A 57,671-nucleotide genomic window follows, 5' to 3' on the forward strand; every position below is an offset into this window, starting at 1 on the left:
TGATCACATCCGCTTTGTTGGGACGACTCGCTATGGTGGCGGTATTGGGCGTGGTCAGTGGTTTGGCGCTGCGTGAATTCGTGGCTCTGCCGCTAACGCCTGCGATGCCACGATCGGTGCCCCGATCGATGTATGGATTGATTGTGATCAGCTACGTTGCGGTGGCAATGAAGTGGACATCGTTCTTCGTCATCGCGGTTCCATTATTATCGATTGCGATTCCCTCCTTGGTGTTGATTGTCTCAGGCCAAGTCGACTCTTTCCTTCGTCACATCGGACGAATTACCTTTGTTGTCATGGTCACCACCTACGCGATTGGACACGTTGCGCTATTGGTCACGTTGCCCGAATCGACAAACCCCGCGTCGACAAACCCCGAATCGACAAACCCCGCGTCGGGAACCGCGGGATTGTTTCTGTTTTTAATTGCTGTCACCGAAATGAATGACATAGCCCAAGCCATGGTGGGACGCCGATTCGGACGCCGGAAACTGACTCCGGTCTCACCCAAAAAGACTTGGGAGGGCTTTTTGGGCGGAATGGTTATCACCTCGCTGATTGCGACGTTATTGGGGCACTGGTTAGTCGCGATGACGCTACTGCAATCTTTCATTGCCGGAATACTGATATCGATCGCTGGCCAAATCGGCGACCTAAATATGTCTGCGGTGAAACGTGAAATCGGAGTCAAAGACAGTGGAAACCTTCTGCCGGGACAAGGCGGGATTCTCGACCGGATCGACAGTTTAACGTTCACTGCGCCGCTTTTCTTTTACTATTTTCAATGGATTACTCAATGAGTCCGACTGCAAACTCTGAAGCTGTTCCCGTTGTATCGCCGCCGGATCGCTGGGCCACCTTGCCCAATGCGCTTTGCGTGATTCGGTTCTTCGGTTCGTGGGTGATGGTGGGACTTGCCGTCGCTGGGTATCCACACTGGGTGGTCGGCATGTTTCTTTTTCTTGCAGCGACCGATTGGATGGACGGAAAGATAGCAGTCCTGCTGAACCAACGTTCCTCGATTGGTCCCAAAATAGACACCATTGCCGATGTGACGCTGTACGCATGTTTGCTTCTGTCGCTTGTCTATCTTCGCAGTGAAGTGCTGCTACAGGAATCCGTTTGGATTGGATTGGCGGTGCTCAGTTACGCCGGTTCGTGTGCCTTCGGTCTGAAGAAATTTGGGCGATTTCCGAGTTATCACACACGAGCGGCAAAAACGTGCTGGTTCTTGATGGTCGTAGGCGTCATCGCGTTGTTTCTGGAATGGTCTCCGTGGCCGATACGGATCGCCATGATCGGAGTGACGCTAACGAACGTTGAAGCAATGATGATCACCGCAACATTAACCCAGCCTCAATCTGACGTTCGCTCGCTGTGGCAAGCACGCCGTCAGGCGAATCGACCTGCGGCGTAAACGGAGTGTCCAGCTCGCGAACGACCCATCGCATCTCGCACGGATTCGATGAGTGCGAACCTCGCATCGCGAGTCGTTAGAAAATTGTATCAACGCAATCAGTTGGTCAAAGGCGGATTTCGTTTGAATGGCAGCACCGTTCAGCTCAGCGAGATTACTTGCCCGCTGCTGATGTGGATTGCCGACCGATCGACCAATCGATAGCCTGCGGTAATGCGTCCGCGGTAATGCGTCTGTGTTAGTTCGCGATCGGGATCGATTCGCATTGCATCAACCAGTAGGGGCCATGATCGCTTTGCCCTAACTCGATGACGTTCCATCCGCGTTTCTTGTAAAACGCAAAGGCTGTTTCGTTCGCTTGGATGCACTTGAGCCGCCAAGGACGCGCCAACCAAGTGTCCAGTGACTGTAGCAGCAACGTACCACAGCCTTGATGTTGAAATCGTGAGTCGACGTACAAGTGATGTACAAAAGACTCGGGCTGCCACACCGAAATGAAACCCTGAACCCCCGTGGTTTCGTCAACAGCCACGTGCACGGTCTCGCCTTCGGAATCTGCGTCAAAAGATACATCGCTGCGGCGGACGGAATCGGGCAACCAGGCCGCCGAGGCAATCGCATCGCGATAAATGCGGTCCACTTCGATTCGATCTTGGGAATCAGCCAGTCGGATATGCATGAAGCGTTCTCGATAAGGGGAAGATCGTTCCAACGATTCTTGTTTCACTCCATTGCTATCTCATCCGTGTAGGCAACGCAAGCAGCGGCAGTTGTCATCGCACCGTATTAGGTCCGCGAGCGTCTCCCAAGGGCACGCGTCCGTGGGGCCCACATCGACAATCGGGTGGGCCTCGTCACGTCGGCGACTCACATTGGCATGCCCTCGGTGTCTATACTGAGTCAAACCGTAACGATCTTTTGTCGAATCTAACCCTCGGTGACATGATGCGATTTTTCCTACCTGTTTTAATGCTCTGTTTGATGTCGGCGGTGGTGGCTATAGGCGACGAACCGAAGTCGGAGGAAAATGGTAAATCATCCTTTGATAACGCTGCCTTCCGGTTTGATGGGGTTTGGAAGCCGAAGGGAGCAATGCTCGGAGGTGTTCTCCTTCCTCCACCTGCTCTGAAGGCAATCACACTAACGATCGACAAGGACAAGTACGAAGTCTCGGTCGAAGGAGAAGAACACTCGGACGTCGGGACGTTCACTCTTGATCCGACCACGACACCAAAACGAATGACGATCAAGAGCACCGCGGGGCCCAATAAAGGCAAGACGTTTTTCGCCATCTATGAGATTAAGAATGCGGATGCGATGCGGGTTTGTTACGATCTGTCAGGCACTGATTTTCCTAAAGAATTCAAGGCTCCCAAGGGCAGCCAAATGTATCTTGTTGGCTATCGTCGGCAGGTTCCTGATGCGGGTAGCGGCCAAATAAATTCGGCGACGAAGTCCGAGGCTCCCTAAGTGGGGCGCGGTTGTGCCATGCTTCCTGGTTACCATGCTTCCTGTTTACTATGCGTCATGGTTGCAGCGTCGACGCCACATGTACGTTAAATTTCCAGATGACTATCGATGAGCACACTCGATGCCGAGCGAACGGATTTGCCGGACGCTGATGACCTACATACTCACTCCGTTGGGACCACCGTAAAACAGTACACCGAAACGCTGCTAATCTTAGCCTCGTTTCTATCATTTGCCGCGATGACGGCCGGATGGTGGGGGAAATGGCATTATTTGCTCGATCTGGCAAGTCAATTGCGTGTGCAAGCGACGATCGTGTTACTGGTTTCGGGACTGATCTTGTGGCTGCTCGGTCGCAAACGCGTCGGCGGGGCGAGTCTATTATTTGGCGGCGGTTTGTGTCTCAGTATGCTGCCGTATTATTGGCCAACCGATCCGGTCACGGGCAAGACATACCGCTTGATGACGGCCAATGTGTTGACGCGAAACACGAACAAGGCGGCGGTATTAAAATGGATTGCGGAAACGGATCCTGACTTTGTCGTCTTACAAGAGACCAATGCGGCGTGGACGAGTGCCATGGAACGAGGGTTGCATGATCAGTATCCCTATCGCCGGCTAATGCCTCGCGACGACAACTTTGGCATCGCGATGTTCAGCAAACATCGCTGGTCGAAATGCGACGTCGTCTCGTTTTCAATGGAAACTATGTTGCCGTCGTTGGTCGCAGAGTTCTCGTTACCCAATGGCGAGCCATTGCGGCTGATCGCCACGCATCCGTTACCACCGATGCGTCATTCCACGTGGAGTGATCGCAATCGTGCGTTTTTGGGGATTGCCGATCACGCGAAACGATACGGGAGTCAGCGGATGATTGTGGCGGGCGATTTGAATTGCACGCCGTGGTCGTATTGGTTTCGGCGATTGCTGAAACAGTCTGGGTTGCGTGACGCATCGCTCGGTCAAGGTCTACAAAGCACTTGGAATCCAACGTCACTGCCGCTGCCGGGAATGATGATCGATCACGTCTTGGTGGGGGCAGAGATCAAAGTTGCGGATCGTGTTGTCGGCCCCGGAATCGGTTCCGACCATCGCCCCGTGATCGTCGATTTTCGCTGAGCGGGTGATTTTATCGAACTTAGGAAATGGGGTGTCGCATTAAGAAGTTCGTGAATTCGACTTCACGGCAGACCACCGTTTGCTTTCGGACCACGACAAACGATGCGGCGAGAAAAAAGGGTTTCGCGGTGATGCTGGCTTCGGTTGTCACTTCTGGTAATTGCAAGTCGGCGGCGGACTGCAACATCGCTTGCACCAGTTTACGAGCCACTCCTTGCCGCTGAAAATCTGCCGAAACAAACAACCGATCCAAATAGCCGTCGGGCGTCATGTCCGCGAATCCGGCGATTTCGTCGTTGTGATGAGCCACGTAGGCAATGTTTCCCTCGAAACGTCTTGCCCAAGGTTCCAGTGGAGTATCGGCAGGGGCCCAAGCATCAATTTGCTCGGGTGTGTAGTCGCAACAATTGATGCGGTGTACCGTGTCGCGAAACAACCTCAGCAGCGACAGAGCGTCGGCGGATTGGTAGGGTCTGAGCTGGATCGTTGCGATGTTGCTGAAGGTTTTGTCCATTTTTTTACCGACCGAATGTGCTCTCTATTGCGGTTAGGATGGCGGGCATCACATTCGTAATTCTTTTTGGCCGTTTAACCCTTCACCGCCGGAGGTGTCTGTGATTCTAGCGGTTAGAATTGGTTTTAAAAGAGAACTCGAAGATGTGGCCGCCAAGTTGCCCACCCAAATAACTTTCACTCGATTGATGGACTTCCGTGATGAAAATTCGCATTCTTATGGCTCTGAGCGTGTTGGTGGTCGCAGAGCATGCATCGGCACAGTTTCAGATTCGTATCGGAAACGGAGGGATCAATTTCGGTAGTCGCGGCAACTCGCAAAACCACAGCGATCACCAAAATCACGTCATTCGCGACTCGCATGGACACACGCTCGGTGTCGAGCACCATGGCGGATCTTCGAACATTCGGATCCCGATCGGCGGAGGTTCGCATATCGACCATCACGATCATATTATTCGCGACAGCCACGGGCATATTGTTGGACGCGAACATCACGATGTGATCCACTCGAACCGTCGCTACGTTGTTCCACGGTCGATCGGCGGCCATGGTCAATATTATGTTGAGGGCAATCGTTATTACTATCTGCCACAATCCTCGAACTCGCACGTGGTCGCACGTCCGACGGTCATGCCGTTTGGTGGGTTTACTCAGTACCACGATCTGTCGGGAGAACTCGAGTTTCTAATTAACGAATTGTTACTGGACTTCCACTACAACTATTCGCACAACGTGGGATTTGCTGAAACGTACAGCGAAGGCTATCAGCTATTGGGAGTGGCGAAGTTTATTCACGCCGCGGATCACAATCACGATCATGATGCCGTTCGATCGCGTTTGTACGGAATGGACCAATTGTTCCATCACATCCAAGATGACATCCGAGGTTGGTCACGTCACCAACATCGTCAAATTGGCAACTTGGGGATTGTTGCCAAGACCGAACGAATCGAAGCGACGCTGCATCATCTGATGAACGATGTGGGTGTGACCGCCGTCGAGCAGGCTCCACCGCCAGCAGCTCGGTTTGAACAAGCTCCGCCGCCACAAGGCTTCGTCCCGTCATCTCAGGGCAACCGCGTCGCCCCGCTTGGCAGTTCGCCGCCTCCATCCACCGTGCCCGCTCGCTCGGGCATCTGATTCGCTCCGTATAACGATCGATGTTGCTGGAGCGACCAAAACACTGTCGCTCTGCAATATTCCATGAGCAAAGACGAAGTTTAGGCTAAAGCCCAGCCGTCATCGATTTTTACTTTCTCCGTGCCTCAATGTTTTGCTCGGTGGCACTCGGTTTGCCCTGTTGCGAATGAATCGTTTCTCGCTTCATTTCGCAACCTTCGAAAGTCAAACCATGAAGACGCTGTATTGGGTCGCAACCAGTCTGTTACTGCACCCTGTTTGCTTCGCACAAGCACCAACAAGCACCGCCACACAGATCGTGGAATCCGAAGAGAAGCCGATCGATTTTTGGATGGAGAAGAAACTCGACTACTCCAGCGCCATCTTGCGTGGTTTGGCCATGCAGGACTTTGATACGATCCAGGCAAACGCCCAAAAAATGCGAGTACTCAATACGATGGAAGGCTTCGTGCGAAGTCGGAATAAAGAGTACCGTAAACACGTCAATACCTTTCAATTCGTCACCGATGAATTGATCAATCAATCCAAACGGAAGAACATCGACGGTGTCACCTTGGCGTTCAATCATTTGACCGTCAGCTGTGTTCGGTGCCACCAAAGTCTACGTGAAGATGGCGATTCCGGTGTCGATGCAACCCCGCCCGTCAAGAGCACCCGTCGCTAAGACCGTGCGGATTCGGTCACTGCGATGTGCTCATCCGCGCAGCCGGTGGTTTTGTGAACACACTTTGTAGCGAAAGTCGTCAAGACTTTCGGCACCCCCTGGTCGTTCGCTCAGCCTGCGGACGCAAGTTTATTTTTTTTTTACTTAGCGATGGTGTTGCCAAGTTGAAAAGCATTGACAGAGGCTCGTTTGCGTAACGCTGTGAAACATTCTCTCGTAGCTACCTTCGCGAGAAGGTGGTGATTCATGTTGGCGCCACAACGGTCCACGCTCTGGTGAACGTAGCTCCAAAACGAAAACGCCCCCAAGCAAAAGCAGGCGACAGAAACATTGGTCCGGAGGGAGAAAATGATTACTTCCGCAAATCATCGTGCTTTCGTTTTCCTGTTGCATTCATTCTTTCCGTCTTACGTTGCATCGACGGAGAACGCCGTCTGCGTGTGACGCCGGACAATGGTTTCCCACGCCGCCGCACACATCATCGAGCACGATTTCTCGGGTGACCCCGATTGATTTTAGAAACGCAGCATCGTGGCTGACGACGATCATCGCACCATCGTAACCTTTTAGTCCCGATTCCACCGTTTCGATCGATTCAAGGTCGAGGTGGTTGGTGGGTTCATCGAGGATCAGCAGCTGTGGTGGAGTGGGGCTGCCCAGGACGCACGCAAGTCCCGCTCGCAACAACTCGCCGCCACTAAGAGTCGCTGCGTATTGCAGCGCGGCATCACTGCGGAATTTGAAACGAGCCAACGCGGCCCGGCACTCGTTCTCGCTCGACGAAGGGTTGATCCGCTTGTAGTTTTCCCGGACGGTGCGATCCCTCTCCAGAACACTGACGGATTGATCCAGGATAGCGAATGTGGATCGTCGCTGGACCGTTCCGCTGTTGGGTTGCAGGGTCCCGGCGATCAAAGCAACCAACGTGGATTTGCCCGAGCCGTTGCTTCCTGCAATCGAGATTCTCTCTGGACCCATGATGGAAAGCGAGAAATTTCGAACAATCGGATGCTCGGACTCGAAGCCGAAGGTGACGTGATCCATTTGCACAATGGACTTCGACGGATGTAGATTGGTGGATGACATTTCGACGCGAAATGGATCGATGATCTCGATCTTCTTGCGAGCCTCAATTAGCTTCTGGTTCGCTTGCGCCCGCAGACGATCAGCTTCACGATCTTTGTCCGCGGTTGTCTGTTCACTCCGCTCCTTTCGGTAACCGATCAAGATTCGCGGGATTCCTCCCTTCGCTGCCGATTTTTTCCCAGCGCGATTGCGACGGGATTGCCGCTCGACTTTCGCTTGGTTGGTTCTCGTCACTTGAGTACTGCGTTTTTCGGCATCCGCCAATTCACGTTCTGCCGCCGATCGCTCTCGAGCCTTTAGCGATTGGTATTCACTCCAGCGGCCGCCATACGTCTTTGCGCCCAGTGACGTGAGTTCGACGATCGTATCCATCGACTCCAGTAACTCGCGGTCATGGCTGATCACCAGTGCGCCGGCTCTCCAACCATCAAGCAGTTCGAGAATAGTGTTGCGACCGGCGCGATCCAAGTTGTTGGTGGGTTCATCGAGAAGTAAGAAATCAGCTTCCCTGAAAATGAGCGAGGCGATGCCGACCCGGGTGCGTTGCCCGCCAGACATCTCTGCGAGCCGTCGGTCAGCAGAGAACGTGAGCCCCACACGGCCTAGTGCGGACTCGATCCGCGGCTCCAGTGACCAATCCGCATTGGAAAAATCAGCCTCAGTGCCAACGCCCTGCTCGATACGGTGCAGCGTGGCAAATTCGTTGGCGACGCCAAACAGATCGGCAATCGTCAACTGCGGATCGGCCTGTACTGATTGGTCCAGCACCGCGGTTTTTCCGACCACTGAAACGCTGCCCGCGTTTGGCTGCAGCTGGCCTTGAATCAGTTTCAGGAGCGTCGATTTACCCACTCCATTGCGACCGACGATGCCGGTGCGGCAGAGGCCAAAGTGGATGTTGAGGTCGGTAAATAAAGGGGTTTGGTTAGGAAGTCGAAAGTTGACGCCGGTAACCGAGATTGATTTGGTCATAAATTAGACGAGTCCAGCTTTGGAGGTACATGTTTCCTGTAGCGATACCGTTTGAGCTGATCAAGTTTTTCATTTCACTTCTGCAAGTCGGATAGGAACGGATCGGCAATTCTTTGCCTGACGAAAACGCGACACGCAGCTTGATCTCTAGGTTCACAAAGAACTCCAAATTTTTGGCGTCGCCTATGCGGTATCAATGGTCTTAGGCATTGCGTCAGGATTATTGAAGCAACCCGATTTGACCATGTCACCAAACGACGAACAGCAGCATCCAAGCTGGTCGATATGCATTCGCACGGGGGCGACGTGTTGGATCTAGGTTTCGTCGACCTTTGGTTACTCCGCTGTTGGATAGACAGAAAGATTGGTGCGACAGAAAATTTTTCCGAGGCAGATTGGGCTTTTTTAATCTTTCTGTCGCATCAATATTTCTGTCGTGGATTACGGTCTGAGCGTTGTGAGGAATTGTGGAATTGTGAATCCGAATGTCGAGAATTGACGACCGGGGAGGGTGGGGAGTGAAGTGTCCGACTTTCCTCGACCGTCGGCCTGTGATGACTCCGCAGTTGGATAGACAGAAAAATTGATGCGACAGAAAAATTTGCGGGGCAGATTGGGCGTTTTTTCATCTTACTGTCGCACCAATATTTCAGTCGTTGATTGCGGTGTGAGCTTCGTGGGTAATCGTGGCCTCGTGAATCTGGATGCCGAGAATTGACGACCGAGGAATGTGGGGAGTGAAGTAACTGACTTTCCTCAGCCGTCGGTCTACCACGACTCCGCTGTTGGGTAGACAGAAAGATTGGTGCGACAGAAAAATTTGCGCGGCAGAAAAATTTGCGCGGCAGATTGGGCCTTCTTTAAATCTTTCTGTCGCACCAATGTTTCTGTGCTTAATTGCGGTCTGAGCGTCGTGAGGAAATGTGGAATCGTGAATCCGAATGTCGAGGATTGACGACCAGGGAGGGTGGGGAGTGACTTGTCCGACTTTCCGCGACTGTCGGCCTTCGATGACTCCGCTGTTGGATAGACAGAAAGATTGGTGCGACAGAAAAATTCTGCGAGGCAGCCTGGTGTTTTTGATCTTTCTGTCGCACCAATGTTTCTGTCGTTGATTGCGGTGTGAGCTTCGTGGGTAATCGTGGCATCGTGAATCTGGATGCCGAGAAGTGACGACCGAGGAATGTGGGGAGTGAAGTAACTGACTTTCCTCGGCCGTCGGCCTACCACGACTCCGCTGTTGGGTAGACAGAAAGATTGGTGCGACAGAAAAATTTGCGCGGCAGATTGGGCGTTTTCAATTTTTCTGTCGCACCAATGTTTCTGTGCTTAATTGCGGTCGGAGCGTCGTGAGGAATTGTGGAATTGTGAATCTGGGTGCTGAGGATTTGCGGCCGAGGAAGGTGAGTCGTAAAGTGTCCGACTTTCCGCGACTGTCGGCCTTCGACGACTCTGCTGTTGTGTAGACAGAAAGATTGGTGCGACAGAAAATTTTTACGAGGCAGATTGGGGATTTTTAATGTTGCTATCCGCTCGGATGGGAGGTCACGTCTAGAGCGGGAATTTGATGGTCTCGCTGAGCGGTTGGGGCCTGGACGTTCGGGGGACGCTAATAGCTGTGTGGGTCGAGTTTGACTTTGCCCCGGAATATCCAGTAAATCGTCACGGTGTAGCTGAGCACACAGGGGATTCCAATCGCGGCGAAGATCAACATCGTGCCAAGTGTTTGTTGGCTGCTGCGGGCATTGTCCAAGGTCACGCTGTAGGCGGGATCGATTGTAGAAAGCATGAAATTGGGAAAGATCGCGACGCTGAATAACGCCGCAAAAGCCAAAATCACCATCGACGACGTGAAAAATGCATAGCCGGGTTTCCCTAAATGCATCGCTCTCGGGATATTCATCACCGCCAACGCATTGAGTATCGGTACGACCCAAAGGATGGGATTCGCCGCGATGTTCTCTGTCGCATGGGGAACGTGCCACCATGTGGCCAGCGTCACGATGACGTACAAACCCGCGAACACGTAGATCAAACGAGGGATCACGCCTCGCACGCGTGCTTGCAACTCGTCTTCGGTTTTTAAATACAGATAGATCGCTCCGTGAAGCGCAAAGAGTGAAACAGTTAACCCACCAACAAGCAGCGGATACCAATAGATTTGGCTTAACAGGCTGCCTTCGTACTTGTATTTTGGTCCCAGTTCCATCCCAGCCATGACATTCCCCGCGGCAATCCCTAGCAGCGACGCCGCAGTCAACGAGGAGAGGAAAAATCCCGTGTCCCAAACCGATCGCCAGCGAGCCGAGTGGACTTTGGAGCGAAATTCGAGACTGACCGCGCGCCCGATCAAACAGGTCAACAACAAAAAGAATGCGGTGTAAAAACTGCTAAACACAGTCGCATAGGCGACGGGAAACGCCGCAAAAAGTGCTCCGCCAAAGGTGACCAACCAGACTTCGTTGCCGTCCCATAGCGGACCAATCGAATTCATCACCAAACGCCGCTCGCGGTCGTCTTTGGCAATGAACGGATGCAGGATCCCGACGCCGAGATCAAACCCGTCCAAGATCGCATAGCCGCAGAGCAGAACACCCAAAAGCACAAACCAAGTAAACGTCAGCGTCTCATAACTCATCGCACCCCGTCCTCCATCAATCCGCCGCCTCGATTCGTACCTTGGTGGCTGATCACTTCGGAAATCGATTCTTCGTTGTACTCGCCGCGGAGCCGACGTTTGTACCGCGTCAGTTCCTCGGGTGTTTCAGGGCCATGCTGAATTTTATGGTTCAGCACAAACACCCACACCGCAAACAACAACGAGTAAATGATACCAAACAAAATGATTGAACTGAGCACTTGTTCGGCCGTCACTGATTCACTTAATCCATCCGCCGTTCGCAGGCCCATCATCTCGACACCTGATTGCACCGAGGGGTAGACGATCCAAGGTTGGCGGCCGACTTCGGCGGTAATCCAGCCGGCTTGGTTGGCGGTCATCGCTGCGACAGGCATCACGACGATTGTCCATAACAACCATCGCCGCTTCTCGAGCGAACCGCGGTACCATGACCAACACGCCAACGCGGCCACGCCGATCATCATCGTGCCGATGCCGACCATCAAGTGAAACGTTTGAAACGGTAACCACACCGGAGGCCGCTCGTCCTCGGGAATCTTGTCCATGCCAGGGACCGGTTTCATCGGATCGTTGTAAACCATCACACTCAATAGATACGGCAATTGGACGCCAAAATGCACCTTTTCGTTTTTGGCATCGGGCCATCCAAATAGGTACAGGCCGGTGGGCTCATCGGTGCTGTGGAAATGCGCCTCCATCGCAGCCAGCTTGGCTGGTTGAGTTTCTACCAATTTCTGAGCCGAGTCGTGGCCCGTCAACGCTGCCAATATTGTGAATAGTAGAGCCGATGGCAGAGCGATTGACAGGCACCGCCGAGCGACGGCGAGATGGCGGTGCTTTAGCAAGTAGAACGAACACACCGATGCAACAAAAAATGCGCCCAAGACGAACGCGCCAATCAACGTATGAGTCAGCCGATCGACCGAGGACGGATTCAGCACCATTTGCCAAAAATCAGTCACCTCCGCTCTCGGCATCATCTCGCCTTGCACGTCATGCCAAACAATGTGATAGCCGGCAGGTGTTTGTTGCCAGCTGTTGGCAACGACGATCCAAACGGCACTGAACACCGATCCGAGAAACACCATTAGCGTGCTGAACAGGTGCATTCTCACCCCGACACGATCCCAGCCGAAGACCAGCACGGCTAGAAAGCCGCTTTCTAAAAAGAATGCGAATATCCCTTCGGCAGCCAAGGCGGAGCCGAATACGTCGCCGACAAACCGTGAATAGGCAGCCCAATTCGTGCCGAATTCGAACTCCATCACGATGCCAGTGGCGACTCCCATGGCAAAATTGACGGCAAACACGCGAGTCCAAAAACGGGCCGCCGCCTCCCACGCCGGTTCGCGTGTGCGAAAGTATCGCCACTCGCACAGGAACAGCTGCAGTCCCAATCCGATCGAAAGCGGAGGGAACAAGTAGTGGAACATGATCGTGAGCGCGAACTGCAGTCGGCTGAGTATTTCAACGTCCATCCCTTTTCCTTGTTCAGTCGAGGTCTCACTTATTGTCGCGTAAAGCAATCGTCCGCAAAGATGTGGCAGATGGACTCACCGTCTGCGTTATCGCAACGGCAACGCAAGCGAAGACCACCGCGTCACACGCGAGTTTTCATCGGTTTGGCTTCCTCGTGCGTTGTCTCACATTATATCGCAGCGGAAAACTTCGTGCACTTTCGCACAGTCGCTGTGACGCAACCGTGCGTTACGGATCATCTTTGTGAACTGAAAACGAAGAATTCCTTGACAATAAGGGATGGCATCCGAATTGCCATAACCTAGCACTGCAAGCGACGTTTGACGTGTCTTTGCAGGCACGCGATCGCATCCTCATTCGATGCCTACCGGAGTTCATCATGCGTGTATTACTAGCGAACGATTCTTCGCAACACTCCAAGGCGGCTGCCGACTACCTATTGTCGTTGCCGTTTCGCCGCCCGATCGATTTGGATATCGTTTCGGCGGTGGTGCCACCGATGATGATCGATTCGGGGACAATGTTAATGCCCACGGATCTGGGGTTATTCATTGACGAAGAGTGTGAAGCGGCGAAGCAACGCGTCGAGCAAACCGCGACGGGGTTAAGCGGCCCCGTTCATTCGTTACAGACTCATGTTCCTGTGGGATCGCCGTCGACCGAACTACTAAAGGTCGCCGAGGAGAGCGATGCGGATTTGATCGTCTTAGGCGCCGTTGGACATTCGGCCCTTGAGCGTGTATTGCTAGGCAGCATTTCCGATTATGTGGCGACGCACAGTGGTACGTCGACTTTGATCGTCCGTCCGCTGCGTGAATCAAGCGAAGCACCTGCGCTGCGTAAAATTGTCATCGCGTTATCGGGACGCCCCGAAGATCAACGGATGATCGATTGGCTGAAGCCGTTTAAATGGGCCGGCGGAATCGAAGTCCATCTGGTTCGGATTCTGCATGTCAATTCGTTTTATCGACAAGACATTCGACAGAAAGCGTCCGAGTTTTGGACCGACTATTTGAAGCAAGCCAACGAGCACATGTTAAGTCTCGAGTCCGCGGTCCAAGAGATGGGGCTAGACACCGAAACGCACTTGGTCGAAGGAGACCATATTGGCGAGACCTTGGTGGAGTACGCCGACGAGCACGGCTGTGATCTGATGATGATCGGCGATAGCGATAGCGGATTGTTGACGCGTGTGTTTTTGGGCAGTACATCACGCTATGTGCTTCGCCACGCACACTGCAGCGTGTTGATCGTGCGTGACAAACATGATCATCGCGAGGCAAAGCAAGCAGCCGCAGCGAAAACGCACGCAGCGGCTCATTGACAATATGTGCGAACGTTACTGTGGTATGCTTCGCGGAAGCGGCGCGAGCCCGGTGCTATCTACCTTGTCGCTGGACGGGTGGTTTTCGTAGCGGTGCGGCGCGAGCCGCCCGGTTAAAATCGAACATTTTACTCGCCGCGGTCGAACGACTTGCGTCATGCCGTGACCGAAGTCGATCGCACGACGAGACCACTTGCGGTTTCGTCGTAAAGTAGAGGCGTTGCATGATTCTTTGGTGTCTTGTTGTTGCCCAGTTTGTGCTCGCGGCGGCGATCGTGCTGACCGCTCAATGGGATCCGTTGCCGTGGTTGCAGCTGGCATTGGCGTCGCCGGGAATCGCTCTGGCCATCTCGGCTTGGGCTGCGGTGGGGCTACGCAAGATACGTGTACATCCGAGTCCGACCGAGAAAACGCGGCTCGTTATGAGCGGCCCCTATTCGATTGTGCGGCATCCGATGTACAGCGGTTTGCTGTGGTTCACGTTGATGTTGCTGGTGCCGACAATCTCAGTGTGGCGTGTCGTGGCGTGGTTTGCGTTGTCGGCAGTGCTGATGGTCAAGGCGAATTATGAAGAAAACGCGATGAGTGCGAGGTTTCCGCAGTACCCGCACTACATGAAAAAAGTTGGGGGGCTCATTCCGAAGATCTCAGGAAAATTGCGGGATTAAGTCTGCGAGTCCTGGCGGGTTACCGATCGATGCATTGAAGATGCGGAACTGATATACTTTGGCCAATATGTCGGTGGGCCGAATGCCAGTGTGTTCGGTTCTCGATTCTGACCCAACCGTCTCTGATCTCTTGCGGAACCCTGCTATGCAACGAAAAGATGCGAAACAGTTTGATCAAAAAGTTCTCGACCTCTATGACGATTACGCGCACGGACGATTGAATCGCCGCGAGTATGTTAGCCGATTGGCTGCATTTGCGGTGGGTGGGCTGACAGTGGAAGCGTTAATGGCAAACTTGAGTCCCAATTACGCGTGGGCTCAACAAGTGAAACCCGATGACGCTCGCATTAAAACGGAAACCGCAACGTACGCCTCACCCCAGGGTGCGGGTGAGATGAAGGGCTTGCTGGCTCGCCCGGCTGAGGGGACCAAGTTTCCTGCGGTCTTGGTCATTCACGAAAATCGGGGATTGAATCCGTACATCGAAGACGTCACGCGACGTTTGGCTACCGAAGGATTTCTGGCGTTTGCACCGGATGCGCTGACACCGCTGGGAGGCTATCCTGGTAACGACGACGAAGGTCGCGCGATGCAGGCCAAACGTGATCGTGATGAAATGACTCAAGATTTTATCGCGGCGGCCAAGTTTTTGGACACTCATGAGCTGTCCACCGGAAAAGTGGGCACCGTCGGATTTTGTTTTGGCGGCGGAATGGTGAATCAATTGGCGGTCCAGATCCCTGACGTTATCGACGCGGCGGTTCCATTTTACGGCAGCCAGCCAGACGCCAGTGACGTGGCGAAAATTGATGCTCCGTTGTTAATTCACAACGCGGAACTTGATCGCCGTATCCTGGCGGGCGCTCCAGCGTTCGAGCAAGCGCTGAAACAAAACAACAAGCCATTCGAAGCGTTTGTCTATCCCGGAGTGAACCACGGTTTCCATAACGATACCACTCCACGTTACGACAAGGACGCCGCCACGTTAGCTTGGCAACGTACGATCGCGTTCTTCAAAAAGAACTTGGTCTAAGAGCGGGTGTCGCCACCGGCGCTCGAGATCCGCGTCCGCCGCAAGAGTCGAAGGCATCGATCGTATTACTGAAGGATTTTCAATTTGACGTAGCCTAGGCTTCGAGCCTGGGTTTGCAGTGATTCCCAGGCTGGAAGCCTAGGCTACGTGAGTTCAACAACGCTACAGTCATAAAATCGACATCCCAAGTCGCTGGGCGTTTGCCAGCGGCCTTGCGATGTTGGACGCTTGGCTGTGAAAAGCACTCGCCCACCCCCAAAGCGACGGGGCTGATCTAGTCGGCGATTTTCTTGATTTCAAAGAAATACCCCAGATTGCCATCGATCTGACGACGCGGGTGATATCGTTATGATGACGTTCTCTACGTGTAAACTGGCATTTTCACGGTGTTTTCGCTTTGGCATAGGCGGTGCGATGGTTGGAGGTTTGACGGCAGTGCTTTTGCTGCCAAAAGGAAACCTCCCTTCCAGGACCGCTCAATGAAACGCTTACTTGCAATCGCCTTCTCTGCTGCCGCAATCACCTTGTTTGTTGTCGCGCCGACCGCGTCGGCTGCAGATTATTTTTATGGGCACGGGGGGCAGCACGGCAGCCACTCGAGCCATCCGCATCGTGGATACGGGTATCCGCACAGCGGGCACGGGCATTCATCGCACCATGGTTACGGCGGTTATTCGTACACGCCGAGTTATCAATACGGGTCGAACTATCGCGGACGATCCTCTCGTTACCCGACCTATTCGCAGGGATACGGGGGCAGTCGCCATTATGGACACGGTGGCGGATTGCATTTGGACATCGGCCGCTTCCATCTCGGATTGGGTGATCATCACTGATCGCAGCTCGCCGATTGGAATTGTCATGCGGCGTGACTCGATCCGCCGCGGACGTTTGCTTAGGAAAGCACGTTGACCTGGTTAGCAATACGCTTCACACCAGGGGTAGTGCGTGCGATAGTCAGGACAGAGGTCCTGTCGCTTGCATTTGTCACGGTACCGCTAAGTTGCACGTGCCCGTTTTCGTCACTGGCGACCTCAATCTCGCTGAAGCCTAGTCGTTGCAGTGACGCACGCAATCTCGATTCTATACTGTCTTTCATGACTCAGCCCCTATCGTGGGTGCCCCCTTAATCTGTCCGTGCGTTTACCGGTCCGAAGCATACACGGAATCAGCCAACAATAGCAATCCGGTTAAGTAATATACGGTTAAGTAATATACGTTGGACCGGTCGGCCTGCCTCAGCGTGCTATCGGCGGAGGAGGCGGCAGTTGCAGGGTCGCGGCGTCTTGAGTTAACGATTGTTGGTACAGCTTCAGCAAATTAAATACCGACTGGAACTCGGGCCTGCTCGATAGCCCCTGAAAGCGGGGGTCGCTATTGGCGACGTTGAAGTGATCCAGGGTGATCTGTAGTTGCTCGGGGGTTGTGGGGGTGCCATCGAGAAACAGTGACGATGGTAGGGCAAGATAGTTTTTCCATTGATCGTCAAGCATGTCATACAGTTTGGGGGCCAGTTGCACCAATTGAGCACGCAGGCCCTCGGTATGAGTCGCCGCATGTTGCTGGATCCAGCCACTTTGTTGATCTTGAGCGGTGATGGGGATTGGCGGAGTTGCGGTGGTATTGGCGTAACTAGCAACCGTTTGCGTCAACTGATCCGCTAGCGGGGGCACAACGACAGGTTGTCCTGGAGCAGGGCTGCGATAATACGCACCGGTCGACCATGGATCAACTTGCAGGACAGAGCCGTCGATGGAAACGCCGGCGAAAAGACCGCGGGTTCGCGAGTAGGTGTAGATTTCCGCTTGCAGTTGGCCATCAGTGGCAACGGCGGTCTCCCGCCCCACTGGACCGGCAGCAGCAGCCGCATCGGCGCCGAGCGTCAACTTTCCCGACAAGATTCCTTGGACGCTTCGTTCGGTCTTGAAAACCAAGATGATATCGGATGACTGCACACCGACTTGCCATCCGATGTTTCCTCCGGTCAACGTGATAAAAACCGGAGCGTGCCAAACGCCTTCGGGTTCCCGTACAAACAGTAATCCTCGGCCACGGCGGGCTCCGACGATGAAGCTACCTTTGATCACGTTCGGGACAATCGCCACCGCGTTGGCGTTGGACAGCATGGCTTGGGGGATACGGTTCAGCGGAGCGGTCATGGCTTCGTTAAAAACGACCGCCGAGGCTTGCATGACCTGTTCCTCCAACAACTGAGCGTGGGATGTCGAGGTCAGCCAAAATGATGTCAATACCAGCGTGATTGCTGTGAGGCGACAGGAACGATTCATGGTAAATTTCTTCGCAAAAGTGGGGCGAGATTCCTCAGCAACTTGAATCATGCTCGCAGGTGCCGTGCCATTATGTGCCGTGCCATTGAAGTGTAGAGCATCCCGGCAAATAAAAGAACACGAACGGGTAACTCCGCCACGCTTGTTCGGCGACTTCGGTTCGGCGACTTCGGTTCGGCGACTTCGGTTCGGCGACTTCGGCACTCGGGGCTTTCGGCACTCGGGGCTTTCGGCACTCGGGGCTTTCGGGATCGACTATAGTGGCGGTGACAATGAAATCCCTCGAATCCTTTCTTTGGTGTAATCACAACGGCGGTGACGGATGATCCATTTACGAATGCCCCTATTTTTACTTGCGATGATGGCGATGTGGACGGTCGATGCCACCGCCGAAATACCCGATTTGCGGTTCCGAGCTTTGCTTGCCAAGGACACACTTGATCCGCCGGAAGAGGATTCTGATGATGCACGCGACTGTTTGAGGGGGTTGATCTGGTCGCCGAGCGAGTTCGAAGTGTCTTGGGATTCCCCCTTGGTAGGCAAAGGGGACGCGCTTGCCGTGTTCCCATCGCCGAAGCCAAGTGGTGATTTGCGGAACGATCGCGTGCCGATGGAGTGCTATTTTGCGCGTGATGAAAACGGCGAACCAATCACCGCACCTGCGGTGGTCGTGGTTCATGAGTCAGGATCGAAGATGGCGGTGGGGCGTGTGTTTGCACGAGGGTTCCAGACATGCGGCGTTCATGCGTTCCTGATCCACTTGCCCTACTATGGAAACCGCCGCTCCGCCGAGGAGCATCCGAATCGTCGCATGGTGATCGATGCGATCCCGCAAGCGGTTGCGGATGTCCGGCGTGCTCGCGATGCCGTTGCAGCGCTGCCGTATGTCCTGGACGGTCGCGTGTCGCTGCAGGGCACCAGTCTCGGCGGGTTCGTCTCCGCAACCAGTGCTTGTCTGGATAGCGGGGCGAAAGGCTGCGGCTTTGAAAACGTCTTTATCCTGCTGGCCGGAGGCAATTTGATGGAGGTGATTCAAAGTGGGAAAAAGGACGCTGCAAAATTCCGTCAACAACTCGAGCGATCTGGACTTTCGCAGGACCAGATCGGTGCGCTCGTCAACCGTGTCGAACCGATGCGAATCGCTCATCGTTTAGATCCCAAGCACACCTGGATCTACTCCGCCGACTACGACCAGGTCGTCCCGATCCAAAACGCAATCGCGCTGGCCCAGACCGCCGAACTCGATCCGAGTCATCATGTGAGAATGCTGGGTAACCATTATTCCGGCGTCGTCTACATCCCGTTTGTGATCCCCAAAATGGCCAAGGTCATTCGCGAAAATTAAAGCAAGTGACTGAATAAACGCTAATTTGAAAATAGTGAATTTCAAAAGGCCATTTGCGATTTCGTGTCCTGACAACGTGGATCCGAGTATAAAACTGCGGATTGAAATCATTTCTGGTTTGCCACTGCTATCCCACCTCTTGCCTTTCCCGATCAATTCGAATGTTCCACCCACCCTGCTCCACCGCCAACGAACGCACGTCGATTGACTTTCCACGCCCCAAATCACGCGTTGCCATGTCGGCCGATCCGGCGAAGATGAGCCGTCGCGTCTTTGTCTCCTCGACCGCGGCTGCATTGGCAGCGGCACCCGCACTTGCGCCGGCGAGTGATACCAAACCTCGGCGAATCGGTGTGATCGGTCACACGGGGCAGGGGAACTTTGGCCACGGCATCGACACGGTATGGCTGGAATTGCCCGAAACCAAGATCGTCGGTGTCGCAGACGCCAATTCGCAAGGAAGGGAACAGGCAAAACAGCGTCTCGGGTGCGAGCGTGCGTTCTCGGATTATCGCGAGATGATCCAGCAGGTCCAGCCCGAGATTGTTGCGGTGGGACCGCGCTATGTCGATCAGCACCATGCGATGATCATGGCGGCGATCGACGGCGGCGCGAAAGGGATTTATTGCGAAAAGCCGTTCTGTCGCACGCTGCAAGAGGCGGATCAGATCGTTGCAGCATGTCAGCGATCCGGAACGCGATTGGCGATCGCTCATCGCAATCGTTATCATCCTGCCCTGCCGGTGACCCAAGCGGCCATCAAGCAAGGCGCGATCGGCAAGGTGCTCGAGATTCGCTGTCGCGGTAAAGAGGACACGCGAGGTGGCGGGCAAGACTTGTGGGTCTTAGGAACGCACCTGTTCAATCTTGCTGCCTACTTTGCCGGCACCCCAACGGCTTGCTCAGCCACTTACTACGCGGGCGATCATCCCGCCACCGTCGCGGACGTTTTGCCAGGCAGCGAAGGGATTGGACCAATCGCCGGAAATCGTTTGCACGCGCGGTACGATACGCAAAGCGGCACACCGATCTTCTTTGACTCGATCCGTGGCGCTGGAGTGGCAAAAGCAGGATTCGGGATCCAGATCGTGGGAACCGAAGGTGTGATCGATCTGCGGATGGATACAGAGCCGCTTGTCCATCTTTTGCGTGGCAATCCGTTTCAGCCCACCGCAATACCACGACGCTGGGTCAACATCAGCAGTGCCGGGATCGGCAAGCCCGAGCCGATCCCGGACATCAAACGCTTGGTCAGCAAACATATCCTGCCGGCTCGCGATTTGATCGCGTCAATCGACCAAGCTCGGCAACCGCTGTGTAGCGACACCGATGGTCGCGTGACTCTCGAAATGGTGCATGCGACGTTCGCGTCCCATGTCCAGCAAGGCCAACGCGTCTCGCTGCCCTTGGTGACGCGGACGCACCCGTTCGATGGGTGGAACAACAGCCGCTGATGCTGCGGCGCATTTCGTAGCGAAACTCGCCAAGAGTTTCGAGGATCAAAACGTCATGGAACGAAAGTCACAACGACTTCCGCTACGCCCAATTAGCACGCGGATCGCGTAGCTACGCTCGCCAGAGCGTGGGTGCTTGCGTTGCTCGTCGCGATATCGCGATTAACATTGAGAACAATGTGTGTTCAATGTGATGTCGCATTGTCGTGACGCGCCGTCAAAATGAACTCTTCTGCTAGCCAGCTTCGAATTGCCTTTCAGCCGTGAAACTGCCGTAAAACACGGGGTTTCATAGCAAATCGTTGGGCGTGAAACCCGACTGGCACGGCACATGCGTTTTCTTGGCTTCGGCAGACATGACTGCAAGAAAAATTTACAAACCAAGGAAAATAGAAATGGCCGTTATCAACAAAACATTCGCTTCGCTTGCACTATGCCTGACCGCGTTCTGCTCGACTGCTTCGGCGGATACGTACCAGCACATCGATCAATTGGCGTTGCAGATCGCGGTTCAATCGAACCAGATCGTGGGTGAAACGCGGCATTACCGGCACACGCCCGAGTACCGTCATCTGCTGAGCGACGCACGGGATATGGCGCGATTCGCGGACCACATTCACGAACTCGCCCATCATCGATCGAGCGTCAGCCATTTGGACCGCGATCTGGCGCAGCTGGATTCGAAATTCCATCACCTCGAGTCTTTGTTTGATGGTATCGAACGCCGTTCGGCTCACGGCTATGGTCATGTGCACGGCAACACGTCGCACGTACGAATGTTGCTCAACGCGATTGAAAACAACATCCATCATCTGCGTGACGACATTCAAACGCTTCGCACCCCGGTTTACACATCACCCTATTCGAGCAATTGGGGCGGCTACTCGAGTCGTTGGGGTGGTTACACCGCACGTCCCTCGAGCAGCGGTTTTGGGCATGTCGACCACCACGACGATCATGGTTCGCATTCGCAGCGATCGCGTTCGCGAGGAATCACGATTGGCGGAGGCAGCTCGCGGTTCACGATCAGGTTCTAAATCGCCTGATTCACGACTGAAGACGCCAGATCTAGCCATGACGCCAGATCGAGCAACAAGTTAATCTTGTTTGGCGTCTTGGGCCGCAGAGACGGCATCGGCTGGCTTGTTTTGGGCCGGCTTATTCTTGGCCGACTTGTCTGCCTCGACAAAATTCAGCGAGGCGCTGTTCATGCAGTAGCGTTTGCCCGTCGGTTCCGGCCCGTCATCAAAGACGTGGCCAAGGTGGGCACCACATCGCGAACAGTGCACTTCAACTCGCGTGTAAATCAATCGCCAATCGTTACGAAACCCAACCACCTTCTCGTCTTTGGGCTGATAGAAGCTAGGCCACCCGGTTCCCGATTTGAACTTGGTTTTGCTGTCGAATAATTCTTGTTCGCAAACGATACAGTGATAGGTGCCCTCTTTTTTGTTGTCCCAATATTTGTTGCGAAACGCAGGTTCGGTGGCCTCATTTTGGGTGACATCGTATTGCATTCGATTAAGTGACCGACGCAGTTCCGATTTGCTCTTGGGCTGATAAGCCGGCTCGGCGTCCGTTGGGGACTTGTCTCGCGCATCGGCAGTCGAGGCCACGGGGGTGTCATCGGCGTGTGCGATCGTCAATGTCGAAACGAACAACATGCCCGCAAGAGACACGATTCCCGCAAAGCACGCGGGAGCAGAAAGGGGCAGGTTTAGGCAGGTTTTCATCGGCGGGGCTCCAAAAAAACTATCAAGGATCGACCTCTATTATCATCATCACGGCGGGGCAAGGGCAAGCATTGTTTTGCCCGCCGCCCTATTTCGCCGCCCTATTTCAATGAGGGGGACACCAACGATTTTGAAGGAATTTCGCAAATCGTGGTCCGTACTAAATGGTCGTAACGCCACTGATTCCGTCACTTTTCGTCGTTTCGAGGATGTTTCGAGGATGTTTCGAGTTAGAGGAGAGCGATTGGACCATCGTTGCTTTTTTGCGATGGACTGGCGATTTTAGCGGCGGACCAACGTCACGCCTTCGCCTCGCCATAGTACCCGCAAATCCTCGTCGCTCCACGTTTCACGGCCGATCGAAGGATCGCCGACATCGAGCAAGCCATCGTCTTTCCGCCCAAATAGAACGATGGAATGACGGAATCCGGGGTCCCACCCATAGCGATCCACGTAAATAGGGTCTGCGCCGTAGCGGGGCAATCCGACCACCAACGCTGCAGGCCAAGGCCCTTTCGCCAATAAACTCTCAATATCGGTGTGTAGTACTTCGGGACGGTAGCGAGTCGACATCGTCGCCAACGAGAGTCCACGCCACAGTCCAAGTGAGGGTGTACCGCGTGCATCGGTCAGACAGTGGTCGACCATCGCAGCTTCGGTCATTTCAATGCCGACACTTTTCAGCAAAGTTGCGGCCGCTGCGGCGCTGCATGTATTTGTGTGCGACTGAATGCATACCTGTTCCGAATCCCATAAATTGGATCCCGAAACGGGGCGAAAAACGGGTTGCAGGACCGGTTGGAATAGCGTCGCCAAGGCTAACGCTGCCATCAGCGATGCGGACAGAACGCGGCGCCACAACGGGCGATGGGGCAACCGAAACGCCGCCCCGCTGGCGACCGCCAACGCAAACGCGGTCCAGTTCGAAAAAATGATTGCGGATGAAAACGGCAACAGTGTCGCCCACCCCATCCGGTCTTTGGTGGCGTACAGCAGCACAAAGGAGACCAGTACCGCAGCGGCTAAGACGAGCGAGGGCGTGTTGGAAGCGTTCTCGTGGCGCGTGTCATTTAACTGGGTGTCATTTAACTGGGTGTCATTTAACGAAGGCTCATTCCGCTTGGGCTCGCTCGGCCTCGGACGCAGTAACCATGCGACTACCACGACGAGCGTGGCAGCGATCAGCGTTGTGATCGACAGAGCAATGATCAAGTCCATCGTGAAGCCCCGTAGTTGACTTCATCGGAGACGCGAAGCATCCGATTTTTGGCGAGTGAATGTCGACAGCGAATGGAAGATTCGTGAAATTCGAGCCGCAGCGTGGCAACCGACCGACAAACCGCGTGCGCTGCGTTGGGATGTTGTTTCTGCGAAGGATGCCTTCTATTGTAGTGCATCGCGTCGTCGCCGCGAACGCGATCTCCGTTTTCATCGATAGCCCCCCTGCCCCACCCATGTCTTCTGTTCAGCTTTGCACTATTCAAAAATGCTTCTCGAGCCAACTTGTCTTGGACTCGCTTAGCTTGCACGTCGTGGCGGATGAGTATTTTGTGCTGCTTGGCCAAAGCGGTTGTGGCAAGACGACGACGTTACGGGTGATCGCCGGGATTGAATCGCCCGATGCAGGAAGCGTTTTGATCGGTGGGCAGGACATTACGTCGCAGCAAGCGCGAAAGCGGGATGTTTCGCTAATGTTTCAGGGAGACGGTTTGTACCCTCACATGACAGTGCGTCAAACGTTGGCGTATCCGATCAAAGGCATGCTGCCGGCGGTGGAAATCGAGCGACGGATCGCTTGCGCCGCGAGACTATTGGGGCTCGACACGCTATTGGACCGCCATCCGGAAAAGTTGAGTGGCGGTGAACTGCGACGCGCCGGGCTAGCAAAATCGGTCGTTCGCCAAGCCATGGTGCGTTTGTTAGATGAACCCCTTTCGGCACTCGATGGGGCGGTACGCTATCAATTTCAACAAGATCTGAGCCGTTGGCATCGTGAAATTCCGGGCACCACGATCCATGTCACTCACGATGGTGACGAAGCGATGCGGATGGCCGATCGGATTGCGGTGATGCACCAGGGAAGGATTGTGCAAGTGGGAACGCCAGAGGAGATCTATCACGATCCCTCTTGCATCGCGGTTGCACAATCACTCGGTTCGCCCCCGATCAACCTGATAAAGGCACCCCTTCGCGGCGGCCAACTGAGATTGCCATGGGGCACGTCACCCGCAGTAGCGCAGGGCGACGTCGTCGAGGATCCCGTCGTGGTTGCGATCCGACCCGAGAGCTTTCGACTTGTAAACGAACCACCGGCCGCCAATGGATTTGCGGTGACCGCGATCTGTCGTTGGCGTCAAATTTTTGGCGGTCGCTGCCACGCTCGGTTCGAGCTGGATCGCCGTGACAACCCAAGCAACGATCTTAAGAACGAGGACCTCGTCAATGCGATCCTCGATCAAGATTGCGGCCTGCAAGTCGGCGACACCGTCACACTCGCGGTACAGTCGTGCGACGTGCAGCTATTTGCCGAATCGGGCGAGCGAATTGAGTGGGGGTGATAGCCGAAGCATCACACCAACCGTGATTACGATTGGTGAACCAATTTGCGAAACGCCTCGTTCAATTGCAGGGTCACGGGGCCTGGTTTACCATCACCGATATTGCGATTGTCGATTTGCACGGCGGGGATCACCTCGGCGGCGCTGCCGGTCAAGAAGCATTCATCCGCGACGTAGATGTCATGGCGTGTCATCGGAGCTTGGCGAGTCTCGATTCCTGCAGCGACGGCCAGTTCCAAAACGGCGTTCCGTGTGATGCCTTCGAGAATTCCTGCATCGATTGGGGGTGTCGTCAAAACGCCATTTTTGATCAGGAAGATGTTGTCGCCGGTACACTCAGCGACTTCGCCTTTGTGGTTCAGCATCACGGCTTCGATACAGCCTGCATTGAGACCTTCGATCTTGGCCATGATATTGTTCAGGTAGTTGAGCGACTTGATTCGCGGGCTCAGTGCGGCCGGATGGTTGCGGATCGTCGATGCCGTCACCAGTTTGAGTCCCTCGGTGTAGTGGCTTTCAGGGTACAGCGTGATTTTGTCGGCGATGATGATGACTTGCGGATCGACGCAGCGAAACGGATCGAGCCCGAGCGGTCCGGCCCCGCGAGTGACAATCAGGCGGATATAACCATCGGTCAGTCCATTTTCTTTGACCGTTGCGTTGACATCGTCGGTCAATTGCTCGATCGACATGGGGATCGTTAATGCGATCGCGCGAGCCGATTCCCACAGTCGTTCGAGGTGTTGTTGCAGACGAAAAACGTTGCCGCTGTAGATTCGCATGCCTTCGAAGACACCATCCCCGTAGAGCAATCCATGGTCAAAAACGCTGATTTTGGCGTTTTCGCGGTCAAAGTACTGGCCATTGATATAGATTTTGCGATTCATAAAACCGAGAGCAGAGGGGGGGTAGGTAAAGGGGAAGAAAGCGTTCGGCACGGCGGCAATGCTAATCAATATCTTGAGCCGTGACAGCGCGGACGACTTCGGCATCAAAATAATTAATTTCCATGGCGGCATCGACGACGATCGATTGGGCCGCGACACCGCTGCTGCGTGGGCTGAGCAGAAATGCGGCGGTATTGGCGACTTCGTCCGTGGTGACCGCCCGGCCGCGCGGGATGACCTTTTCAGCGTATAGGTAGGAATCGACGTAGCCTGGGATGCCGGCCGACGCACTTGTCTTCAACAGTCCTGCCGAGACGGCATTAAACCGTACTTCGCTGAATCGGCTAAAGGATTTGGTTAGAAACGCCAACGACGATTCGAGTGCGGCCTTGATCGGTGCCATAAACCCGTAACTCTCACTCGCCATCCGCGTCGTGCTGATCCCAATCGTGACCACCGAGGCATTTTTAGCAAATCGGTCACGTAGTGCGTTGCAAACGCTGATCAGCGAATAGGCGGAAATGTCGACCGCCTGCAGGAATTGGCGGCGTGTGGTCTCGTGGAACGGCCGGATGCCTTCGGGATAATCGGCGAACGCGATCGAGTGGACCAAGCCATCAATCGTGACCCCGTCTGCCTCAAGCGTCGCCGCGAGCTGATCAATTTGAGCTTGATCCTCGACATCACAAACCAACACGGTTTCACCACTTAGTAATTTGCTGAGACTCTCTTTTCGCGATTCGCTTCGTACGCTGTAGATCACGTTGGCGCCGGCGGCACGCAGGACTTTTGCGATGGCAAATGCCACACTCTTTTTGTTGGCCACGCCCATGATCAAAATGGTCTTATCACGGAGAGACAAAAAATCGGCAACGGGTTCGTTAGGACGGGTCGAATTCACAGCGGCGTCTAAGAGTGGAGGGGCGGATTGGTTAGCCGGGGTTGGCAACGGTGCAGGCGAAGTTTAATCGTGCGGTGACTTTCCCGCCAAGTAGCATTTTGCCAGTCAAGAAAAATGCATTGCTGACGTGATCATCCAATTTGGCATGGATTTCCACGGTATCGCCCGGCCGAACCATATTCTTGAACTTGACATTGTCTAAGCGAGTTGCCACCGGCACCGCTCCTTCAGCCATCTCGGCAATTTGAGCCAGCAGGATTGCCCCGGCCTGCAAACAGCATTCACACTGGATCACGCCAGGCACGATCGGATGGTCTGGGAAATGGCCTTGTACAAAAAACTCGTCATCGCTGAACGTTTTTCGGCACACAATCTCGGTCTCGGTCATCGAGACAATTTCGTCGACAAGTCGCATCGGTTTGCGATGCGGAATCAATTTCTCAATTTGTTCGATAGTCATGAAGAAGCAACAAAAGGGGGGGCAACGAATAAACAGGGGGCTGCTTTCGGGGCATAACGACCGAAGAAGCAGCGTCAGGATGCAAAACAAGCAACCGAGGGGGGGATCGCTCGTATGAAACCACCGTATTTCAAGCAAGCAGACTTTAAACCAGTTCGTACGCTTCGGCGAGCGCCCCGATCACCGACGCTTGGTCACCGCATTGCGAAAACGCCAATCCGGAAAGGTTGCGGAATCCATCAAGGGCGTGGCGATAATAGGCCAGTTCGGCTTGTTTGACATACCGGCGACGCAGTTCGTCGGACAAATCGCAGACACCGCCGCCGATAACGAGCAGATCGTAGTCACCGATGTAGTTGATCATCAACATGGCAACGCCGAGTGCCGCGGCTTGGTCATCAAACAATTCGATCGCCAACGGATCGCCTGACGAGGCAAGTTCACGAAGCTGTTTGGCTTTATCCTTGATCGAACAATCAAGCGAATTCAGCGGATGATCGCTCCATTGTGGCAGCGACAATCGGTAACCAAGCTGATGCGTTAACGCGGTCAATGAAATTGCGGACTCGGCTGAGCTGTAGGCATTTCCGACTTTGAGTTGACGATCATGATCGTAACGAAACGCGTCGTACGGCAGGAATACGTGTCCCGCATGCCCGGCACGGCCTTCGCGACCTCGGACCACTTTGCCTCGCGACACTTCGCCACCGCCCAGCCCGGTGCCAACCGCCAAGAAAAACAACGAGTCAAGCTTGTCGGGTTGATGATCGTTCGGATCGATCGGGGGGGCGTCGTTCCACTGCATTTTTTCGGTGCGTATCACATACTCGCCCAGCGCCGCAGCTTGACCGTCGCCAAGGTAGCGAACCGGGGTTTGGGCTCCGGTTTGCGATAACCGCGTTTGCAGGTTTTCGCGTATTCCAAAATTGACCCAATCGGGATGCGCCAAATTCGGGGTGGTCAACAACACGCCATCAAGCGTGGCGGGACCGGGAGTAGCAATGACCAACGATTGGACATCGGCGATCGTGCCCTCGAGATGCTGAAGCTCGCTGATCACTGCATCATGCAGATCGTCGACCGTCGCCTGAGGCCCTTCACTGGACCGCGTCGGAAATTGATCAGAGATTTTTAGGATCTCGTGGTTCTCGTTCCCGATCGCGACCGTCGAAGTCGTGCCACCTACATCGATCCCTACAAAATATTTCACGGTGAACCCTCCTGAATAACATTCGCCAGGCGAAAAAACGCGGACGCTGGACGAAACGACGCGGAGCCCACCTTCAGAATACCAGCGAACAGTAGCGGTGCGGCGCGATCCGCCCGGTTGGCGCGAGTAAAATGTTCAAATTAGATCGGTGCCGCATCGCCTTACCGCCGCACTGCCGCACCGCAAAAAACGGCGGGCTAGTGTCGATGTGGCAACGCGGACATCGCTTTCCTGCGGCCGCCGCGGCGTTAGCTGTTTTGTTTCGCGAACGCTCGCATGTCGCTTTCGATGCCTTCGAGTCGTTTGACGATCGTTTGTCCAGCCGCATCGAGGTCTTGCGAATCCTCTGGCGAGACTCGCGTGAAGACATACAGCTTGATCTTCGGCTCGGTGCCGCTTGGACGCGCCGCGACGTAGTTGCCTTCCTCGTCCAAATCCAAAATGATCAGGTCACCCTTGGGGCCGGAAAGTGCCGATTTCTCGCCGCTGGCGACATCCAACTTGGTTTGACTTCCATAGTCGCGGATCTGCTTGACTGCGATTCCTGCAAGCGATTTTGGTGGCGTTTCACGGAACGCTTTCATCAACCGCTGCATTGCCGCCATGCCTTCGCTGCCCTCCATCACCAAGTTGATCAATGCTTCCTTGTGGTAGCCATGTTTTTGGTGCAGATCGGCCAGACGTGTGTGCAGCGATTTGCCTTGAGCTTTCAATTCGGCTGCCAATTCACTCATCAACATGCAAGCGACTGCACCATCTTTGTCGCGTGCGTATTGTCCCACCAAATAGCCATGCGATTCCTCGGTGCCGAACACAAATTGGTCGGGACCTTCGCGATCGATGACTTCGGCAATGTATTTGAACCCGACCAACAGATCGCCAACACAACGGACGCCGTAATCCTCGGCGATACGTCGGATTAGTTCACTGGTGACGAGCGTTTTGACAACGTAGTGGTCCGCGGACAACGTTCCAGCGGCTTCGCGTTTGCTGAGCACGTAGTCGGCAAGCAGTGACCCGATTTGGTTGCCGTCAAAGGTGCCCCATGGGCCTGTGGAATCGGTGGTCTTGGGGGCGGCGACTCCGAGCCGGTCACAATCGGGATCGGTCGCCAAGATCAGGTCGAGTTCTTTGGACTGGGCATATTGGATGGGTTCGTCAAAGACCGCTTTGTTTTCGGGATTCGAGACGTGTCCCGGAACGTTAGGAAAGTCGCCACTTTTTTCTTCATGAGGCCCATAGACTTCGACGCTCTGGAACCCGTCACGCTCTAGCAGGGGCATCACGGCGGCGGCACCAACACCGTGCAGCGGCGAGTACAGGATTTTAGCGTCACGCGGTCCGGAAAACGCCTGGGCTGCAGCGGCGTCGAGAAACGCCTTATCAATTTCGTCGGTGACCACTTCGACGCGTCCATCGGCCAAAGCTTCGGCAAATGGGACCGCCTTGATCTCTTGGCACGACATCACTTGTTCGATGATCGCTTTGTCGTGCGGCGGCAACACTTGAGCTCCGCTGGACCAGTAAACCTTCACCGCGTTATCGCTTGGCGGATTGTGGCTGGCGGTCACCATGATTCCGCAATCACAATTTTTGTGACGCACCGCGAACGACAATTGCGGCGTCGCTCGATAATCGTCAAGCAAGTAGACTTTGATTCCTGCCGCGACCATGATTCCGGCGCACAGTTCCGTAAAGTGGCGTGATTTGTGCCGAGTGTCATACGCGATGGCGCACGACAATGCGTCGCTGCGTCCTTGGCGTTTGGCGTAATCGACGACGTAGTTGGCCAATCCTTGGGCGCTTTCACCGATCGTGCGGGCGTTGATCGCGTTAGAGCCGATTGGATACATCCGGCCGCGGCGTCCTCCGGTACCAAACGGAATGATCGTCCAAAAAACATCATCCAATTTCTGCCACTGTTGTTCGCGGATGTGTTTGGCCACTTCCTCGCGGTACGGGGCGTAGCGATCTTCGGTTAACCATGAACGAATGTGGCCGGCCGCAGACTTGCTGATCTTTGACTCGCTCGCAGCGGTTTCAACAGCGGATAGTAGTTCTTGCACGAATCGCTCCGGAAAAGTATTCAGTAATCAAAAAAACAGTGGCAGGGTGCCCGACATGCTGGTTTCGCAGTTAAGCTAATCAAACTAAAACGCGTGTCAGTCAAACCAACGCTTCGTTTTACATGAATAGCGTGCGGGGCACGAATCGGCACCTTTGGCTGACGCACCCTCGCGGATACTCCTTGCAAGAATGTGATTCTATTTGTTTTGCAGGGTCACTGGCAACGTGGGGCGACAAAAACTAACCCGCTTCGTTTCACTCTTCCTTCTCATTCATCAGACTATCCTTCATGAGCGATTTAATCATTAGTGTCAGTGGGCTTCGGGGTATTGTGGGCGAGTCGCTGACGCCGGATGTCGCGGTTCGCTTTGTAGGGGCCTATGCCTCGAAATTGCCCGCAGGACCGATCGTGGTCGGTCGCGACGGTCGCAGCAGCGGAATCATGCTGAAGCAAGCGATTATTGCCGCGTTGACCGCCTGTGGTCGCGATTGCATCGATGCCGATGTCGCGGCGACACCGACCGTCGGCGTGTTGGTGCGTCAACGCAACGCTGCGGGAGCTGTACAGATTTCCGCTAGTCACAATCCTCCGCCCTACAACGGTATCAAACTGTTTGGGCCCGACGGACGCGTCTTGGATGCCGTTACCGGCGGATCGATTCGCGACGCCTATCTGGCGGGCGAAGCGGCGTGGTGCTCGTTTGACAAGATTGGATCGGCAACCCCCGAGTCGGATCCGCATGCCGATCACTTGGATATGGTGCTGGCGACCGTCGATGTCGACGCGATCGTCAAGGCAAAACACCGCGTGTTGCTGGACAGCAATCATGGGGCAGGCGGTTTGCTTGGCAAGCGATTGCTCGCCGCACTCGGGTGTGACGCGGTGATCGTGGGCGACACGCCCGACGGCAATTTTGCGCATGTTCCCGAACCGACAGCCGACAATTTGACGGGGATTGCCGAACAAGTTCGCCAGCACGGTTGTAGCGTCGGATTTTGCCAGGACCCTGATGCTGATCGTTTAGCGTTGGTCGATGCCAATGGCCGCTATATTGGCGAAGAATATACTTTGGCACTGTGTGTCAAACTCGCGATGCAACACGAAGCAACTCGAGGTGCGATCGTGATCAACGGTGCGACCAGCGGGATGAGTGAGCGATTGGCAGCCGATGCAGGGGTCGAGGCGTTTCGCAGCAGCGTTGGCGAAGCCAATGTCGCCGATATGATGATCGCGAAACACGCGAAATACGGCGGCGAAGGCAATGGCGGTCCCATCGATCCGCGAGTCGGATATGTTCGCGACAGCTTTGTCGGGATGGCGCAAGTGTTGGATCTGATGACCGCGACCGGTCAAAGCTTGGCGGAACTAGCGGACGGATTGCCAAAGCTGCACATTCACAAATCCAAGGCCGAAGTATCCGCAGACAAGCTGCCGCGACTATTTGAAACGCTGGTCGCGAGCCACCCCGATGCAAGTGCCAGCACCGGTGACGGGCTGCGATTGGCATGGGCCGACAAATGGTTGTTGGTCCGCGGCAGCAACACCGAGCCGATCGTGCGTTTGATTGCCGAAGCGGAATCCGAGACCGAAGCCCGTTCGTTATGCGATAACGCCGCGGCAAAATTGGCCGAGATCGCGTAAGCGAACTCTCCCCGTAGCGAAACTCGTCAACGGCTTGTTGATTTATTGAGCCGCTCGCGCGTCAGCGGCCGAGTCCCACGCACTACCGGGTGCCTTACGGCCCACGGCTCACTCCATCGACTAGCCTTTGCGGGCGATTAGATCGTCGAGTTCTTGCTTTAGCTTGGGCAGGATCTCGTCATAGCCAAAGGCGCCGAGCGCCTCGGTGCCTCGTTTCAAGTTGACTTTCGCTGGTCCGCACCATAATCCGAGATCGGCATCGTCGGTTTCGCCGGGACCGTTCACGCGGCATCCCATCACGGCAATCGTGATCGCATGGTTTTTGGCGTATTCGGTCATCTCTTTGACGCTGGCGGCCAATTCAATGAACGCTTCGTTTTCGACCCGTGAACAACTCGGGCAACTGATGATATTCAGCGACGAATCATCAAACACCACGACGCTGCGTACTCGGCCGCTATAGATGTCTTGCACGATCGAGCGGCCCGCATCGATCTCTTCGGGTTTACGATCGTTGGGCAGTGTTAGCGAGACGCGAACCGTGTCGCCGATTCCCTTGCCAATCAATTGCTCAAAAGCGATCCGTGTTTTGACGATTCCATCGGGCGGCATGCCCGCTTCGGTCACACCGAGATGCAGCGGGACGTCGGGGCGCAATTCGGCAAACCGTTTGTTGACTTCGATCACTTTTCGTGGATCGCTGTCTTTGAGCGAAACGACGTAACGGGTGAAGTCGAGCGAATCGACCAATTCACAATGTTCCCGTGCCGATTCGATCATTGGGGTGATCGAGTCCGCAGGATCGTACTTCTCTTTTTTGGCGGGATCCATGCTGCCGCAATTCACGCCAATGCGGATTGCACAATCGTGCTCTTTCGCTTGATCGATGATAAACCGCACCTTGTCTTGCCAAGGTTTGTCGCGTTGATGGTGGTACAAATGGCCGGGGTTGTAGCGAATCTTGTCGACGTAGGGAGCGACTTTTTCGGCCAAACGAAAGTTCTCTTGCAAATCGACCGCCAAGTTCGCGGTCGTCTGTTTGCGAATTTCCGCCAGCGCCTCGGCATCTTTGTCACTATCCACCGCGATGCGAACCACGCCGGCGCCCTGCTCGCGAAGCGCTTCGGCTTGCGCGACGGTGGCATCGATATTTTGTGTCTTGGTCGCGGTCATGCTTTGGACTGCGATCGGATGGTTATCGCCGACGGTGATCGAGCCGATTTGGACGCCGCGTGTAGGGTTACGTTGAATCGTCATCTTCGTTTTGGTTAGCTGGAATTGGACGCAGGGCTAGCGGATACCATAGCGGATGCCTGCCGTTTTCCCTAGTAGTTGGCCAATATCAAGAGGCGGGGGGGAGGGTCGTAGTACAGTCGTTGCTGTGTAAGTCCGGAAGCGGGCATTACCGCTGTAACAGGGCGGCGCCCAATTGGGCGACGAAGGGGACCATTTCGCGATGTGCCCGCTGCATCGCTTCGGCCGATCGCGTAGGGACGCCGTTTCGCTGCAAATTGTTAATTTCGCTGCTCAATTGCTCCCAGCCGTCCATCAAATGACTCGCTTCCCGTTGTAAGTCACCGAAATCCGCACGTGAATTTAACTGAGCATGCAGTCGTTTTGCATGAATATAGAAATCTTTGGAACCATCGACCAGCGAATTACGGCGGCTTTGAGAGGTGATATAGCGGCTAAAACGCTGCACATCGGCGTCCAAATATTCGGCATGACCCTCCAGCGATGCTGCGGCCTGAACCAAGCTAGCCAAGTCGACGGGGGTGCCGCTCGACGCAGAGACGTTCAATGCTTGTCGCAATTGCTCACAAACGCTGTCGATTTCGACAATCGCGCTGTTGGGGACCGTTCCCATTTGAATGTACGAAGCACGCAGCGAGTTCCAGTCCGCATCGATCTTTTTGAATGTCGTCGCCAAATCACGCATCGACGCATTCCGCGCGGTCGCTGTCTCGAGTTGCCGACATTGGTCGTACAGCCGGCGACTCGATTCCATCACCCGAATTTGCTCGGACGGATTCAGTGCGACCATCGATCGCAGCGTCAGCCGGTCCAAAATATTGCCCACGCTCGATTCCAGACGGACCGAAGCCGCACGCACATCCACCGCACTGGTCGGCGGCGGAATCCAAAGCAGCGCATACGTTTGATTCGCAACATCGCGGATCCGATCCAATCGCCGATTGAGATGTCGATCGTTGATCGCGGCGACGCGGCGACCCAGTGGACTCCATTGACCGACGAACTCGGTGAATCGTGACACTACATCCTCGTAGCTGCCTTCGGCGACCGATTTTGCTTGGCTGAGAAGTTTCTGCTGCAACAATCGGCAATCGTGCGTCAAGGTTTCGGCATCACGGCTGGAGATCGCTGCCAACTGCAAATCATCAATCAGCGTTTCCATGCACGTTGATGCGACAATCATCAAGTCACGAAGTTGCGTGCGATCGAATTGAGGCCCGATATTCAGACGGCGTTCCATCGATGCGATCAATTGGTCGGCACGCCGAATCGAAGCCGAACATTCGCTGTCAAGTTGGTCGAGTGAACGCAGACTGAACGACAATTGTCGCCAACGTGAATCCAATTCGGCATACGGCAACGCAATCGGTTGCAACGAGGCGAGATTGTCACAGCTTTGGATCAGCGTGCGAGCGTCGGCTGCAATCCGATACGCTTGTGGCAACAACGGGCGAATGCTGGGATTGCGCACCGAATGCTCGCGTAGATCGACGACCAAGCGGTCAACCGTGACGTAGAAATCGACCAATTCTTGAGCAAAATCGGCTGCTTCACGACTGCGGACGTTGATCCGAGGGACTTGCGTGGCGGCGGTGGCGCGGTTGGCATCCGCACGACTGGGAAACGGCGAGGGAGCGATTTCAACATTCGTGGGCTGATTCGGATTTCCCGGACGCGGCTGGCTCGGTTGTGTCGGCGGAGGCGGTTGCGTCGGCAACCGATTGCGTTGCTCTCGTTCCAATTGAGCTTCGGCAATCGTGCGAAACAAACTTTCGATCAACTCGCCACGCTGGGCCACTGCAGGACGCGACGTCGTCAAAACGAACACGAAAAGAAAAACGCTGCTTGCCGAGCGGAGCAGGAGCGTGCGATTGCGATGCGACATGAGAAATCCAGTAGACGGTGATCCGAAGAGGTCTCTGGATTGTAGCGCAGACGCCGTGAAAAGCCCAGTCGAATTGGGCGACGGGCATCGCCATTGGATCCCATGCCATTTACTTTGGGTAGCGCTCGCGGCGCGAGCCGTCCGGTTGCAGCGAATAAAACGTTCGAAATTGACCGAGCGAGGGCCAGCGCCGCTCCGCTACAAATGCGACCCGTTTAGTGCCAAAGCCGAAAGTGCCATTTCCACCAGTGCTCACCACTGCCGTAAAAGCGGCAAGTCGTGATCAACCGGCGCGGCGTTGGCTGATCCGTGATGTTGTCTCGGTGCGTCCGAGTTGGCTGATGCTGCGGTCGCTCAGCGGGTAGCGAATCCGGCTGACGGCGTTCTGCATCGCGATCGCGTCACGAAAACGTCGGTTCGGCACCGGATCAATGGCTTTGCGAATCAGGGCGACAAAATCGCTAGACAATCCGCGACGAAGTTTTTGGTATCCCGGCAACGGGGCTTCGAATGGATAGTCCGGCAGTTCGCCGGACAGCATGCGGTACAGCACCAAGCCGAGCGAAAAAACATCGCTGCGAAACCCAGGGTGCCCCATGGCTTGTTCGGGAGCCATATAGCCAAGCGTGCCCGATGCCGAGACATGTTTCCCGTTCCTTTGGATTCGTGCCAAGCCAAAATCGGTCAACCGAATCGTCTGGTTCGCAAACAGAATGAAATTATCGGGCTTAATGTCTCGGTGCAGGACACGTTGTTGATGGGCATGGGCAACCGCATCGATCATTTGCAGTGAATAATCGACCGCGGTGGCGCGAGCCAAGCGGCGACTGAGCCGATCCGCCAACGTTTGTTCTCCCAGCGGAAAGACCATGACGAAATGGCCTTCGACGAACCGAGCGTCCTTCAGTTCCAAGATCCCCGGGTGCCGCAGCTTCGCCATGATTCGCACTTCGCGTTTCAGATCGTCGACCGATTGGGTGTTCGCGACATAGCGAGTGTCGGGGATTTTCAGCGCCACGCGTCGGTCTTCGATCGTGTCATGGGCCGCATAGACGGTGGCGAACCCCCCTTCGCCAAGACGGCTGACAATCCGGTATTTGTCCAACCGGCTGCCGATTCGCAGTGATTTTGGGTTCCCCGTTTCTTCGTCGAAAATTCTCAAGGAAGGTTCCATGGCATCTTTCATCAAAAGCGGGGGGCGTCACCTAGGCTGCAGGCCTGTGTCCGGGCGAAACGAGTCCAGGCCGGCTGCCGAGAATACGCGTAAATCAGTCGAGCCAGCTGCAGTGGCGTGCACAGGAATCCGTAATTTCGCGGCCAGTTTATCAGCGGCGGATTCCGCATCCTCGCGGATCTGTGGTGCACTAAGCCAAATGATCGTCACGATCGAGGCAGCTGTCACAGGAATCCTGTTCCCCAAGAGCCCTACTTTTGCGCAAGTGACCAACGTAGTCCGAATATTCGTCACAGCTTTCCAAGGTTCATGGGCGTTGTACTCACGGCGATGCCGACGCATTACAATGAAATCGCCCCCCGTAGCGGAAACACAATTCACCAACACACATCACTTACGCTCTAACCAGCTCCTTTACACCCTGGAATTATCTAATATGAAACTCAATCGACGCCAAACCTTGATCGCCGGCCTGGCTGCCGGGGTCACCACCGCCATCGCTCCCCGAACCCTGCGTGCCGCCAACGCAAACGATGAAATCAATGTCGGTTTCATCTCTTGTGGCGGTCGCGCCGGTGGGTTGATGAGCCAATTCAGTAAGGTCCCCGGGGTCAACATCGCAGGACTTTGCGATGTCGATTCCAAACGACTCGGGCTCGCCAAAGAACGATTCCCCAAGGCCCAAGGCTGGAGCGATCTTCGTGATCTGATCGCCAGCGATTCGATCGACGCGGTTGTCGTCGCTACCTGTAACCATTGGCACTGCTTGGCCGCAATTTGGGCAATGGAAGCGGGCAAGGACGTGTATGTCGAAAAACCCTTGTCGCACAGCCAATGGGAAGGTCGCCAAACCGTTGCCGCGGCGCGAAAGTACAATCGCATCTGCCAACTCGGCACCCAGCAACGATCCGACCCGATGCAGGCGGAGATCAAAAAATTCTTGCACGAAGAAAAAGCACTGGGCGAAATCACGTCTGCTCGAGTGAACCGCTATGGCATCCGCCCCTCGATTGGCAAACGTGACACGCCGCTGGAAATTGACAAGAACGTCGCTTACGACTTGTGGCTCGGCCCAGCACAAGACGAGCCGATCTATCGCAAAGCCTTGCATTACGATTGGCACTGGGTTTGGAATACCGGATCCGGCGAAATGGGCAACTGGGGCGTCCACGTGTTGGACGATTGTCGCAATAACGTCTTCCAAGACTCGGTCGCGCTGCCCACCCGCGTCTTCGGAGGCGGAGGCCGTGTGGCGCTGAACGATGCTGGCGAAACGCCCAACGTGCATTTTGCCTACTTTGATACCGGATCGATCCCGGTCGTGATCGGATTGTCGAATCTGCCTTCGGCGCCGGGTTCCAAGAGCAGTCCGAAGCACCCCGGCCCTAGCAGCGGTTACATCGCTTATTGCGAGGGCGGTCGTTACGAAGGTCAACGTGGTCGCGGAGCCGCCTACGATGATAAAGGCAAAATGATCAAAGAATTCAAAGGCAATTCGGGTGACGTCTTGCACCAAGCCAACTTCATCGATGCGGTCCGAACGCGTGACCGTGCCTCGCTGAACGCGGAAGTCGAACTCGGTAACGACAGCACCGGTTGGTGTAACCTTGCCAACATCGCTTTCCGCTCGGGTGAAAACTTCACCAATGCTGCGGCCTCGCAGTTGGATTCACCTCTGTGGAAATCGTTGCTCAATGAGATGGATACGCACTTGTCCGCGCACGGCATCCCGATGGAAAGTGACGAAATCAAGCTCAGCCCGATCTTGGAATTGGATCCGGAAACCGAGCAGTTCGTCGGCGAGCATGCCGAAGCGGGCAACGCGTTGCTGAAACGCCAATACCGAACCGGTTACGAAGTGCCGGAATTGGCGTAACGCTGCGGCATGGGTTGGCTTCGATTTTGCTGCGATGGTCTACGTTTAGGGCCATCGCGGCGGCCGGATCGGCAGTCGCCCCAATCGAAAGATCCCGCGGTTTACATTACAATTTCCAGTGACCCTTCTTTCTCATAGCACGCACACGAATCGACGCGGCACGAATGGCATTGGCACGATGGAATTGGCGTAGCGGACGTCCTGAAGATGACGCGGTCTACGAAAAACAAATTCAAGAGATTCGTGACAAGACACCCGTGCCCGCAATTTGGCTGTTTGGAAAAACGGGGAGCGGAAAAAGTTCGGTCGTGCGTTTTTTGACTGGGGCCGAAGACGCGACGATCGGCGAAGGCTATCGGCCCGAGACCAAGACTTCGCGGCGGTTCGATTTCCCCGATTCGCTCGAACCGCTGCTGTCGTTTCTTGATACACGCGGACTTGCCGAAGCCAACTACGACCCGAGCGACGATATCGCGGCGTCCGCCGATTCGACCCAGCTGATGATTGTCACGGTCCGCATCGCGGACCATGCGCTGCATCGTGTGATCGAACCGCTACGCCGGATTCGCAAAGCGTCACCGCATCGGCCGATCATGTTGGTATTGACCTGTTTGCACGAAGTGACCGGAGGGCTCGATTTGTCCGATGGCCCCGATCCTTTTGCGCACGCAGACGTTGCGGACTCGAAAACCCCGCCGGTCCCTGATCCGTTGCCAGCATTGATTCAGGAAAAAGTCAGTCAGTTCGCGGGATTGCATGATGCCGTGATCCCCGTCGATCTGACGCAGCTGGAGGACGGATTTGCGGATCCTAATTTTGGCGGCGACCGGTTGAAACATGCGATCTTGGACCAATTGCCGCTGGCGTATCGCCAAGCAATCCTGACACTCAACGACACGGAAACCGAAAACGCCTCGTCGCGACAAACCCGTGCTCGTTGGCAGGTGTTGGCGTCCAGCGCATTGGCCGGCACGGCGGGGGCTGTGCCCGTGCCTTGGGTCGATATCCCGATCGTGCTTGGCATCCAAACCCATTTGGCAATGAAGCTTGCCAAAATCTACGACCAAGAGATTACACCGGCACGATGGGCCGTGCTCAGCAGTGCCGCAGGCACCCGTGTCGCAGTGCGATTGGGGATGCGAGGCATTTTGAAATTTATCCCTTGGGTCGGGATCGCCGCCGGCGCAGCGACCTCGTTCGCGTTTACTTATGCGTTGGGCATGTCGTGGGATTGGTACTTTGCCGATTTGCGGCAAGGCCATGTGCCCAGTTCGGATCAGTTGAAAGAGATCTTCGCGGAAGAACTGAAACGGGGCCATGAACTGTGGAGAGCCAAATGAACTGGATTCGCGGCATCAGTTTCCGGTTTGTCGTGCTGTTCATTCTTTGGACGTTGCCGGTGGCATGTTATCTTGCCGTCGGATCGCTTGCGATTTATCAGACCGGTTGGTTTTACAAAATCGTGTGGCTGCTGCCGGGAATGTGGGGGGCCGCGTGGTTGATTGGAAAGGTGTGGAAGCCGCCCAAAGTGCACCGTTCCTTCTCCGGCAAACCCTTGTCGGCTCCCGACTTTTGGACGCCGCAAGATAGTTCGGCGATCCGAATTGTCGAAGACTATCGGCGAGAAGTGCAAGACATCGACGCACAATCGATCATGGATTTCAACCGCTACATTCGCGACGCCCAAATCTTGGCCGAGCGTTTGGCCAAACACTATCACAACCGAACCAGCGACGAGCTTTTTCATCCGCTGACGTTGGTGGAAATTTTGGCTGTGATTCATTTGGCGGCCGAGGATCTCGAACAATGGGTGCTCGCGTCGATCCCCGGCAGCGATCTGGCGACGATCGGTCAAATCAAGCGGCTACCCAAAGTGGTCAACGCGTTAGATGTCGTGCAAAAGGTGGTTTATGTGGGTTCGGCGGTGCTGAATCCCGCCAAAATGTTGGCGTATCCGCTGTGGCGAAAATCGGCCAATGTTACCGTCGAATTGCAAAACGAATTGATTCGCGGTTTCTATCAGCGGTTTCTTCGCCAACTTGGCTACTACCTGATCGAAATGTATAGCGGTCGCTTGCGGAGTGGATCGCGACTGTATCGCTCGGAGTTCTCCGAGATGGCAGATATCGCTCATGAGTTTGATCGGGGCGAAACCTCGATCGATGACCTCGATGATCTGTCGACCACGATTGCGGTGATGGGGCAAGTCAACGCGGGGAAGTCAAGTCTACTGAACGCACTGCTGCATAACCAAGTCGCAACCACCAATGTGTTGCCGGAAACACGCAGCGTGACGCGGCACCAATACAGTGTGCCGGGGTCGGCAAGCGAGGTGACGCTACTCGATACACCGGGGTATGACGAAGCTGACGTCAGTCGCTTCCAATTAGCTGAAATCCAGAAAGCGGCGAAGACTGCGGACATCATCATGTTGGTAATGGCCGCCAATTCGTCGGCGCGGGATGCCGATCGACAAATGCTCGATGAAGTCGCAGCGGTTTATGATCAAGCTCGCAGATTGAAGCCTCCGGCCGTGATCGTCGTGCTGACGCATATCGATTTGTTGCGACCGGTTCGCGAATGGGATCCCCCGTATAATTGGCGGCAGCCGCATACGCTAAAAGAAGAGTCGATGGCGGCGGCGGTGCAGTATGCCCGAGAGCTGTTTGGTGACAAAATCTCGGGGTATGCGTGCGTCTACACCGGAACCGAACACCCGATTGACTCGGGAACGCTTGACGATGTCGTTTCGGAAATGGTGGCCCATTTGGACCACGGACACGGCGCGGCAATCTTGAAAGCGTTTTATCGCAAATTGAGCGAAGACCGATTTAAAACTCTGAAAAACCAAGTCTTCCAGCTGCTCAAATCGGTCCGCTAGTGCTTTGTTCAGACTTTCGTCAACGTTCACCGAACGATCCCACACTGACGCGTGAGTTGCACTAACCGCGAATGATGGCTGGATGATACACGCGTTTTTCGCCTCGATTGCGTCACGAGTTTCAAGCGTGCCCTAAAACGTCTCGGCCAAGACTCGGTCAGAACTGGTACTGCTGGATGAACCGTTCGTCGATCCATCGTTTCAGCTGCCAACACCAACTCGCATGAAAGCTGTAGCCTTTGTACTGCAGCAGTGCTCGGCCATCGCCGGTGTTTAAGATTTTTAAAAACTCTTTTTGCGGTGTGAAACAGCTAAGTGTTGTTGCATTAATGGTTGCATGCAGATTCTTCCATAACACCGGAGCCTGGCGGACCGCGAACACACCCGCTTTGGGCGCAGGGTCGCTAAGGATCGTTCCACTGTCCCCCACCGCGAAGATGGGGCCGTCGGCGGTGGTACGAAGTGTTTGCTCGGTCGCCAGGAAACCTCGATCGTCGGTCGGCAGGTTCAGTTTTCCCAGTAGCGGTGGCGCAGCGGCGCCGGTCGCCCACAGCACCACATCGGCCGGTTGGCGGTTGCCGTGCGGATCGACCACTTCGTCCTGATTCACCTCGACAACCCGAAAATCAGTGGTCACGCCGATCGATCGCCGAGCCAACAAGTCTCGTAACCGTTGAACGCTATGGGGGCTCAATCCGTCCGCAATCTCGTCGCCACTTGTCACAATCTCAATCGAAACGGGCTGCTTTGGAAACAGATGTTTTAAGCGGGTGTGAACGCAAAAGGCAATTTCCACTCCCGCAACACCGCCGCCGACCACCACAATTTTCGGAGGCCGGTTGGCTGTGTCTTGGCACTGAACGACGCGTTGGCTGAATCGCTCAATAAACGTTTGCATCGGTTTGATCGGAACGATACTGGGCGATTCGTGCTGGTCCCAGCCAGCGGGCATCGAACCGATCCCGATCGAGAGTGCGTCGAACGTCAACGGTGCGTGATTTGCAAAACGCAGCGTCTGAGTTTCGACATCGAGCCCGATGCATTCGTCCAAGATCAATTCCGCCCCTGCCTTCTCTGCAAGCGGCCCAAGCGGAATCTGCATCTCGTCGATCGAAAACTGATTCGCCAACGTCCCAGGTAACATCCCCGAATAGGTGGTAAACGGAAACTTCGAGATGCAAACCAAGCGGCAGTTCGGGATCGGCGAATCGATCCAGCGACGAACTACTTCCGCGTTCGTGTGCCCGATTCCGAGCAGGGCGATGCAGTGAGGATTCAAAATTGGACTATTCCATCAGACGCGAGAGGGTTGTGAACGGTCAAAAACTTCATACGTAATCAAATGCATCGGCGACATTCATTCAGGCCGCATCACATGCCCAGGCCGTTTTGTTATTAGGGCTAGTGATGTCTTCCCAACTTGTCTGGGCGAACACCTAGCCGGCAACACTCCTGCGGGGCAAAGCACAGGTGAACCGCGAAGCCCCCACCGACTCGGACTCCTTTTGCTCGGCCAACAATTGGCGAAACTGAGGTAGAATCTTCTCCGCAGCGATCTCTCCCATCTCGGCCAATTGGGGAGCGCGAGTGAAATCGGCAAAATCAAACGCGGATGTATCGACTGCGATCATCAGATCAACGGCTTTGGTACGCAATGCGGTGATCTCGTGATCTTGAACTTCGTTAACTCGCATCAGTGTTTCTAAACGCCCGGGGCGACGCATCTCCTCGGTCGGCGTGGACGGGGTACTGCCAGCGAATTGAGGTGACAATTTTGCTGCCACATCGACTCCGACAACAAGATCCGCACCGCGATCCAATAGCAAGTCGGCCGGCACATTGTTAAAGATGCCTCCATCGACCAACGCCATTCCGTCACGCAGAATTGGACGAGCAATTTTGGGTAGGTTGATACTTTCGAGCACCGCATCCACGGCGTCGCCACGATCGCGGATGACTTGGCGGCCGCTCACCAAGTCAACTGCAACCGTGCTCAGTGGAATCTGTAACTGATCTAGCTGGACCTCCCCAAAGTGGTTGCGAAGCATCGGTTCCCAGCCGCCGGTCCAAAATTTGGTCGCCATAAACCACTGGTTCCCTCGCGGCAGGTGCCGAAAAAACCAACCTGGCGTCAGGTCTTCTTTGAATGTTCGAATTGTCCGTTCGATCTCCCAGCCGAACGCGTAGGGAAGTGCCACCAAAGCGCCGGCGCTGGTACCCGAGATCAGATCGAAGTAGATGCCCTCGCGTTCGAGCGCCCGCAGTACTCCCAGGTGCGCAAGGCCCCGCGCCGCACCACCGCCCAATGCCAGACCAATTCGCGTGCCATGAACGTGACGGACGAGTCGTGATAGACTCTGCCGGTGATGCCGCGAGGCCACTTGAGGCTTACTGTCTAAGCTGATTTTGAAGTCAGGCTGAGCCAACGGGCTGGCGATCTCTGGGACGCTTGGCGGCTGCTTCGCGTCCTGCGTCAACCACATCCAATAGATCCGCGACGCCAGCACGGGTTGAGCTTGCAGCAACGTGTGCAGTCGATAGGTCGCTTGGCCCAGGTCGTCCGGAGTGACCAACCACCATACCTGTTCACATTGCGGCAGGATCGCAGCGAAGGTTTCCACCGACAGTGCCGGAGAAAGATTTACCAGCGTGGCATCCTCGCGACGTTGGTGGTCGAGCACATACTTGCGAACCCACTCGGACTTTTCACTGCCGCTTAAGTCCGCGGGAATGCGGCAGCTTTGGAAAGACGATGAATCGGATGTGGCCACTCGAGTGGCTTCTTCGCTGATCACACAAACTTGATCCCCTTCGGCCGCCAGTGCTCTGGCAACCAACGCTGCGAAAAACATCGTCCCCGAGTGTTGGTTGACCAAGCCGATCACGCGAGGTCGACTGCGTCGTTGTTGTCCGTGCGTTTCTCGGCGAAGCCGAAAACCGAGCGTGCGACAGGCGTTGGCGGCTAAACCGGGGACCGACAAGATCAACTTCTGAAAAGCATCTTGTTTTAGTTCGAGTAATTCGCAATCCATCACCGCCGTCATCATCACCGCTCGGCGACCGCCGGTCAGCATCGAGATTTCACCAAAATGTTCGCCGACATCGAGATGATCGATAAAACGAGCGGTCCCTGCAGGCGATGCTGTTTCAATTTTTACGCGACCTTTAACCACAATAAACATGCTGTCGCCAGGATCATCTTCGGAAAACACGACATCGCCGCTGCGAAACGCGATCAACTGGCACGCGTCGATCACCTGCTGAGCATGGACGTCATTGAGTCCACAGCAAAGTTGGCTTGATTGCAATATCTCTTTTAGCATGATGTCGTCTCTCCCGCCGACCACGCGTCGGCGTATGATCAAATTATCGCCGGTTGTCAATCACTTCATTGTGTTCGAAATCACTGACGTTAGGGAAAAGTCAGAAAAAAGATTTTGAAGAATCCGGCGAAGTATGGTTCTCACGCAAACTATATCTAGAAATTAAGCCTCAGCGTGATGAGATGACTGTACGCACAAGGCACCTCTCCTGAGCTGTAGCTTGACAGCGGTCGGACCGTCCCTTTTTGGCCTCGTCCGGGTGAGGCCCGGCCCCGCATCAAGGCTTACAGTGTGTCTCCACTTGCTCGGACGCTCTCACTCGTGAAACATTGAAGACAGATTAAGTCGTTAGCCGCTTTGACCAACGCTTTAAATCATTTTCTCTTTTCGAGTTTGTGCATTTGTTAGCGTAGCGGAAGTCGTCAAGACTTTCGTCCCCTTGTCCCCTGTCCCCACGTCCCATGTCCCCACGTCCCATGTCCCCACGTCCCATGTCCCCACGTCCCATGTCTCCCGTAACTCACACGCGGGTTCCGCTATGCAAGCAGGTCTCCTCGCCGGCGCTACACGATCATCGAATTAGCTGAGCCGACCCTACGGACTCGAGCCCAAGCGGCTCTGGGGAGGAAGGTTGTGACTATGAGGTTTTCACGGCTTGATGTAAGCGTAGCTGAGAGATTCGCCAGAGCACTTGTGGCGGCCTTGCCGTGGCACTCTATGATAGCGGGGGCGGGCGGTTTACCGCTGATACGTCGTGCTCGGAAAAGATCTCTCTTGGCAGGTCAATCTTGTCGGTAGATAATTCCATTCATCAGTGGCAAGCGACGGGTGAAGGGAATCTCGCCCGCGTCTTGCCGCATCGTGTTTGGATTGTCGCTGCAAACGAGAACGCAATCGTATGTGGCAATCCAAACGATTCGGATGTAATCATTCGACCACAGGTGTGTTATCTCTCTTTAATCTTTCAGGGATGGATGTGAGCGAGAGCAAGGGAATTGACGCACAATTATCGAAGGAGCTTGATTCGATGAAGACAACACCGCCCTGCGATCTTTGGGGTATGAAGACCTCGACATTCGAAATCGATGTTTTGCCCAATTCGCAAGCAAAGAAGGAGCTGGTCGATTGGATCGACTGCCAGCTGCAAGCATTGTTAGATTCGCAGTCAAAATTTGCGAGTCCTCAGTCATTGCACGATGCAATGGATCCGCAGCAGTTGGGGCGGTAGACGGAGCGCTGGAAACGACACCACGGCCGCTCATCACGATGTCGCCAAGGATGAGGTGTCGGCAAATGCGAAATCCCCCACGAACGGATTCGTGGGGTTTTGCTTTTTTTTTGCGACGACCTTTTTGCGACCACTTTTTTGGGGGCGACGATCGCCTGCTTATTCCCAGCCGACCGGTTGGGTCCACGCCTGTTGCTTCTGATCTTTGAACGATGGATCCACGGGCGGTTTACTGCTGGTGACGACGGCTCGCACATAAAGCTCGTCACCCGTCAATTTGTACTCGGGCGTCGCCGATTCGCTGGTCGCCACCACCGCTCCTATGCGATGTTCATCCACGCCGTCTCCCTTTTTGAGCGTGGCAATGAACTTGGTCTCGTAACTCGTATCGGGCTCGGTCTCTATCGCGAGCGACAATGTCTGACTTTCCTTGTTGAATTGCACATCGGATAATGTCACGCCGCTGGACGCATAGAAGTCGCCACGTTTCATCGCCCGAATCAAATGCTCGGGAGTCAAGTACTTGCTGCGGACCATCACCCAGCCGCGTCCTGGTCGCGAACCCGCCTTGCCGTGATATTCGTGTGAATCATCGGTGCCGATTCCCATCAACGGCGGAATGTCCAACGAGGTTTGACGAATCGCGTTGGCGATATCCCACATCCGTTCGATGCTGGGATGATCATCGTCGCCGAGATGATTCACACCGGGGTGTCCATTGTAGACCTCGAAAAAACGCTCCGATACGACTGCGGCCAAGTCCTCGGCGGTGATCGCGTAATGAAAATTAGGATGGTTTACGTGAGGCAGAACCTCGCGGCCATGTTTCTTCTCATGCTCGAGGATCGCACGCAAGTTATTTTCGATCGCTTGACGCACGGTTTCGCCACCGACCGGTTTGATGACTTCGGCCAAATTGGTGGCGTTAATGTGAACCGGTTTGCCCTCGGCTTTATCGCTGATTTCTTCGGCAGGAATCAAAATGAATTTGCCCGTTTCCTCGACGAGATAGCGAAACTCGTCCATCGGCTTCAGTCGGACTTCGTGATCTTTTTGGCCCGCTTCGCCTCGGGTTTCCACCCATGCGTCTCCGAAACGATCTCGGTAACGATCCAGTATGCCCTCGTCTGCTCGCTTGTGGATCGCGGACACCGCCATCCAGCGCATGCCTTCGCTCAGCACGTTATGGTCAGTCAACGCGAGAAAATTGTAGTCGCGTTGGCGATACCAATCCGCGATCATCTCGGGGAATTGGTCACCATCGCTCCACAGCGAATGCGTATGCAGGTTGCCCTTCCACCATCGAGCCGCGGGATCCGTGTTAGAGGACTCTTGTGCCGCTACATGCAGTGGCAAGGCAAGAAAAAACAAACTCGCTAGGATCCAGTGTTTCGACATAATACTTTGTTTTCGCATGTTACTTTGGTTCGGGCCAATTCAGGTGTTTGTGTAGAAATGCAAAAGTTCCAAGCCCACGAATGGTATGGGGACCATTGAAAAATTCGATCGTGGTGGAATCGCCGAGTCCGAGTTCGTCGTAATGACGCCGCACTTTAGCATATTCCGCTGCCACCCATTCATCCGGCGCGACACCATCTCGATGTCCTCGCTCGACCATGAATGGGCGGGGAGTCATCATACAAGCAAGCTCGGCATAGCTGGCAACGTTTCCCATGTTCCACTCCCAAATTTCATATTCGCCGGTGAAGACATAGCTAGCCCGATAGAGGTTGCTGGTCGTTTTTCCGATCCACTCATTAAAGTCGGCGGAACAAATCGACAATGCATATTGTGGGACAAAAGGGGGCACCCGCACTGCGGTTTTTCCTCCGTACGAGATGCCATAAAACGCGATCCGATCGGGATCGACATGGGGCAGCGTACAAATCCACTCGAGCGTTCGTTCGTGTTGAGGGATGATGTAACTAAACAGCGATCGCTTCAGCGGATTGGATTTTCGCTGGATTTCACGAAACGCATCGCCGCCACGATAAGGATTTTGTGGTGCATAGACAATAAAACCGCGGAGCGCAAGTTCGGCCGCAAAGCCGCGTTCTAAGAATCGATCCTTGCGTTGATCCAACGTGCTAAGGGCGGTGCCTTCGAGTCCGTGTTGGCAAACAACAACCGGGCGTCGCTCGCCGGGCTGCAAATCGGTCGGCAACAATAGGATACCGCCAGCGATCACGTCCTCGAAAACATCCAGCACCACTTCGTATCCCTTAAACTTCTCTTCATCAATCATTAACCGAGAACGGGGGTTGATCGGTAGCTTTGCGTGCGGAAGTCGTCCAATCACCTCGTCGTAAAATTCGTCACGGTACGCTTGGGTTGTTTCAATCCAAGATTCGACGGTGCTGCGATTCGCTTTTCCCCAGTGCTGATCACGAATCCGCGGGCTGTCGCGGACGAGTCGTTGATTCCGCTCGACCAGTTCATCGATCTGACGTGACTGCCGAGCCGACGCATCCACCAGCGGTAAATGGGGCACCAGTTTTTCGGGCGCTTTTAGTGTTGCGGGCAACTTCAGTCCGGTTAAAAACGAGGTTACCGCGGGAATACTGCCTGCGGGGCCTGTTCCTTTGTCGCTTGCCACGAATTCGATTTTCTCGGGGCAGCCCAGCGTTTGGTAATGCGACCTCGCGCGAGAGAATTCGTCGCGTACGGTGGCGAGCGGCGGGGTACGAATGCGTCCGGGGGCCGCTCCGCCTCTTCGGCCTGGCGTGACCGCAGCCGGTCCATCGACTTCGGGAACGCCGCATGCTTCGATCGTCAGACGTCGTGGTGCAATCAGCGAGGCGATGTCAGCATCGGCAAACTCGGTCAGCAAGCTCCACACGTTACGGTAGATCGGTTCACGCCAAATCTGTTCGCGGTTGTCAAAATAGCCGCATACCATAGCGGATTCGATTCGCGTATCGATCGCGGAGGCATAAAATGCTAACAAGCCGCCTTCGCCGACACCTGCGACGCCGATCGGTCGGTGCTGCTGCTGGGATTCGCGTCGGGCGACAAAGTGATCGACTGCGGCAAGGATTTTTTGCACTTCGTAACCGATCACATGGCGTCCGATTTCGAACGAGGTGCGGTAGACAAATTCGCGATGAGGTTGGTTTGTGAACGCGACCGCTGGATTCCCTGAAAATTCGTGATCGCGATTGATCAAAGTGGGAACCAACACCTCGCATCCTTGTTGGACCCATTGCAGCACAAAGGGGTTGGCATCGGAATCAGCCGTCAATCCCACCAAGGCTTCCGGGCTCCAGTCGGCATCGGGGATCGCAATCACGCTGGCGGTGAGTTCTTGCCCTTTAGGGGACAGCAGTAATCCTTCGCCGGTGACGCCGTCCATCACGGGCCAGCGGACATGGCGGACGATGCACTCAGTAGAGCTTGCCAAAATCGGAGCGGGTGATTGAAAGTCGTCTTGCGAGATGATCATCTGAAGCGTCGGCTGATCGACACGGGGATCGACCGCGCCAATGATTTTGGCGAATCGCTCTCGGTTTGCTTGAACGCTTTGTAAATAGCGGTCTTCGGATGCATAATCGCGATGCCAATTTCGCTGGCGTCCGTCGCTGGATCGGCTCAATTCACGCTCGGCAAAGCGATTGATCCCACGCACCATCCACTCGTCAAGTGGTTCCTCGAGTAACAGCGGCTGCGTGTCCGGCAGCGTTTGTAGCTCTGCCGTCGCCCTAGTGGTATTGTGGTCCTCGGCGGACGCGATGGTGAATCCAATCAACCAAACGGCACAAAGCATAGCGAGGCGGTTTTTGGGAACAATCAAAACGCGAGTGGACATTCGCATCTATAGACTTGTCGGTGGGAAGGCGAGCGAGGGTTTGAAGTCTTGACAGTCATTCTACATCATTCAAAAGTAGCCGTGTGTAGAATGAAATTTTGTTGATTTTTTGCGTTTCATTGTCCTCACTGTTCGCTTCCCCGCGACTTGCGGCCAATACCATCTGCTACATTGGCAGTCATGCCGGATTTAATTGTGCCGCGTATTTTGGACGTATACAATCAATCCCCCCCTGCCCAGCAACAAACCTGCCCGGCGACAATCCTGCTCGCTCTATACACTTGATCCCACCTCGCGAAAGTGTGAATGAATGAACTGTTTTAAATTCTTGCGATCTCCATTTTGTAACCTGTCGATCGCACTGATTCTGGGGTTAACCGTAGCGGCCCACTGCATTCCGCAGTCGTATGGCAATGACTCGGTTCAACCCAATCGCGAAGCGAAGAAGAGGCTTTCCGTAGCCACGTTTGACATTGATGCCACGCCGCCAGTCGGATTCATGATGGCGTATGATCGAGTCAAAGAACATGGTGAACTCGGGTTGCGGTGCCGCGGGGTCGTGATCATGGGGGCCGGGGAACCGATTGTGTTGTGTGCGGTCGATTGGATCGGGATCGGTAACCAAAGCCAGGATGTGTTTCGCGAGCGGATCGCCAAAGCTGCGGGAACTACACCGTCACGTGTTGCCGTTCACACGCTGCATCAACATGATGCACCCCGTTGTGATTTTGGTGCCGAATCGCTGCTGAACCAGGTCGGAGTCTCGGATTTGGGGGCTCACGATGGAACGTTTGCACGCCGGGTGATTGACCGTTTGGTAACAGCCATCGATGCGTCGCTGAAAACGGCCCAGCCCGTAACGCACGCTGGTTATGGAACCGCCGAAGTCAAAGAGGTTGCCTCGAATCGTCGACTGCAAGACGAGACCGGGAAAGTCGTAGCGACTCGCTATACCGCAACTCGCGATGCCAAGTTACGCGCTCAGCCGGTGGGGACGATTGACCCAGTGCTCAGTTCACTGTCGTTTTGGAATGGTGACAAAGCCGTGGCCGTGCTGAGTTACTACGCCTGCCATCCGCAAAGTTACTATCGCACGGGAATCCCGAGCCCTGATTTTCCCGGGATCGCTAGATTTTTTCGCAGCCAAGACGCTCCAGGACCATTGTACGTTCACTTTAACGGTGCGGGCGGTAACATCGGTGCTGGTAAGTACAACGACGGTTCGAAGCCGAACCGTTTGATCTTGGCAAAACGTGTCGCCAACGCCATGCAGCAATCCTTGCAGTCGACCGAAAAGTTTGCGATCGGCCCGGACGATGTGAATTGGACAAGCGTGGGAGCGGCGCTTCCGCCCGCGAAACACCTTGATCGGCAAACCTTGGCCGACGGGGTGTCAAAATGGGACGGTGTCAGTTATTGGGGAGCGCCCGACGAATTGGCGTGGCTGCTGCGGTGTGAAAATGGTCACAAGATCGATCTTGGTTGTCTATCGGTCGGCGATGTTCGCGTGTTGCATATGCCCGGGGAATTGTTTGTTGAATATCAGTTGGCGGCTAAGGCGTTGCGGCCTGATTTGAAGGTTGCGATGGCGGCTTACGGCGATTACGGTCCCGGCTATATCGGTACCGCCGACGCTTATAGTCAAGGCGGCTACGAGACAAGCCAAGCGGCGTCCAATGTGGCTCCGGAAGTCGAAACGGTTCTGATGGACGGCATCAAGTCGTTGTTGCAAGTCAAGGAGGTGGCACAGTGAACGTTCAAAAATCACAATTGATCCGAAAACGGGTAGCGAAAGTCGTCGAAACTTTCGATGCGGCGCGATCGGAGCCGAAATCCTTGCCGAATTTCGTTACGACAGAATCAACCATGATTGCTCATCCTCGGTTTTCAGACCGCTTGGGGTTGACGGCGATGTTCTATTTGGCCCCTTTGGTGATGTTCGGATTCGTGACTGGCGATCTCGCTGCCAAGGAGCCTGCTCGGGCTGATGCGGCTGCTTCCGCGATTGCGGCCGACTATTCCGACGAATTACCGCGGATCGCTCCGACCGAGCCTGATGCTGCGTTGTCTACATTCACGGTGGCGGACGGATTCCAAATGCAGCAGGTGGCTGCGGAACCGCTGCTCGGTAGCCCCGTGGCAATCGAGTGGGACGAACATGGCGCAATGTATGTCTGTGAGATGCGAGGCTACAGCGAAAATCGCGACGATGGCATTTCGACGATCGCCAAACTGACCGATTCCAACGGCGACGGGGTCTACGACAAGCGGGTCGAATTCGCCAACGGGTTGTTTTGGCCGACGGCGTTGTTTCCCTATGACGGCGGATTGTTTGTCGGGGATGCACCAGACCTGCTGTATTTGAAAGATACCAACGGCGACGGTGCAGCTGATGTCAAACAGCGAGTGTTGACGGGGTTCGGTACCTCGAATGTGCAAGGGTTGATGAACTCTTTTCGCTGGGGACTCGATAATCGGATTCATATCGCCTGCAGCAGTGTCGGAGGCGAGATTCGCCACGCCCATGCTGCCCCCGACGTTGCAGGGATCAGCATCCGAGGACGTGACTTGGCGTTTAATCCCCGCACGTACGAATTCGAACCGACCAGCGGTGCGGCGCAGCACGGGATGTGCTTTGACGATTGGGGACGCAAATTTGTTTCCTCCAACAGTGATCACATTCAACAAGTGATGTACGAAGACGCCGACATCGCCCGAAATCCGTTTGTCGTCCCGCCACCGTCGCGAATTTCGATTGCCGCCGATGGACCGCAAGCGGAAGTGTTTCGCACTAGCCCGGTGGAGCCTTGGCGTATCGTGCGAACGCGATTGCGAGTGTCTGGTGCCGTCAAGGGAGTCGTCGAAGGTGGCGGCCGAGCGGCTGGCTACTTCACCGGCGCCACCGGCGTGACAATCTATCGCGGCGACGCTTGGCCCGCCAAGTGGAAGGGGCACGCGATCATTGGTGACGTTGGCAGTAACCTGATTCATCGCAAACGACTCGATCGCAATGGGTTAGAGTACATCGCAAACCGAATTGATCAGCAAAGCGAATTCGTGACCTCGAGTGACATCTGGTTTCGCCCGGCCCAATTTGCCAACGCTCCCGATGGGACGTTGCACGTGATCGATGTTTATCGCGAAGTAATCGAGCATCCGTTGTCGTTGCCCGAGCAGATCAAAAAACACCTCGATTTGACCTCGGGGCGCGATCGCGGACGAATTTACCGAATTATCCCCGCGGGATACACGCACCGTCCATTCCAGAATCTTGCTGAATTATCAACGACTGAGCTCGTTGAAACGCTGGCTCATGCGAATGCTTGGCATCGTGAGACCGCGGCAAGGTTGCTGTACCAGCGACAAGACCCCGCCGCGGTGGCTCCGCTGCAGGCGTTGGCCAAGGACAGTTCATCACCGCTAGGGCGGATGCATGCAATGTACGCTCTCGATGGACTCGCAGCGTTGGATCAGGCGACACTCATCAGCGGCCTTCATGACAAGCATCCGCAAGTGCGTCGGCACGCGTTGCGTTTGTGCGATTGCATCGAACTCACTCCACCGGTCCAGCAACGACTCGTTCAAATGACCGACGATGAATCGATGGAAGTTCGCTATCAGTTGGCATTTGCTCTGGCAAACACCGCAGGGGACGTCCGTGTCAACAGCTTGGCTCGTATCCTGAGTCGTGATCCCGATGACCGCTGGATACGTGCCGCAGTCCAAACTTCGATCGGCGACGATGCCGAAAAACTGCTGGTTCGACTGAGGGAAAAGGATTCGTTCAGCGGCAAGGTGGCAGATGCGTTTAAGAAGCAGTTAGGTGATCAGATTGCGGCGCGAGCCCGTAACGCCCTCTCGAAAGGCGACGATCGTTCGCGACAACGTGTCACGACGATCTCGGCGGTGCGATCCCCCGAGGCGATCGCGCGGCGGCAAGAGGTTGTAGCAAAGTATCGCGACGCACTCTCGATGCAAAGTGACATCGATCGTGGACGTGAACACTTTAAAAAGCACTGCAGCACGTGTCACCGAGTGGAAAATGTGGGGCACGAAATTGGCCCGAACTTAGCAACCATCAAGGCGCGTGGTGAAGAGACGGTGTTGACCGCAGTGCTCGATCCGAATCGAGAGGTGAATCCGCAGTACATCAACTATGTGGTTTCGACATTGGATGGTGAAATCGTTTCGGGGATGATTATCGACGAAGGAGCAACAAGTTTGACGTTGCGACGCGGCGACAATGTGACCGCCACGGTACTGCGGATCGATGTCGACGAACTAAAGAACACCGGTTTGTCGATCATGCCCGAAGGATTCGAAGACGCGATGGACAAGCAAGCGGTTGCCGACTTGATCGCCTATCTGATGCAAGCTTCGTAAACGGGGCCGAGGCGTACTCGATGTTCCGATGCGCGGTCACCCTCGCCTCGGGCTCCGCTCGAGTGAGGTGCTATGGGTTGCTGTTGTCTGTGCTAAACGGAGGAGACTGCTGATCGCGTTAGCCGTTTTAGCCAGCGCGGTGAAGTATTTTTATATAAGTTTGTGCATTTCTTAGCGTAGCGGAAGTCGTCAACGGCTTGTTGATTTATTGAGCCGCGACGCGTCAGCGGCCGGGTCCCACACGATACCCGGTGCCTTACGGCCCACGGCTCATCCTTGCGATTTCCATTTGGATTAAATCAACAAGTCGTCAAGACTTTCGTTCCACGGCGAGTGCGCCCCGAAACTCTTGACGAGTTCCGCTACGAAAGTGGATGCTGTGACGTTCTTTATATTCCCGGCCAGCTTCGCTGCGTGTCAGCTTGCGGCCTTGAACTCCGTGCATTCGCTCTGTTCGCGAGCGAGTCGGAATTCGATTGGCGTTTGCGACTTGAGGTGCAAGTCTTGCTGCGGATAGGCAATCACGATCCCGTGTTCTCGAAACAAACGGTCGATTGCCAATCGCACTTGCGTTTCGATTGTCCTCATCTGCGCCATGTTGCGAGCGGTGACCCAAAAGAAGACTTGAAATGCCAGTGAGCTGTCGCCGAAATCGTTAAACGAGACGCTTGGTTTGGGTTGCGGATGAACACCGGGATTTTCGGTAGCCGCTTGTTCAAGCAATTGCATGACCTTCTCGAGTGGCGAACCGTAGGCGATGCCCACTTTGATCGACGATCGCAAGCGATCATCGGTTCGCGTCAGGTTGATCACGTTGTTTTCTAGGAACTTGCTATTGGGGACGATGATGTCAAGGTTGTCGCCGGTGCGAATCAGCGTGCTTCGTGCTCCAATCCGTGTCACATTGCCGTAAGTCGAATCGATCAAGATCAAGTCACCTGATTTAATCGGACGTTCGGCAAGCAGGATTAGCCCACTGATGAAATTGTTAAGGATGTTTTGACTTCCGAAACCAACACCGATCGCGATCGCACCTCCAAGAAACGTGAACATGGTGAGTGGAACATTTGCGTAGCGGAGTGCCGCCAGTGCAAAGGTGATCAACATCACATAGAACGACAGTGATTCAATCGCTCCGGCGGCCGCTTGCTCGACTCCGAACGTGGGCAACCGTTGTCCCATCAATCGGCTAAGCCAACGAGCGGCAAAGTAGCCAAAGAAGACGAACATCAAGATGCTTGCGACTTTGCCCACGGTGAGTGATGTGTCGTCGAAGCTGGTTAATTCAAAATTCCACACCCGTCGCAGTGATCCCCAGGCGTCTTCGATCCATTGAGCGAATGTGCGTGACGGTTCTCCTTCGATTTCGGATTGCAATCGAGTCAATGCACGCGAGGCGCTGTCGATTCCCCACAAACTACGGTTGTATTGTTCAATTTGTTTTGACCACGACTCGTTTTGCCGATCCAGCCAACGTGTTCGCTCGGGATCCTGGGACGTCGACTCGTCGGCTTTCGACGCGACGGCGTCCAACGAAGATCTCGCCGCAGCAAGCTTCAGTTCTCGCGTTCGTCGCTCACGCGATAATTGTTCCAGCTGTGACAGTGTTTCGGTGAGCCACTGCCGCCGCTCTTCTCGGGTGGATTGTCCTGTCGCAACGCGATAGCGTCGGTCCCAGGATGCACGCATCATGGGGAGTCGTTGCAGGCGTTGATTGACTACACCTTGTTCGACCTGGATGGTTTGCTTGGCAAGGCTCAGTGCCTCGACACGCTCGGTCGCACTTGGATTGGGGCCGACCAGGGCGTCGAATTCCTGGCGTGCCGCTAACCAGCGACGCTCGGCATATTGGAGGTCAAGTTTGAGTGAATCGGAGGCCGCATTCAATTCCATCTCGCGGACGTCAAGCTCCGCCGTTTTTTCATCAAGCGTCAGCTTTGCAAACGTGACTTGCTTGGACACGATTTCGCGTTTGCGTTCATTGATTTTCAGCTCAAGCGAGTGGATCGAGCGATGGTTCTCTTCGATTGATAGTTCCAATCGCCGCAAGACCAAGGTCTCTTCGGCAAATCGAATTTCTCGCTCGATCGCTTTGATCGATTCGGCAACCGCAGCATTGTGCGTCTCTTTGATCTGACGCAGTGTCCGTTTGTTGGCTTCCACTTCTAAACGTGATCGTTCAACCGCATCGCGGGCGGCTAGCTGCGACTCATCAAGTGATTCTCGTTGCGGTCTGCTTGCTGCGATTGCATCGTTCAGTTTGTCTAGCACGAGGATCGAATAGGGAGGGCCGTCATCAATCGTGCCGCTAGCCAATCTAGTAAGCTGGTTTTTTAGATCGGCTTCCTTCGCTCGCAGGTCTTGCAGCGCGGTCAACGCATTTTTCTGCTGAGCAACAATGACATCGATCAACCTGGCGGAATCGGGATCGGGCTCGATCGCCGCTTTATTGGGGCTCGATTCGCTCGGGGTTGCTGCCGCAGTGTCGCTGGCCAATTTGATGGGCTCGGCAGCCAACGAGGTGGCGACCTGGAATGCCAGCAAGAAAAGAAAGGGCGTCCGTGATCCACGTCTCATGCGATATCAATCCATTGATCGCAATGTCGAGTTGAACACAAATTGCGTCAACGTCGTTGCGTAATCAATGGAGATAGAATGCGGACGACTTTAGGTCAAGATGTGTCTGCGTTATACGTTCACGTCGTCGGTCTTCGTCACCGTTGCTTGCATGATGGTGAAAAACGAAAGCGGCGTCGGTTTGTAGCAGCGGTCAAACCGCAGCGGCAGCCCCGCGACGACGTCACGAAGATCCAGGTCGGTTCGCCACCCGAGTCGGCGGGTGATGTTTCCGGCCGAATCAACGACCTTTGCAATCAGAGAGTTCTCGCTACGGAAATGGTTGACCATCAAGATCTTTCCGCCCGGCCGGCACACTCGCACCATCTCGCTCATCATCGATTGCGGGTTCGACACGACGCTGATGGTATGAAACGATGTGACTACATCAAAACTGTTGTCGGGAAACGTCAATCGCTCGGCATTCATGGACAATACGTTGACGTGTTGCCATTGCTTTTGCTCGATCAATTGCTCGGCTTCCGCGAGCATGGATTCCGAAAGATCGACTCCGGTTAGCCGAATGTCATGCGGATAGCTGTCGAGCGACAATCCGGTGCCGACTCCGACTTCGAGCACTTCGGTGCCGCCCGAGATATTCATCGCGGCGATGGCACTGCGAATATTTCGTTTGGCGACGGCAGGCCATAATCCTTGGTAAACCGGAACCAAATTGTCGTACAGCCGACTGCGGTGCGGTTCGGCGGTTTTCGTCTTCTTCGGTGGCGAAACAGTGCTCATTGGTCCTGAAACCCTGTGAAAAACTCAGTCATGCTGATTCGATATCAATGCTGGCTTACCCTACGTTTCGCCCGCGTTGCCACGAAGCATCGCAGTTTTTGTGCGAGTGTCAACTCGAACTCTGCAACGCTCGGGAGACCGTTAAGTCGTTATTAAGATAGCGTTTAGGGCATCGGGACAAACAGTCCTGCGGCCCATTTTGAACCCATTTATTACACGTCTATTACAAATTGAGGCCGGTTAGGAAGACCAATACAACGAAAGACCCCCTCATGCAGGTGGTGCTGGTTGCGATCACGGCGAGAGACGCCCGGTTGAAACCGAACGTTTGCAGGCGTGAATCGCTCGCTCCCCCCCCACGTTGGACGGCTGATTGCGTCAGCCGTTTTGGCGCTAGCCACGGTTCCGACTGCGTCGCATTTCGTCGCGAA

46 protein-coding genes (1 of these 46 cut by a window edge) are annotated in these 57,671 nt (G+C 54.9%); 23 read left to right on the forward strand and 23 right to left on the reverse strand.

The features are described from left to right. The 3 genes in view from ABD971_RS16385 to ABD971_RS16395 are tightly spaced (at most 48 nt apart) and all read left to right on the forward strand, a layout consistent with a single transcriptional unit that may run on beyond the window. Nucleotides 1–800: the 3' portion of a phosphatidate cytidylyltransferase gene (locus tag ABD971_RS16385; protein ID WP_345323785.1), read on the forward strand. It extends 169 nt beyond the left edge of the window; the window shows 800 of its 969 coding nt (coding positions 170–969); its start codon lies beyond the left edge, outside the window; the stop codon is at nucleotides 798–800. After that, nucleotides 797–1,417, forward strand: a complete 621-nt coding sequence (locus tag ABD971_RS16390) for a CDP-alcohol phosphatidyltransferase family protein (protein WP_345323787.1) — start codon at nucleotides 797–799, stop codon at nucleotides 1,415–1,417. Before ABD971_RS16385 ends, ABD971_RS16390 begins: the two co-directional genes overlap by 4 nt. Before the next feature lie 48 nt (nucleotides 1,418–1,465). Next, a complete protein-coding gene (locus tag ABD971_RS16395; RefSeq protein ID WP_345323789.1) occupies nucleotides 1,466–1,621 on the forward strand; it encodes a hypothetical protein in 156 nt (51 codons plus the stop codon). A gap of 34 nt (nucleotides 1,622–1,655) precedes the next feature. Here ABD971_RS16395 and ABD971_RS16400 read toward each other — a convergent pair whose 3' ends face one another. Next, complete coding sequence (locus ABD971_RS16400) at nucleotides 1,656–2,096, reverse strand: GNAT family N-acetyltransferase (protein ID WP_339942673.1); 441 nt, start codon at nucleotides 2,094–2,096, stop codon at nucleotides 1,656–1,658. A 266-nt stretch (nucleotides 2,097–2,362) separates the two neighbouring features. On the opposite strand from ABD971_RS16400, the gene ABD971_RS16405 reads away from it, so the two are divergent. Together ABD971_RS16405 and ABD971_RS16410 are read left to right on the forward strand one after the other, a co-directional pair. Continuing rightward, nucleotides 2,363–2,887 (forward strand): TIGR03067 domain-containing protein, encoded by a 525-nt coding sequence (locus ABD971_RS16405; RefSeq protein ID WP_345323792.1) that lies wholly within the window; start codon nucleotides 2,363–2,365, stop codon nucleotides 2,885–2,887. 108 nt (nucleotides 2,888–2,995) lie between these two features. Next, on the forward strand, nucleotides 2,996–4,006 hold the full coding sequence (locus tag ABD971_RS16410) for an endonuclease/exonuclease/phosphatase family protein (protein ID WP_345323794.1): 1,011 nt from the start codon (nucleotides 2,996–2,998) through the stop codon (nucleotides 4,004–4,006). 19 nt (nucleotides 4,007–4,025) lie between these two features. Here the strand turns inward: ABD971_RS16410 and ABD971_RS16415 are convergent, their stop codons facing one another. Beyond that, complete coding sequence (locus tag ABD971_RS16415) at nucleotides 4,026–4,520, reverse strand: GNAT family N-acetyltransferase (RefSeq protein WP_345323796.1); 495 nt, start codon at nucleotides 4,518–4,520, stop codon at nucleotides 4,026–4,028. A 200-nt stretch (nucleotides 4,521–4,720) separates the two neighbouring features. Here ABD971_RS16415 and ABD971_RS16420 point away from each other — a divergent pair, with 200 nt between their 5' ends. Both ABD971_RS16420 and ABD971_RS16425 read left to right on the forward strand, forming a co-directional pair. Next, nucleotides 4,721–5,662, forward strand: coding sequence for a hypothetical protein (locus ABD971_RS16420; RefSeq protein ID WP_345323798.1), 942 nt, complete (start codon nucleotides 4,721–4,723; stop codon nucleotides 5,660–5,662). Nucleotides 5,663–5,873: 211 nt separating this feature from the next. After that, nucleotides 5,874–6,326 (forward strand): hypothetical protein, encoded by a 453-nt coding sequence (locus tag ABD971_RS16425; RefSeq protein WP_345323800.1) that lies wholly within the window; start codon nucleotides 5,874–5,876, stop codon nucleotides 6,324–6,326. 393 nt (nucleotides 6,327–6,719) lie between these two features. Here the strand turns inward: ABD971_RS16425 and ABD971_RS16430 are convergent, their stop codons facing one another. The 3 genes from ABD971_RS16430 to ABD971_RS16440 all read right to left on the reverse strand — a co-directional run bounded on the left by ABD971_RS16430 (nucleotide 6,720) and on the right by ABD971_RS16440 (nucleotide 12,503). Continuing rightward, entirely contained in the window at nucleotides 6,720–8,384 is a 1,665-nt protein-coding gene (locus ABD971_RS16430; RefSeq protein WP_345323802.1) for an ABC-F family ATP-binding cassette domain-containing protein, read from the reverse strand. A 1,609-nt stretch (nucleotides 8,385–9,993) separates the two neighbouring features. Next, nucleotides 9,994–11,022, reverse strand: coding sequence for a cytochrome d ubiquinol oxidase subunit II (gene cydB, locus ABD971_RS16435; RefSeq protein ID WP_345323804.1), 1,029 nt, complete (start codon nucleotides 11,020–11,022; stop codon nucleotides 9,994–9,996). Beyond that, nucleotides 11,019–12,503 carry a cytochrome ubiquinol oxidase subunit I gene (locus ABD971_RS16440; protein ID WP_345323806.1) on the reverse strand — a complete coding sequence of 495 codons (1,485 nt, stop codon included), beginning with the start codon at nucleotides 12,501–12,503 and terminating at the stop codon, nucleotides 11,019–11,021. Before ABD971_RS16440 ends, cydB begins: the two co-directional genes overlap by 4 nt. Before the next feature lie 380 nt (nucleotides 12,504–12,883). On the opposite strand from ABD971_RS16440, the gene ABD971_RS16445 reads away from it, so the two are divergent. The 4 genes from ABD971_RS16445 to ABD971_RS16460 all read left to right on the forward strand — a co-directional run bounded on the left by ABD971_RS16445 (nucleotide 12,884) and on the right by ABD971_RS16460 (nucleotide 16,365). Then, nucleotides 12,884–13,828, forward strand: a complete 945-nt coding sequence (locus ABD971_RS16445; RefSeq protein ID WP_345323808.1) for a universal stress protein — start codon at nucleotides 12,884–12,886, stop codon at nucleotides 13,826–13,828. Between the two features lie 224 nt (nucleotides 13,829–14,052). Then, complete coding sequence (locus ABD971_RS16450) at nucleotides 14,053–14,496, forward strand: methyltransferase family protein (protein ID WP_345323810.1); 444 nt, start codon at nucleotides 14,053–14,055, stop codon at nucleotides 14,494–14,496. Nucleotides 14,497–14,641: 145 nt separating this feature from the next. Beyond that, nucleotides 14,642–15,529, forward strand: a complete 888-nt coding sequence (locus tag ABD971_RS16455; RefSeq protein WP_345323811.1) for a dienelactone hydrolase family protein — start codon at nucleotides 14,642–14,644, stop codon at nucleotides 15,527–15,529. A gap of 479 nt (nucleotides 15,530–16,008) precedes the next feature. Beyond that, the gene (locus ABD971_RS16460) at nucleotides 16,009–16,365 is read left to right on the forward strand and encodes a hypothetical protein (RefSeq protein ID WP_345323813.1); all 357 of its coding nucleotides are present in this window, start codon (nucleotides 16,009–16,011) and stop codon (nucleotides 16,363–16,365) included. 59 nt (nucleotides 16,366–16,424) lie between these two features. On the opposite strand, the gene ABD971_RS36085 is transcribed toward ABD971_RS16460, so the two are convergent. Then, entirely contained in the window at nucleotides 16,425–16,628 is a 204-nt protein-coding gene (locus ABD971_RS36085; protein ID WP_425571323.1) for a BON domain-containing protein, read from the reverse strand. Nucleotides 16,629–16,767: 139 nt separating this feature from the next. Further along, nucleotides 16,768–17,817, reverse strand: coding sequence for a lipid-binding SYLF domain-containing protein (locus ABD971_RS16465; RefSeq protein WP_345323815.1), 1,050 nt, complete (start codon nucleotides 17,815–17,817; stop codon nucleotides 16,768–16,770). 337 nt (nucleotides 17,818–18,154) lie between these two features. On the opposite strand from ABD971_RS16465, the gene ABD971_RS16470 reads away from it, so the two are divergent. The 3 genes from ABD971_RS16470 (at nucleotide 18,155) to ABD971_RS16480 (ending at nucleotide 21,653) form a co-directional block, all read left to right on the forward strand. Continuing rightward, nucleotides 18,155–19,162, forward strand: a complete 1,008-nt coding sequence (locus ABD971_RS16470) for a dienelactone hydrolase family protein (RefSeq protein WP_345323817.1) — start codon at nucleotides 18,155–18,157, stop codon at nucleotides 19,160–19,162. 161 nt (nucleotides 19,163–19,323) lie between these two features. Next, complete coding sequence (locus tag ABD971_RS16475) at nucleotides 19,324–20,616, forward strand: Gfo/Idh/MocA family protein (protein WP_345323819.1); 1,293 nt, start codon at nucleotides 19,324–19,326, stop codon at nucleotides 20,614–20,616. Between the two features lie 395 nt (nucleotides 20,617–21,011). Continuing rightward, nucleotides 21,012–21,653 (forward strand): hypothetical protein, encoded by a 642-nt coding sequence (locus ABD971_RS16480; protein WP_345323821.1) that lies wholly within the window; start codon nucleotides 21,012–21,014, stop codon nucleotides 21,651–21,653. A 60-nt stretch (nucleotides 21,654–21,713) separates the two neighbouring features. Here ABD971_RS16480 and msrB read toward each other — a convergent pair whose 3' ends face one another. Both msrB and ABD971_RS16490 read right to left on the reverse strand, forming a co-directional pair. Continuing rightward, complete coding sequence (gene msrB / locus ABD971_RS16485; protein WP_345323823.1) at nucleotides 21,714–22,349, reverse strand: peptide-methionine (R)-S-oxide reductase MsrB; 636 nt, start codon at nucleotides 22,347–22,349, stop codon at nucleotides 21,714–21,716. 282 nt (nucleotides 22,350–22,631) lie between these two features. Continuing rightward, a complete protein-coding gene (locus ABD971_RS16490) occupies nucleotides 22,632–23,567 on the reverse strand; it encodes a cysteine peptidase family C39 domain-containing protein (RefSeq protein WP_345323825.1) in 936 nt (311 codons plus the stop codon). Nucleotides 23,568–23,622: 55 nt separating this feature from the next. On the opposite strand from ABD971_RS16490, the gene ABD971_RS16495 reads away from it, so the two are divergent. After that, nucleotides 23,623–23,787: a hypothetical protein gene (locus ABD971_RS16495; protein WP_339945941.1), complete on the forward strand. Its 165-nt coding sequence runs from the start codon at nucleotides 23,623–23,625 to the stop codon at nucleotides 23,785–23,787. A gap of 16 nt (nucleotides 23,788–23,803) precedes the next feature. Next, complete coding sequence (locus ABD971_RS16500) at nucleotides 23,804–24,907, forward strand: ABC transporter ATP-binding protein (RefSeq protein ID WP_345323827.1); 1,104 nt, start codon at nucleotides 23,804–23,806, stop codon at nucleotides 24,905–24,907. Nucleotides 24,908–24,933: 26 nt separating this feature from the next. Here the strand turns inward: ABD971_RS16500 and ilvE are convergent, their stop codons facing one another. From ilvE to ABD971_RS16525, 5 genes are all read right to left on the reverse strand, one after another. Then, complete coding sequence (gene ilvE / locus ABD971_RS16505; protein WP_345323868.1) at nucleotides 24,934–25,794, reverse strand: branched-chain-amino-acid transaminase; 861 nt, start codon at nucleotides 25,792–25,794, stop codon at nucleotides 24,934–24,936. Nucleotides 25,795–25,855: 61 nt separating this feature from the next. After that, nucleotides 25,856–26,695, reverse strand: coding sequence for an enoyl-ACP reductase FabI (locus ABD971_RS16510; protein WP_339945947.1), 840 nt, complete (start codon nucleotides 26,693–26,695; stop codon nucleotides 25,856–25,858). Between the two features lie 31 nt (nucleotides 26,696–26,726). Continuing rightward, complete coding sequence (locus tag ABD971_RS16515; RefSeq protein WP_339945949.1) at nucleotides 26,727–27,155, reverse strand: 3-hydroxyacyl-ACP dehydratase FabZ family protein; 429 nt, start codon at nucleotides 27,153–27,155, stop codon at nucleotides 26,727–26,729. A gap of 145 nt (nucleotides 27,156–27,300) precedes the next feature. Next, the gene (locus ABD971_RS16520) at nucleotides 27,301–28,365 is read right to left on the reverse strand and encodes an ROK family protein (RefSeq protein WP_345323830.1); all 1,065 of its coding nucleotides are present in this window, start codon (nucleotides 28,363–28,365) and stop codon (nucleotides 27,301–27,303) included. A 248-nt stretch (nucleotides 28,366–28,613) separates the two neighbouring features. After that, entirely contained in the window at nucleotides 28,614–30,431 is a 1,818-nt protein-coding gene (locus ABD971_RS16525; RefSeq protein WP_345323832.1) for a phospho-sugar mutase, read from the reverse strand. Nucleotides 30,432–30,721: 290 nt separating this feature from the next. Here ABD971_RS16525 and glmM point away from each other — a divergent pair, with 290 nt between their 5' ends. Further along, a complete protein-coding gene (gene glmM / locus ABD971_RS16530) occupies nucleotides 30,722–32,074 on the forward strand; it encodes a phosphoglucosamine mutase (RefSeq protein WP_345323834.1) in 1,353 nt (450 codons plus the stop codon). 120 nt (nucleotides 32,075–32,194) lie between these two features. On the opposite strand, the gene ispG is transcribed toward glmM, so the two are convergent. From ispG to ABD971_RS16545, 3 genes are all read right to left on the reverse strand, one after another. Next, nucleotides 32,195–33,331, reverse strand: a complete 1,137-nt coding sequence (gene ispG, locus ABD971_RS16535) for a (E)-4-hydroxy-3-methylbut-2-enyl-diphosphate synthase (RefSeq protein WP_339945954.1) — start codon at nucleotides 33,329–33,331, stop codon at nucleotides 32,195–32,197. Nucleotides 33,332–33,476: 145 nt separating this feature from the next. After that, nucleotides 33,477–35,213, reverse strand: a complete 1,737-nt coding sequence (locus ABD971_RS16540) for a hypothetical protein (RefSeq protein WP_345323836.1) — start codon at nucleotides 35,211–35,213, stop codon at nucleotides 33,477–33,479. 283 nt (nucleotides 35,214–35,496) lie between these two features. Continuing rightward, nucleotides 35,497–36,387: a serine/threonine-protein kinase gene (locus ABD971_RS16545; RefSeq protein WP_339945957.1), complete on the reverse strand. Its 891-nt coding sequence runs from the start codon at nucleotides 36,385–36,387 to the stop codon at nucleotides 35,497–35,499. 436 nt (nucleotides 36,388–36,823) lie between these two features. Here ABD971_RS16545 and ABD971_RS16550 point away from each other — a divergent pair, with 436 nt between their 5' ends. The 3 genes from ABD971_RS16550 (at nucleotide 36,824) to ABD971_RS16560 (ending at nucleotide 41,144) form a co-directional block, all read left to right on the forward strand. Then, nucleotides 36,824–38,263, forward strand: a complete 1,440-nt coding sequence (locus ABD971_RS16550; protein WP_345323838.1) for a Gfo/Idh/MocA family oxidoreductase — start codon at nucleotides 36,824–36,826, stop codon at nucleotides 38,261–38,263. A gap of 164 nt (nucleotides 38,264–38,427) precedes the next feature. Then, nucleotides 38,428–39,603 carry a YcjF family protein gene (locus ABD971_RS16555; RefSeq protein WP_345323840.1) on the forward strand — a complete coding sequence of 392 codons (1,176 nt, stop codon included), beginning with the start codon at nucleotides 38,428–38,430 and terminating at the stop codon, nucleotides 39,601–39,603. Then, nucleotides 39,600–41,144, forward strand: coding sequence for a GTPase family protein (locus ABD971_RS16560; RefSeq protein WP_345323843.1), 1,545 nt, complete (start codon nucleotides 39,600–39,602; stop codon nucleotides 41,142–41,144). The genes ABD971_RS16555 and ABD971_RS16560 overlap by 4 nt, the downstream gene beginning before the upstream one ends. A gap of 157 nt (nucleotides 41,145–41,301) precedes the next feature. On the opposite strand, the gene ABD971_RS16565 is transcribed toward ABD971_RS16560, so the two are convergent. Next, entirely contained in the window at nucleotides 41,302–42,423 is a 1,122-nt protein-coding gene (locus ABD971_RS16565) for an FAD-dependent oxidoreductase (RefSeq protein ID WP_345323845.1), read from the reverse strand. Nucleotides 42,424–42,580: 157 nt separating this feature from the next. Then, nucleotides 42,581–44,467 carry a patatin-like phospholipase family protein gene (locus tag ABD971_RS16570; protein WP_345323847.1) on the reverse strand — a complete coding sequence of 629 codons (1,887 nt, stop codon included), beginning with the start codon at nucleotides 44,465–44,467 and terminating at the stop codon, nucleotides 42,581–42,583. Between the two features lie 1,027 nt (nucleotides 44,468–45,494). Between ABD971_RS16570 and ABD971_RS16575 the strand changes: the two genes are divergently transcribed. Next, nucleotides 45,495–45,695, forward strand: coding sequence for a hypothetical protein (locus tag ABD971_RS16575; RefSeq protein WP_339945965.1), 201 nt, complete (start codon nucleotides 45,495–45,497; stop codon nucleotides 45,693–45,695). 159 nt (nucleotides 45,696–45,854) lie between these two features. Here the strand turns inward: ABD971_RS16575 and ABD971_RS16580 are convergent, their stop codons facing one another. Together ABD971_RS16580 and ABD971_RS16585 are read right to left on the reverse strand one after the other, a co-directional pair. Further along, nucleotides 45,855–47,093: a CehA/McbA family metallohydrolase domain-containing protein gene (locus tag ABD971_RS16580; RefSeq protein ID WP_345323850.1), complete on the reverse strand. Its 1,239-nt coding sequence runs from the start codon at nucleotides 47,091–47,093 to the stop codon at nucleotides 45,855–45,857. 19 nt (nucleotides 47,094–47,112) lie between these two features. Continuing rightward, entirely contained in the window at nucleotides 47,113–49,500 is a 2,388-nt protein-coding gene (locus ABD971_RS16585) for an alpha/beta hydrolase family protein (RefSeq protein WP_345323852.1), read from the reverse strand. Between the two features lie 310 nt (nucleotides 49,501–49,810). On the opposite strand from ABD971_RS16585, the gene ABD971_RS16590 reads away from it, so the two are divergent. After that, nucleotides 49,811–51,253, forward strand: a complete 1,443-nt coding sequence (locus tag ABD971_RS16590; protein ID WP_345323854.1) for a hypothetical protein — start codon at nucleotides 49,811–49,813, stop codon at nucleotides 51,251–51,253. Between the two features lie 113 nt (nucleotides 51,254–51,366). Continuing rightward, nucleotides 51,367–53,883, forward strand: a complete 2,517-nt coding sequence (locus ABD971_RS16595; protein WP_345323856.1) for a PVC-type heme-binding CxxCH protein — start codon at nucleotides 51,367–51,369, stop codon at nucleotides 53,881–53,883. A gap of 417 nt (nucleotides 53,884–54,300) precedes the next feature. Here the strand turns inward: ABD971_RS16595 and ABD971_RS16600 are convergent, their stop codons facing one another. Together ABD971_RS16600 and ABD971_RS16605 are read right to left on the reverse strand one after the other, a co-directional pair. Next, nucleotides 54,301–56,460, reverse strand: coding sequence for a mechanosensitive ion channel domain-containing protein (locus ABD971_RS16600; RefSeq protein WP_345323858.1), 2,160 nt, complete (start codon nucleotides 56,458–56,460; stop codon nucleotides 54,301–54,303). 111 nt (nucleotides 56,461–56,571) lie between these two features. Beyond that, the gene (locus ABD971_RS16605) at nucleotides 56,572–57,240 is read right to left on the reverse strand and encodes a class I SAM-dependent methyltransferase (RefSeq protein ID WP_339945977.1); all 669 of its coding nucleotides are present in this window, start codon (nucleotides 57,238–57,240) and stop codon (nucleotides 56,572–56,574) included. Between the last annotated feature and the right edge of the window lie 431 nt (nucleotides 57,241–57,671).

The sequence above is a fragment of the Novipirellula rosea genome (assembly GCF_039541335.1).
GTDB lineage: Bacteria > Planctomycetota > Planctomycetia > Pirellulales > Pirellulaceae > Novipirellula > Novipirellula rosea.

Excerpts from the sequence above, each read along its gene's own strand:
- ABD971_RS16580 (WP_345323850.1), bottom strand. The coding sequence starts at position 47,093 with ATGTCGAAACACTGGATCCTAGCGAGTTTGTTTTTTCTTGCCTTGCCA.
- ABD971_RS16395 (WP_345323789.1), top strand. The coding sequence starts at position 1,466 with ATGAGTGCGAACCTCGCATCGCGAGTCGTTAGAAAATTGTATCAACGC.
- ABD971_RS16415 (WP_345323796.1), bottom strand. The coding sequence starts at position 4,520 with ATGGACAAAACCTTCAGCAACATCGCAACGATCCAGCTCAGACCCTAC.
- ABD971_RS16570 (WP_345323847.1), bottom strand. The coding sequence starts at position 44,467 with ATGCTAAAAGAGATATTGCAATCAAGCCAACTTTGCTGTGGACTCAAT.
- ABD971_RS16410 (WP_345323794.1), top strand. The coding sequence starts at position 2,996 with ATGAGCACACTCGATGCCGAGCGAACGGATTTGCCGGACGCTGATGAC.
- ABD971_RS16465 (WP_345323815.1), bottom strand. The coding sequence starts at position 17,817 with ATGAATCGTTCCTGTCGCCTCACAGCAATCACGCTGGTATTGACATCA.
- ABD971_RS16540 (WP_345323836.1), bottom strand. The coding sequence starts at position 35,213 with ATGTCGCATCGCAATCGCACGCTCCTGCTCCGCTCGGCAAGCAGCGTT.
- msrB (WP_345323823.1), bottom strand. The coding sequence starts at position 22,349 with ATGAAAACCTGCCTAAACCTGCCCCTTTCTGCTCCCGCGTGCTTTGCG.
- ABD971_RS16455 (WP_345323811.1), top strand. The coding sequence starts at position 14,642 with ATGCAACGAAAAGATGCGAAACAGTTTGATCAAAAAGTTCTCGACCTC.
- ABD971_RS16590 (WP_345323854.1), top strand. The coding sequence starts at position 49,811 with ATGAACTGTTTTAAATTCTTGCGATCTCCATTTTGTAACCTGTCGATC.
- ABD971_RS16450 (WP_345323810.1), top strand. The coding sequence starts at position 14,053 with ATGATTCTTTGGTGTCTTGTTGTTGCCCAGTTTGTGCTCGCGGCGGCG.
- ABD971_RS16555 (WP_345323840.1), top strand. The coding sequence starts at position 38,428 with ATGGCATTGGCACGATGGAATTGGCGTAGCGGACGTCCTGAAGATGAC.
- ABD971_RS16500 (WP_345323827.1), top strand. The coding sequence starts at position 23,804 with ATGTCTTCTGTTCAGCTTTGCACTATTCAAAAATGCTTCTCGAGCCAA.
- ABD971_RS16470 (WP_345323817.1), top strand. The coding sequence starts at position 18,155 with ATGCCCCTATTTTTACTTGCGATGATGGCGATGTGGACGGTCGATGCC.
- ABD971_RS16515 (WP_339945949.1), bottom strand. The coding sequence starts at position 27,155 with ATGACTATCGAACAAATTGAGAAATTGATTCCGCATCGCAAACCGATG.
- ABD971_RS16560 (WP_345323843.1), top strand. The coding sequence starts at position 39,600 with ATGAACTGGATTCGCGGCATCAGTTTCCGGTTTGTCGTGCTGTTCATT.
- cydB (WP_345323804.1), bottom strand. The coding sequence starts at position 11,022 with ATGAGTTATGAGACGCTGACGTTTACTTGGTTTGTGCTTTTGGGTGTT.
- ABD971_RS16420 (WP_345323798.1), top strand. The coding sequence starts at position 4,721 with ATGAAAATTCGCATTCTTATGGCTCTGAGCGTGTTGGTGGTCGCAGAG.
- ABD971_RS16490 (WP_345323825.1), bottom strand. The coding sequence starts at position 23,567 with ATGGACTTGATCATTGCTCTGTCGATCACAACGCTGATCGCTGCCACG.
- glmM (WP_345323834.1), top strand. The coding sequence starts at position 30,722 with ATGAGCGATTTAATCATTAGTGTCAGTGGGCTTCGGGGTATTGTGGGC.
- ABD971_RS16585 (WP_345323852.1), bottom strand. The coding sequence starts at position 49,500 with ATGTCCACTCGCGTTTTGATTGTTCCCAAAAACCGCCTCGCTATGCTT.
- ABD971_RS16425 (WP_345323800.1), top strand. The coding sequence starts at position 5,874 with ATGAAGACGCTGTATTGGGTCGCAACCAGTCTGTTACTGCACCCTGTT.
- ABD971_RS16480 (WP_345323821.1), top strand. The coding sequence starts at position 21,012 with ATGGCCGTTATCAACAAAACATTCGCTTCGCTTGCACTATGCCTGACC.
- ABD971_RS16390 (WP_345323787.1), top strand. The coding sequence starts at position 797 with ATGAGTCCGACTGCAAACTCTGAAGCTGTTCCCGTTGTATCGCCGCCG.
- ispG (WP_339945954.1), bottom strand. The coding sequence starts at position 33,331 with ATGACGATTCAACGTAACCCTACACGCGGCGTCCAAATCGGCTCGATC.
- ABD971_RS16595 (WP_345323856.1), top strand. The coding sequence starts at position 51,367 with ATGATTGCTCATCCTCGGTTTTCAGACCGCTTGGGGTTGACGGCGATG.
- ABD971_RS36085 (WP_425571323.1), bottom strand. The coding sequence starts at position 16,628 with ATGAAAGACAGTATAGAATCGAGATTGCGTGCGTCACTGCAACGACTA.
- ABD971_RS16600 (WP_345323858.1), bottom strand. The coding sequence starts at position 56,460 with ATGAGACGTGGATCACGGACGCCCTTTCTTTTCTTGCTGGCATTCCAG.
- ABD971_RS16405 (WP_345323792.1), top strand. The coding sequence starts at position 2,363 with ATGCGATTTTTCCTACCTGTTTTAATGCTCTGTTTGATGTCGGCGGTG.
- ABD971_RS16545 (WP_339945957.1), bottom strand. The coding sequence starts at position 36,387 with ATGGAACCTTCCTTGAGAATTTTCGACGAAGAAACGGGGAACCCAAAA.
- ABD971_RS16445 (WP_345323808.1), top strand. The coding sequence starts at position 12,884 with ATGCGTGTATTACTAGCGAACGATTCTTCGCAACACTCCAAGGCGGCT.
- ABD971_RS16575 (WP_339945965.1), top strand. The coding sequence starts at position 45,495 with ATGAAGACAACACCGCCCTGCGATCTTTGGGGTATGAAGACCTCGACA.
- ABD971_RS16475 (WP_345323819.1), top strand. The coding sequence starts at position 19,324 with ATGTTCCACCCACCCTGCTCCACCGCCAACGAACGCACGTCGATTGAC.
- ABD971_RS16400 (WP_339942673.1), bottom strand. The coding sequence starts at position 2,096 with ATGCATATCCGACTGGCTGATTCCCAAGATCGAATCGAAGTGGACCGC.
- ABD971_RS16550 (WP_345323838.1), top strand. The coding sequence starts at position 36,824 with ATGAAACTCAATCGACGCCAAACCTTGATCGCCGGCCTGGCTGCCGGG.
- ABD971_RS16430 (WP_345323802.1), bottom strand. The coding sequence starts at position 8,384 with ATGACCAAATCAATCTCGGTTACCGGCGTCAACTTTCGACTTCCTAAC.
- ABD971_RS16440 (WP_345323806.1), bottom strand. The coding sequence starts at position 12,503 with ATGGACGTTGAAATACTCAGCCGACTGCAGTTCGCGCTCACGATCATG.
- ABD971_RS16605 (WP_339945977.1), bottom strand. The coding sequence starts at position 57,240 with ATGAGCACTGTTTCGCCACCGAAGAAGACGAAAACCGCCGAACCGCAC.
- ABD971_RS16460 (WP_345323813.1), top strand. The coding sequence starts at position 16,009 with ATGAAACGCTTACTTGCAATCGCCTTCTCTGCTGCCGCAATCACCTTG.
- ilvE (WP_345323868.1), bottom strand. The coding sequence starts at position 25,794 with ATGAATCGCAAAATCTATATCAATGGCCAGTACTTTGACCGCGAAAAC.